This window comes from Pseudomonas sp. MAG002Y, from assembly GCF_019400845.1.
GTDB lineage: Bacteria > Pseudomonadota > Gammaproteobacteria > Pseudomonadales > Pseudomonadaceae > Chryseomonas > Chryseomonas luteola.
In genome coordinates this window covers 57,075-113,377 of sequence record NZ_WOEJ01000015.1, presented here as the reverse complement: position 1 = coordinate 113,377, position 56,303 = coordinate 57,075, and the positions used below count along the sequence as shown (strand labels likewise).

Genomic DNA, 56,303 nt, shown 5'->3' with positions numbered 1-56,303 from the left:
TCAGGGTTAACGCTGTCGCACCCGGTGTTACATGGACGCCGCGCTGGCAGGCACGTGTAACCCAGGGCAAAGTTGATAGGACGGAAATTGAGAAAGTTGTTCCTATCCAGCGGTTTGCCAAGCCGGACGAAATTGCGGCGGCTGTGCTTTGGCTGCTTAGCAGTGAAGCTAGCTATGTTGTCGGACACACCCTGATAGTAGACGGCGGTCTATCGCTTAATTAAGTGCAAATGTATGTAATACAGTCTGAATATTACTCTGTTGCTCACTACAAAGTGGTCGTGACCCGTATTACTTCCGAAAAACCTTCGTCATAGCGCGGCGGCTCGAATAAACGGGCCACACTCTCTATGCTCTCGTCTGGCACTCGCTTGTCTAGTTGTCTTGTAAGATTACGCTGCTTTGCTATTTCGATAGGTGTATCTATCCATATAGCAAGCGCCTCGACCCCATATTTACTAGCCACGTCAAGGATAGGCTTCCGATGACGTACGCCGGGCAAGGCCGCGTCAAAACAAACACATGGTGCATAGTTTTGTGCGTAGTCCTTGATCCATTGGGACTTACCTGATCCCTGTAAGCCGCACACTATCAATAAACGTGTACTAGATTTATCTGCGCCTGAAAGAGACTGCTCAAGCGCTTCAAAACTATCGGCCCAAGCTCTTTTACTACGTTCAGGTGTCCAGACGCGACCAGCCTCGGTTTCCAGAAAAAGGTCAGGGTTGATCACTTGTACTGTTTCCAATGACTTCCTCCATCACGACTTCTATACCAGAGCTGTGCGTAGGCGAATGAGCTTATATCAGAGCTTTTGTCTTGTTAATTGATAGGTATGTTCCTGTAATCACTGGGATACACCCTAGTAACAACACAAGAAAAGCTATTATTTAGGTCCTTTCTCACAAGGCCCTAAGCTGTCGATATGCGGATGAATGTGCTTAGATCATTGAAAACTAATTAGAAGGCTAAGCATGGACGTTCTAATGGGGCTGCTAGCTGCTCTGTGTTGGGGCGGTACAGACTTTCTGGTAGGTATCAACGCTAGAGCAGTTGGGGTTAAGAAAGCCGTATTTTTTGGACAGTTGGTAGGCTTCATTATTATGAGCTTGCTTCTGCTATGCCTACCCAAGCTATTAGTTCAAGCAGCTAACGCCTCCTCGGGTGGTTGGGTCGCTGGTTTCATTGCTTCTCTTTTCACAGTCTCAGGCTCTCTTTCTTTATCAAGAGCATTTGCTATTGGAAAAGCATCAATAGTAGCCCCACTAGTCACATCATACGGTGTGGTAACAGCAACGCTGTCCTGGCTTAGCGGTGAAACCCTAAGCACAACCCAGCTAGTCGGCCTTGGGGTCTGCCTGGCCAGTGTCATCCTGGCTACCTTATCGTCCGAGGGTAACGAACATAAAAAGCATACTTCTACGCAGTCTGTACTCTATGCGCTTTTTGCTGCTCTCTTGTATGGATGTAGCTTTTGGCTTCAAGGCAAATACGCGCTACCCGAGCTGGGCGCTACAGCCATGCTATGGCTGGGTTATGCCGTTGGGCTGGCATCGCTGACCGGTATGCTTGTTAAAGGATCGCTGCAGCTTTCCCTGCTTCACATTAAATACTGCTCAAGCCTGTTAGGCGCCAGCTTTCTGAATCTGGGAGGCTTTTCTACTTTTGCACTGGGCGCTACCTATGGATCTATAGCAATCGTCACGGTAATTAGCACCTTATCTGGTGGTGTAGCTGCGATCCTGGGCTTTATTTTCCTGAAGGAGCGTCTGAAACCAATACAGGTAGTAGGTGTTATTGGTGTTCTCGCAGGCGCAGTGGTACTTCATCTAAGCTAACACTTGCTGCCCCAGACATAGCTTCAAGTTGATACGATTTATACCAACTCGCTGGGATAAATTTCATGCATTTGTATGTCGTGCGGCATGGTGAAACGTTGGCCAACGTTCAACAATGCTACCTTGGCTCTCTTGACCCTGAGCTTACTAGTTGGGGACGCCAGCAGGCTCAGGATTTGGCAAATGTTCTACCCCAGGACATCGATGTAATTATCGTTTCTCCGCGTTTAAGAGCTACAGAAACTGCCTGCATTCTTAACGAAAGACTCAAGCTCCCATTGCATGTAATGGAGTGCTTTCGGGAACGTGACGTTGGTGTCTTTGAAGGTTTGACGCAAGCCGAAGCAAGAGGACGTTACCCTGAGCTTTGGGCACAAAACATCACTCGTCTTTGGGAGGCTGGGCCAACTAAAGGTGAATCTATTTACGATGTTGTAAAGCGAGTACGAGACGGGCTGGTGGAACTGGAAATAAACTACGCCTCAAAAACTGTTTTGATTGTCGCGCACGGTTTCGTTGCAAAAACAATCCGCGCGCTAGCGAAAGCGAACTTCTCAGATTTCTTTGACTGGAAGCTTGCCAACGGCAGCATGCTTGCCTTGCCAGACTTTGAAATTTCAATACTAGATACTGATGTTTTGAAAATATCTCTGCCAATTGTTTGATATTAATGCTTTTGTTGCGTCAACAAATTTGAAAGCTACATTTTAAGTAGACACAAGAGACCTGTCTGTCTAACTATTGCCTATAGTTTGCATGGCTGTTCATAGCCTCTAGTCGCTGGGGTATACCTTAATAAGGGCATATGACTATTGACCAGAAAATGGAATTCACTTCAATCTGACGTTTCTCCCCATGTAAACGTTAGAGCCACATGCCTAAACTGCAGACTTTAGATGTTATATTCCGAAACGCTGTTGTTGATGATGCGCTTTGCATCGGCTTGCTCGGAATGCAGGTTTTCCTAGATACGTATGCTACTGAAGGGATACGTGAGGCCATTGCACAGGAAGCACTTGATTCATTTTCTCCTCAAATAATCAAAGAGCTCATCATCGAGCCAGACAACCTTTTTGTTACTGCCAAGATCAATGGCCACCTGGTCGGTTTTGCACATATCACAACAAAAACAAGCCATACGCTTATCCCTGATCCCAACGCCGCAGAACTCAAGCGTCTCTATATTCAGGAGCGATTTACAGGATATGGCATAGGATGGAAGCTTCTTCAGTTTGCAGAAGAACAGGCCCGTCTGCACAAAGTCCAGCAGTTATGGGCAAGCGTTTGGGTTGCCAATCAAAGAGCGCTTGGATTTTATCCAAAGCAGGGCTATTCATATATCGGCTCTCCTACCTATACCTTTCAAGGCGAGACACATGAAAACAGGCTGTTCTCCAAAGCGTTGATTTGAAGAAATAGTGTCGTCAGATCGCTACCCATAGTTGTAGCCGCTGAGGTCTACCCTAATGGGTAAACACTGCCCACGCACTATGTGACTAGCATGGACCGCTCGCTGAGGCTACGTTATCTTGCCGACCTTTCTAAATGGCTATTGCCTGCGTTGAAGGACTGACATGCTGCAGATTCAGAAAAACCGCTTATTTGCCATTTTCATAGGTGCAATGTTTATTGCATTGGACCAATGGGTGAAACTCCTGGCCTTGCAAACACTGCAATCGCAAAGCTTTCGCATCGGCGGTAGCTTTGCATGGATTGATCTCGTTTTAAGTTTCAATCCCGGTGCTTTCTTGAGCCTTGGGGCAGGTTTTAATCCTGATATCAAGCAGCTGATATTTATCGCAGGAGTGGCGGTAGGCGTAATCTTCGCTATCATCTGGGCACTGCTGCACTGGAAGGCTAACCCCACTAAAGCGATAGCTATCTATTTCATTGCTTTAGGCGGAGCTTCCAATCTTTTGGACAGACTGTTTCGCGGCGGTCATGTAGTGGACTACCTCGTTCTTAATCTCAGCTCGCTACATACCGGTGTTTTCAATATTGCTGACATCGCCATCATGGCAGGAGCAGGGTTCCTTTTACTCGAAGAGCTACTGAAGCCTCGTATCCAGTCGAACAAGGCTTGAATGCAAGCTGGGTTATCAATTGACTGTATTCTCTAAATAGGCTGACCAGCGAAGGTGCTAGGCCTCGCTTAGGTCAGCCTTTAACCCTCTAGCACCATTCACCTTATTTCTTTCATCAACTCATGTGGTCGCTGGGATATAACCAATGACCACATGCAATCAGTATTGCGTTTATTAGAACTCGCTCGGCGCTAGAGCCCTGCTCCGTGCAGCTCAACGCTTTGTTCAAAACAATCAGTGATTTGTATCGAATGCTGATCTATCAGATCCAGACGTCATTAGGCGCTGTCCGCTCTCCGCGTTCCTGACCGGTGTTCAAAACACCCCGCGGCTCGATCAGCAATAGCTTTACTTCTTCCTCAGTATACGGTTTGTGCTCAACCCCTTTGGGGACCACATAGAGTTCACCCGCTTTTAGCGTCACGCTGCCGTCCCGAAAGTCAATCCGAAGCGTGCCTTCAAGCACTAGAAAGGTCTCGTCTGTTTCTGGATGAGAATGCCAGATGAAATCTCCCTGGATTCGAACAACCTTGAACTGGTAGCTATTCATCTCAGCGACCACCTTGGGTAACCACTGCTCGCTAACCAGCGACAACTTTTGCAGCAGGTTGATTGACTGGTAGGGCGCTTGAGTTACATCAGTGTTCATGGTGTCGGCTCCTTTGTTTGTGGAACCGTTACGCTAACGGGACTGAACGGATAACTCTTGCACGATCGTGCAGGTTTACCGGCCCAACATGTCTAACCAGCGGGCCGGCGAAAGCCCGTAGCACCGTTTGAAATGGCGAGTCATATGGCTCTGATCGAAAAAACCAGTTGCCAGGGCTGCTTCTACAAGATTAAAACCATCCAGCAGCAACTTTCGACATCTGTCCAACCGCCTAAGCGTCATGTATCGGTACGGGCTTGTGCCATACAGTGCCCGAAAATCCCGGGAAAGACTCCAGCGATCCCGCCCACTGGCATATTCAAGTTCATCCAGTGTGATGCTTGTACCATGACTTGCGTAGATATACTCACGTGCTCGTTCTGCTGCCGGGAAGTCATAGGCTCGCCTGCCCCGACGCCTGTTACCAACGGCGTCCAGCGCCTGCGCCAGGTCGTACAACGCATCCGCTTCCTCAAGCGTCTCGAGAGGGCAGTCCATCGCTTGCATAAAGGCCTCAAGCGCTCTGCAAAGACGCGGGTCGGTTGAAAGGCCCGTTGCAATGAAAGGCAGCGGCTTACCACCTAGAATCTGCTGAATGATCGCAGGCTCGACATAGATCATCCGGTAGCGAAAGCCGGCCTCGGTACCCGCCTCGCCGTCATGCAGCTCATCCGGGTGCAGCACAAGGGTTCCGCCCGGCAGACTATGACGCATGCTCTTCTGGTAGTGAAAGCTCTGCACGCCTGAAAGGGTACGGCCAATGGCATAAGTATCGTGGCGATGGGGCTCATAACCATGGCCGCTGAAGTAGGCCTCGATGCGCTCTATCCGCGAAACGCTATCGCTGCGACGCACCCAGTCCCTGCCTGCCGTCTCTCTAGTCATCCCGAGCTGCCTCGATCAAATCATCCGCATGAGCGTAACGCATCTGCATCATACAGCTATTCCATCGCCTCAGATGTCACGAACGGAGACTATCCATTCAAGCATCGGTGTCACCTTACATGGGGTTTGAAAGTCAGAAACGGATGGTTATGACGTGAGCAACTGCGGCATAAGGGGGTTCTGGAGGCGTGCTCCGGAAATCACCTCCCGAGCTGCTGTTTCCAATCACTCTTTTGAGACTATGGAGCGAGGCGTATGAATGGGATGACAGGTAAGGACTGGAGTATGTTGATTGTCTTGTCAACGTTCTGGGGCTGCTCGTTTCTGTTTATCGGCATAGCGGTCAAGGAGCTGCCGCCGCTCTGCATCGTAGCCTTACGCGTGAGTCTGGCTGCGCTTGCACTACTGGGAATTACCCGACTGCTTCACGTTGCTCTGCCACAGGATCGGACGATCTGGGGCAGTTTTCTGATCATGGGTATGCTCAACAATGTCATCCCTTTCAGCTTGATTGTCTGGGCTCAGACCTCTATAGCAGGTGGTTTGGCTTCAATCCTTAATGCAACCACGCCACTTATGACCATCATCGTGGCTCATTATCTAACAGCAGATGAAAAAGTAACGCCTAGGAAAGCGCTCGGCATTCTGACAGGCTTTATAGGCGTAGCACTTGTGATGGGACCTCAGGCCTCGCAAGGTGCGAACTCCAGTGTTTTGGCTTGTCTGGCAGTACTTGGTGCAGCCTTGTCGTATGCCTTTGCCAGTCTGTTTGGCCGTCGGTTTAGAGCGATGGGGGTAAGTCCCGTTGTGAGCGCAACGGGTCAGGTCATGGCATCTACAACACTACTGGCTCCGATCACGTTGGTGGTTGATCAGCCCTGGACACTTACGATGCCCGGATGGCAGACATGGGTAGCCATAGCAGGACTTGCTATCTTCTCAACTGCGCTGGCTTACGTTTTGTTCTTCAGGCTACTCGCCTCGGCGGGTGCAACTAATCTCATGCTCGTGACGCTTCTTGTCCCGGTTAGTGCATTGCTGCTTGGTTGGTTTGTACTGGATGAGGCACTTGAACCCACTCATTTTGCAGGCATGGCCGTCATTGCTGCGGGTCTTCTCGCACTTGATGGACGCGTGATGAGGCTTATCAAACGCTCGCAACCAACCGTATCGCTTAAATAAGACCTGTCTTGTTTAAAGGCAGAAGCCCTCCTTGTTTCTAGTCCGGCCATAGAGAGAACCCTATGTCATTTCGTATCACGGGCCTTGATCCTGCTCCATTCAAGCATCTCTTCGGATTAAGCGAAGCAGAACTCGCCAGCGCGGGAGCCATGCGATACATCGCCGATCAGACGCCAGGTTTCCCTGATCGGGTAAGTTTGAAAGACGTAGAACCCGGAGAGGCGGTTCTGCTGCTTAACTTCATGCATCAGCCAGCGCAAACGCCGTATCAGGCAAGCCATGCCATCTTTATCAGGGAAGGTATGACAGAGCGTTATGACCATATTGAGGCTGTCCCCGAATCACTAAGACTTCGTCTGCTTTCGGTACGTGGATTTGATGATAAAGGCCTGATGATAGAGGCCGACGTTGTTGAGGGGTGCCAGTTGGAAAGTCTTATTACGCAGCTTTTCATGATCCCGGGTGTTGATTACCTGCACGTTCATTTTGCAAGGCGCGGCTGCTATGCAGCACGGGTGGATAAGGCGTAGAGAGACAGTACACCTGCCTGCTGTTCCTTGTAGCGCCTTGACATTAAAAGACGGAGATTCCCACGGATGGACGCCCATGCCCGAGCACAAGAATGTTCCTGGCCGCGTTAATATCGCATTCATGAGCGACACCGCAGTCACAGCAGGTCAATTCTCTTATACGCAGCCCCTTGACGCCTTTGGCCCGGTCAGTGAGTCATGAGTAGGTACTCAAATCATGAAAGAGCTTGGTTTCATACATAAAGACAGCGTAGCTAGTGAGACCTTCCAAGAGGAAACGGACTCTCTGGATATATCAATGATCGACTTGGGTGCGCATGAAGCTAAAAAATCGAATAAGCAGCACATCAACTATCTTGATATACCGATGATCAGCTATCGGTTACCTGAGCCTGAAGAGCCGAGCAAAGAGCCGTCTTCGTGGTCAAGGCTAAAGCGCATGCTGGGCTACCGGACCTAGGAACTCGTCTCTGGTATGGCGAGGCTCAAAACGTTAATGAAGGGTCTTCAACCCTGACCGCTGGCTGTACAGCCGTGCCTCAGCCTGGCCCAAACTTTCGCCTGTCCTTTGCATGTGCTCGGACAGTTCCTCAGCATCAAATCCAACCTGATCACGCATGGCATGGTTGACGTCAGCCATAACGCGTTCAGCATTACGCGACCACTCGCTGACAAGGTTCTGCGTGTGAGTCATGTCGTCTTTAACCCATGCTCGAGGATCAACACTGTCTGTGGTCAAGAGTCCCAGCGTGCGGCCTACGGCGGGCAGTAGGGTCATATAAAGCGTCACCCAGCAGATGGGCTCCATAGGCTCGGTCGGATCAATCAAGGCGTTATGCAAATATGGCGCCGGGCTCGTATCGTCCAGCTCGTTAGCTATCTCGACAATCAGGTCGACGATTTCCTCTTCCTGGATTTCTAGACTATCCAGCTTGAGCGCCATATGGAGCAGCTGGATCAGCTCAAACAGCGTATTGACTTTGGATTGATTTTCATCAAGTGATATGGCCATAACTTGCCCTGATAGCTCTATAGTGAGAGTGCCAGCTCTGAGTCATAATTAGTCCCAGCTATTAAAGTCAAGAATATTAGTTAACCGTTGTAATGTGAATTCTTCAGTTTTGAGCTTACGTGCCCAGTATTGTTGTCTTTCGGCACGCCTCTCGGCAGGATTGCTCCATTCCACTACATGAATATCTCTGGACCGCCCATGGGCAGCAAGTAGGTTGTTCAAATGGTTGTCGCAGCCAGAGTAGCCAACGATGACGATTCCGCTAGATTCTTCTAGGCAAAGGTTTAAGTAATCCCAGTAAGTCGATAGCACATGTGAGGCACCAATTACAGAGCGTTTATGCCTTACATGCGTTAATACGATGTGGTCAGAACCATTTGCTGAAGTAGGAGTTAGCTCATGCCTCTGCCTTTTGCGTATCGCGCCATATTGATCGTCATAGAACAGAGGAGAGCCATGAAGATGCAAGTAATAGCCAAACGTGTTGCCGAAAGCTCGCTGCATTGCATCCGAATTAAATCCATCCCGCACCATGCCATCTACTAAAGAAGTGGTGTAGTAATTGTTAGTTATCACTTCTTCATCAATGAGAGCGTCATATAGCAACCGATCGTAATTCAGCGTTGCGACGTGTGAGTCAGTCCTTCTGATAAAATTCGCTAAGGGCTGTACGAAATCTCTAGGTAGGGCGCCTTCGTACAAATGCAATCTTGTTGCCACCTTATGTATGTACCTGCTTACTGCCCTAGGAAATTCTTGACCTTCAGATGAAAGCCAATGCACCTCCATGTTTTGAGACTGGCTTACGCTATTAAGTATCTTGCAGGCTGATATAACTTGGTGAAGAGGATCGAGCTGGTCTTCCTGTTCAGGTACTAGGCCCCCACCACCTAAACATTCGCTAATCAGATTTTTTTGAGTATCCGAAAGATCTTCATCATCATCCCATACGTCAGCCATCGCATTCGTGAGCGAGAAATGAGTAGGATCTAGTGCCATTCCAAGTCCATTGCCAAATATTAAAGTTTTCCTAGACATCCCTTATATCCTGATCTTTATATATTCTTTTGAACTGCTATAACGGCTGCTATACCGTCATGGAAATGAATGCAAATAGGCTCATCTGGCATCACATCGTTAGCTGACCTTATAGCCTGTCCATCCTGCCGCTTCACCAGCGCAAACCCCTTGGCCATGATCGCTCTTGGATCAAGAACGGTATAAAGATCCTTGTACCGCTGAAGCGAGGCTTCCTCTTGCTGAAGGCTTCCCTGCGCTGCCAGCTGGTACCGACCGGCCAGTGAGTCAACACAGCGCTGTTCCTCAGCCAGCCGTGCGTCCAGCTGCAATGACAAGGCTTGTCTGACCTGCATGAGTTCTTGCGCGGCATCTGCGGCCTTTCTCTCGGCAAGGTAGGTGTATTGCGTGAGGAGATTGCCTAGACATTGCTCCTCTTCAGCTACAGCTGATGGAAGCTGCGCCAGATACCGCTCCTGATAGTTGTGCAAGCGATCGCTGGCGCTCTGCAGCGATTCGCGCACCATGGACTGCGCCTGGGCCTGCCAGAGCGTCACTTGTCTTTCGTGCCGGTTCAAAAGCTCGTCCACGCCTCGGCGGTAACAGTGGCTTAGCTCAGCCAGTGTGAGGGTCTCGTTGCTTAGCTTTTGCTGGGAGAGGTTCTGATACTGCCCGTGCAGGCTCACGAGACAGGTCTCTTCCCGGCTTAGGGTCTGGTCGATCAGCTGCCTGGCCAGCTCAATGCTTCTACCAAGCTCCTCGGACTCCAGCTGGAGATGGCGCAGGATCGATCCAATGACCTTGGACGGCGTATCGAAACGGGTATGCGCTACCAGATCAAGTACCGTCTCGTCGCGCTCATGGCCGATGCCGGTAAAGACCGGGATAGGCAAGCGGCAGATCAGCTTGGCCAGCCCATAGTGGTTGAGCCATGCCATATCGGCCTTGGCCCCTCCTCCCCGGATCAGACACACCACGTCATAGGGTGCCTTGCCATGTGCTTCGTAGAGCTGGAGAAAGGCCTGCTTGATCGACTCAGGAGCCTTCTCGCCCTGGAATGTGGCGGTGTAGTAGTGAAAGCTTACGAGGCCATGGCGCTCGAGCAGATCCGCTTCGCGCCGGAAGTCACCAAGCCCTGCGGCTTGATCAGGCGAGACAACCGCTATACGCCAGAAGCCTGCTGGCGCTGCGAGCGCCTTTTGCCGATCATGGATGCCCTCTTCCTTTAACCGCGCCAGTATCTGCTCGACCTTGGCGTGCATTTCACCCAGTGTGTAGTTCGGGTCAATGCCATAGACCTGGAGCTGGAAGCCATACTGGGGATGCAGGGTCGCGCAGACCTTGAGCATCACTTTCATGCCGGGCTGCGGTTTTGATCCCGTAACCTGTTCAAAGGCTCTTAGCTGCACATTCGAGACACTGCCAAACATCACAGCCGAACACTTGGCGATTTCCTTGCCATCAGCGCTCTCGATCAGAGTAAACCAGCACGTACCACCATTGCGGACATTGAATTCGCTCAGCTCAGCCACAACCCAGATATGCTCGGCAAAGGAGCGTTTGATCACCCCTTCGATCTGCTTGAGATAGCTGTGTAGCGAGATATGCACCGCTGGTGCTGGCGCGTTCATGTCAGCACTCGGCGGCAGGCGCAGACTGCTTCATCGTCTCGGCTACAGCAAGCCGTGTCCTGGTCAGTCGATCTTCGCAGAACTTGAAGGCCTGGTTCATCTGGGCGGTCAGGGTTTCCAACTCGTCGATGGAGACCTCACCGCGCTGCAGGCGCTCTACATTGGCTTTGATGAAGGACAGATTCTGCTCGTAGGTTGAACGCTGATCGTCAGACATGCGCCATCTCCCCTATTTCCTTGGCTTTGATATTCCGAGCATAGTGCCAGACGATTCTGAAGTGGCAATCCATACCCGATGTCTCACCAATGGCTAGTAGACCAGAGGTTTTGAAAACGTTGCCGTTTATGAGGGTCATAGAGTTTGATCTTCGCTTCAAAATCAATGATATAGCTTCATCAAACAACAAAACGGGGCGCTGTCCAGCGTCCCTCGCGTATGAGCTTCAAGGCGATGTTCATGGCTTTGGCCAAATTGAATTTGGCAAGACTCCCTTTCTCTATCGCTACGGCAATTTCATCTACATATCGCCAAGGATCTGAGTTGAATGCCTTTCGCTGCTTGATTTGCCGATAGATCCAGAACCGAAGCCCCCCGGGCTCGCTTGTTGTTTTGTTATTGTCTTCCTTCGGAATACTTTCTTGGCTCGCAAATCTGCTATCCCCATCAAGTGCAGGCTTGCCACCCTCTTCCGCTTTACTGCTGTGCGCGCAGACTTCGCTATCCGGTGGTGTAACGACTCGGTTTTGCACCTCAGGTTTATACCCATTGACTTCAGACTTACTCACTGCCTGTTTTTGGGAGATATGAGGGTGTCTGGCTCGCGATCGAATAGCATTGAGCCGCTGGGCTAGTTTGCAATCGCGGGCAGATAAATCCCCCTTTTCTTCAACTGTAGTCGACGCAACGTCGACGCATGGTCGTATTACTGTTGATCCTGAAATCTTAACGTCGTCGCCATGTAATTGATCTACTTGTTCGCAGTCATTATTTTTACCAACGTCTACGGCATTAACCTGAATAGGGTTTTCTATAATACTGCTGTCTACGTACCCATCACCTATAGCCACGTCACTTGATTTAGATTCACTTGTTTGATCACGACGTATACCTTTTCGATCGGGTATCTCTTTTGTAATAAGCGCGACGACCTGTGCTGGAGCAGTAGCTCTATAGATGGAAGGTAGCTGTCTTTGGTTTACGTCATATTGCTCATCAATTACTAGATAGCCATTTCTTTGAAGCTGGTTGACGTAACGTCTTACAGAGTCAACTGACTTACCAAGCCTTTTAGCCAAAAAACCTAACGTCAGTTTACGTTTACGCTCGGTCTCTAAAGCGCACAGCTCCCAGAGCGAAAACCATAAAACCTTTGCTCCATCACTTAACGTAGACGTACTGATTACATGGCGCATAAGAGGAGCACTTAATAGCCTAAATTCCTTGTCTTTTAACAAAGCGTCTATAGCTGTAGACGTAGCAGCGAGGGTCATGGACTTTTCTCCGGGCATAAAAAAACCCGCCTGTTGGCGGGTTCTGGGGGAGGACTTTTCTAGCCCCGGACCAGGTGGTATTGGTTTACCTGGCGGGGCGCTGGACGGTCGTTTGGGTGAGCCTGCTATTCGATGTTCATCAAAGGTTGTAGGCCTACAACCTGAATCAGTAGCTGTGGTTGTAGGCCTACAACCCTGATCCGTAATTAAAGAAAAAGGCCTACTACTCTTCGCAAACAAAGAGGTTGTAGGCCTACAACTTATATTGTTGATAATCATTCGCATTTAAAGGCAGCCTTCAGTCGGGCCTCAACTTCTTCTTCTGAAAGGTCTCGGGTAAGGTCTTTCGCTAACGTGACACTCCAGACGCCGCGTTCTGTTCGGCGCATGGAAAATAGTTTATTGCCGGAGGCATCAAGAACAGATTTGGTACCGCTAGGGCAGGGACTTGAGGTGCGTGCAGCCTCAACAGTTCGTGTCAAAGCCTTGTCTGCCATTTTGCCGCTTTGAATCAGTGCGGCGTTGGCAACAATGTGTTCGATATTGGCCTTGTCTTCTGCAAGGCTAAGAATCGCCTTGACCGTTCCTATCCCTACTTTTGCAAATGAGCCTACTGCCGAGGCGATCTCATCTGGGATACGGTTGTAGATCATGATGTTTGAAAGAGTGGCCTTGTTAAGCCCTAGATGAGCGGCGAGGGCTGCTTGGCTAGGGTAAACACCCATATCCAGAGCTTTCTTGTAGCTCAATGCACGCGCCCAGCTGGATATATCTTCACGTCCGGCATTTTCATTGACCATGGCCTGATAGGCACCTTGATCAGTGAGCTTGCGAACGAATGCTTTAACTTTTAGCCCTAACTCCTTACAGGCTGTCCACCGCCGCCGTCCATAGATAAGCTCGTATCGGCCACCTTTTTTAGGCCGTACAAGAATGGGGACGATTTGACCATGCTGGTTGATGCGCAAGGTCAGGTCACTTATGTCACCAAACTCATCTACAGGCCGGTCGTTCAGTTCCCACTCGTCAATAAGCCCAGTGTCGAGCTCAACGATAGTGTCTTCGTTGGCAGCCTGTCTGGATGATTTGTCTTTGGTGGGTTCAGCCGAAACTTGCACTGAAGGGGAGGGCGCTGCCTTCCTTACCTCTTCCTCGAAAAACTCTGCAGCAGTTGGCGCAGAAGTGTACGGGGCAGGTTCTTCCTTGGCTGATACTGGTTCTACCGGAATCTGCTCCGCCGACGTGTCAGCAGGTTGGGTGTCTACGTAGGGTTTCTTTATACGGCCTTGCGCAGCAGCACGCTTTTCCTCACGTTTGCGGTTCAGGTCATTGATAAAATATCCCGCAATTCCAGGTATTGGGTGATCAGTCATCACTCAACTCCCTTGGCCGCTTCGGCCTGTCTATTCCAGAGAAGTTTGAGATCATCGATAATTTCGTTGTTTACGGCGTCTATGATGTCGATGGCTCTCTGATACTGGCGACGGTTGTTCTTGCCTTTTACCTGGTCGTAAACAGAGGACATTTCTGCACTCGCCTTCTCAATTTCAGCCGTCATGCTCACGACATTATTCAGTACGTACTCGCCGTAGAGCTTACGAATGCGATTCTCAACAAGCGCGGAGCCTTTGTTACCGGGATGCTTGGTAATAACGATGCGAAGATAATCAAGACTCTTTTCTAGTGAGGCGAATAGAGACGTCAATGTGGTTGATAGCATTACGAAGGAGGCGTGGTCGTAAGTACTGGGCGGTATCGGAATAAGTACGGCATTGCATGCAGCCATCGCGTTTAAGGAAGCTGCGCCCATATTCGGGCCGCAATCAAGCAGGATGATGTCGTAATCCTCCCGTACCACTTCAAGCGCTCTTGAGAGTCGCTCAGCTGGGACACCAAGCCTGTCTTCATTTTCACGGTCCGTGTAGAGAAACTCTAACGATTGGAGATGAAGATTGGACGGGACGAGGCGGATGCCAGGGAAGTAAGAATCACAAATCACAGACTTGATAAGCTGCGGATCCTTGGTCATCGCATTATTAATGATGTCGTCAGGACCCAGCTCCATATCCGGGATCAACGGGCCAAGATTAAACGTCGTGGAGGCCTGCGGATCGAGGTCTACTACCAGAACGCGTAAGCCATCAATTGCGGCTTTCTGTGCCAAATGCACCGTTGTGGTCGTTTTAGCAACTCCGCCTTTGAAATTGCTGACCGCGAGGATGGCCGCTTGAGATCCAGCGGGCCGCTTGTAGCGAGTGCCATATTTTTCGCGAAAGTAGTTGATGTCATCCAGCGAGTAAACCCATGCCCCCCGGGCATCTTTCTGACGCACGTCCTGATTTAATCGCAGGCTGTTAGGATGACGACCAATCAGTTTGGCGGCTTCGGTAATAGACCAGATACGAGCCTGTTTTTGCTCATCGGGACTAATGATTGAGGTACGAAGAGACTCCAGTTCCTCATTGCCTTCAGCAGAAAACTTGGCAAATAACTGAGCTGCGTTCTCTACACCTAGGACTATCGAGGAAAGAGGCTCTTTTGTGACATCTCTCATGCCGACCCACCGTTGTATGATTGGTTGAATTAAGACGACTGATGATAGACAGAACGGTATTGTTAAGTAAAGTATAGATACTACTTCATTTGCTTACCAATTAATAAAAAATCCAACTACTAAACCCAAACCAGACTTTATAGCCGCTCGGGCTTATCGAGAGCGCTTTAACTGCGTGTGAACTCAAGTTATGGAGGGTTGGTTTACCAAGGGCTAGGACTACCTAGTTTATCTTAGGTATGAAGGTATCTATCCTCGTGGTTGATACCCGCGCGGGTACCAACCACGAGGTTTGGTATCAAATAATTCCTAAAAATCGTCTTGACGAGCCGTAACTCGTCGGGGCGGTCATGCGAAATGGGAAGGTAGAACCGGGTAGAATTGCCTGGGCAACAATTGTGAAAGGAAACTTGATGCGTTTTTATGATGCGATCGTGGCGCTGGCGCTGGTAGCCGAACTCCACGGAACAGACAAGGCAGTGGCAGATGCTGCAAAGCGGTTTTCGAAGGTACTGCCCCGGCGCCATCGTCAGCATATGTACGACATCATGAACAGCCGCTCACCGTTGCGGCACATAAAAATATTTGTGATGACGCTGCCTGAGGATGTCCTAGAGCTGATGGCCCAAACCAACGGCGACGCTGACAAATAGCCCGTTGCGGGCAGGCAAAAAAAAGCCCCTAGTAAGGGGCTAAAGATTCTCTGAACGATGTACCGAACCATTCGCACGAGACCTCGTGGATATTAAGGTTATCGGCGCGTATGCCAGAAGCTTTAACAGTCCTGTTCAGGCCTCTTTCACAGAAGGCGTGAGCACTAACCCTGCTATCCACGCTACCAGCCCTATTGTCAGCGCCAGGCCCGAAAGCCAATACGAGCCAAGACCGACTTCAGCAAGCTGGCTTGCAAACAACGGACTGATGATGCCAATGGAAATGCCCGCTACACCCACTTTGCGTAGGTCCTGAGAAAGTACGATACGCTTGTTTGATGATAGACCCATGAGATGTTGTCCTTTGCAGTCTTCGAGTAAGAATCTCTGTGAGATTATGATGTTGATAGCTCTTTCAGCGGACGTTACGTGAAACAGGGTTATCGTCGGCATGTGACATGCCTAGGGTCAGTCGCTGCGTAACTAAAATCTCTTATTTAGCACAAAGTGCCCGCGCGGGTACCAACCACGAAGTTATGCCGCTTTCCACCTAGAGTAAACTCAGCCCTCCAACGCAATAGAGCCGTGATATCGTTATACCACCACGATGTACATTCTATACATTGAACCTGCTCCTCCTCATCCGCCCGCTCTCTTGAAGGGAAAAGAAAGGAAAAGGGAAGGGAAAAAAGAGGAAAGGGGAGGGGGTGTAAAGGAGGGTCAATGGGTGTGATAGGAGGGATAAGGATAATCAGTGGTGGTATAAATATTATTCGATAAGGTGAGCCATGTACGAAGCTCTGGTAGATGCCTACCGTGAATTGAATCGACGGGTTATCTCCTTTAATGAAGAGTGGCCCAGCTATGTCGTCGATGGCCATGTCTGGACCTTGCCGGTACTAACCGAACACAAGACCCTTGATGTGGTAGAAGTTGAGCACCTGTCAGGCCGCGAAGCGATTAACATGGCCGTGCGTGCGATCAGCTCCTTTAGACTCGATGCCGGTCAGGCGCCAGGCACCGTGATACGGCTGCCCGGCTACTTTCGCCTGGACCGGTCCGTTTTGGATCAGGTGTTAGGAATCAATGCCTGCAAACAGCGCGTACAGGAGGCACTTGAGGCTGAACGACTGGCACAGGGCCTTGCCCCTATGATGCGCTCTAGTGTTTTACGTCGAGCCCTGGGCCACGATATCAATACCTACCAGCTCCTGCGTACCCTGCACGCCTTTGATGGCGGTCCCCGACGGATCTCCTTTAACTGGGCTGGGCATACCGGAGGGACCGAGCGGATCACGGTGGGGCGCATCCGTGAGGATCTAGCAGACAAGGCCCAGCGACGCGCTGACCTGCAGCAAGTCCCGCTGGAACAGACCCCAGAATTCATCGAACTTCGCAGCATCGCGCATCTGGCCGAAAGCGCCGTCCTGATACACCACAAGACCGTCACGCCCCACCCACGCTGCACGCTCTGGTTCAAACCCAAGGGCGAGCGCTGGGATGCCATGATCAAGGCTAACCTACCCGTCTTTGTAGTAGCTGGCGAGAATGTCATTACGGTTACACCGCTCAAGGACTTCAATCGGCAGGCCCGCAGGTCAAGGCGCAGCGATGAAAAGGCTCGGCAAGAGGCCCTGGCCGGGAAAGGCTTGTACATACCAGCGAAAGGGCAGCCACAACAGATAACAGATACTATGTCTGCGGTCCCTTCGACGTATCGACTGGGTGGGATCAACTATCAAATACTATAGGCCTGGTCCAAGCTGTTTCTCGTACATCTGGGAAATGGTGGCTTTTCTGCGGAAGCTTCCTGACCTAGATGAAGGAGCGTATCGAGCGCTCGTTGCGTCTAGCGGTGGTCACCAGCATGGTGGTGGGGAGACCCCAGCAGGGCACGGTAAACAACATGGTGAGATTGCCTCGGACGACCACCATCAGGGCGACAGTGGCGGCTCGGATCACCACGGCTCTAGCGGCTCAGGTGGAGCACCCGGCCAGCCAGGCTCCGGGCATCATGATGGTAAAGAAAGCGATGACCATCATGCGTCAGACCAGCCACAGACGGCGGAAGAAAGCACTGACAATGACCGTGCCGATGCGGAAGGCAAATCTCCTTCAAAAAACCATGTACACGCAGACGGAAAGCAACACGAGCACTAACATCCGGTATGTGTGTGCCTAGTCGGTCCTGACTAGGCTCGTTGAAAGGCGCCTCAGCAAAAGCATAAGGGTCGGCTCTAGGCCATCCTAGTCGACGCAACGGTACCGGAGGGCTCTGCGATTGCTTCCTAAACGTTAGGCCGCAAGGCAAGTAGCTCAAAAAGTTAAGCGGCTTTCGCTCCGGCCGTTCCCCAGTAAGGGCTCCCAGTCGTGGCGACAGGGAGCTTGCCATACCCCACTAATCATCTAGACCAGACTAGCGAAGCCGGCCAGGCAATCTATTGGCTTGTCGCCCCCCAACTGCGCCCGCATAGCTCCCCGGTGCGGTTGGACGAACCTTACAGAATTGTAATGAAGTTGGACGAAACGGGTTAGATAGGAGCCTGTCGTATTTTTTGTGCCTGTTAATACGCTTATGGGTGTGTTCGGCTAGTAGGCACCGGCGACATACAACTTTCGAAACCTGGAGAACGCAATGACAAACTCAATGTTCGCTTCCTGTATCCAAGCTTGTTCGAACTGTGCCCTAGTATGCGAAACGTGCGCCTCTGCGTGCCTTCGTGAGGATGACGTAAAGATGATGGCTCGCTGCATCGAGCTTGACCGCGACTGCGCGGACATTTGTAGGTTGGCCGCCACACTAATGAGCCGCGAAAGTGAGTATGCTAAGGAGTTCTGTGCCCTTTGCGCCAAGATCTGCCGTGCATGCGGAGAGGAATGTGCGAAACATCAAATGGATCACTGCCAAGAGTGCGCGAAGGCATGTATGAACTGCGCTGAGGAATGTGAGCGGATGGCAGGATAACATCCGTAACTCACCGCTCTGGCACAACTAAATTGGGAGTGTCAGAGCCCCTTGAAGAGTAAGAAAAACCATGGTGCGCTTAATGTTCGTGCCTCCATGACATATCGAAAAAGCGCGTACGATACCCGCAACTGCCAAGAGCGAATAAATCCCTGTCCAGCAGCATTTCACTCCAAAGCGAAATACGCTCGTTACGCGCTAGCAACTCTTACTTAGCCACCGATGGTCGCCACCGTAACGGTCTATTATCTTGCTACTGTTTCCCAATTTAGCGCTGAAAACTAATTGAGTGAATTAGCATGAAAGCTCCTGGCAAAAGGCGGTCCTAGAACAACCAAGCGGGCCATGCGACTTTATTTTGCTGGGAAAAAACGAAAATGGTTTTGCGAATATTCCCATCGCAGCGATTGGCTTTGCTGCTAGTACTGCTCGCCGTTCTGCAACTCAGTGGCTGCGCCGTTTCCCCGCGCCTGAAACCAAGCGACCAGCCAAGCGTTGCTGGCAAAACCTTTGTCATCACTGGTGCCTCCAGTGGCTTCGGCCGGGGCGTGGCGCTCAAGCTTGCCGCTCTGCAAGGCGAAGTGGTGCTAGCGGCCCGTCGGACCGACGTGCTCGAAGAACTGGCCGCGCAGATACGCATGGCTGGAGGATCGGCACTGGTGGTGACCACCGACGTGAGCAACCCGAACGAGATACTGGACTTGGCACGAGCCGCCATCGAGCGTTTCGGCAGAATCGACGTTTGGATTAACAACGCTGCGGTCGGAGCGCTGGGTCGTTTCGAGGACGTTCCCGTCGAGGACCATGCGCGGATCGTGGATGTCAATCTTAAGGGCGTGATCTATGGCAGCCACGCAGCCATGCGCCAGTTCAGAGCTCAAGGCTTCGGCACGCTTGTCAACGTGGGCTCAGTCGAGAGCGAGATACCGCTGGCTTATCATGCCTCCTACGCAGCGACCAAAGGTGGCGTCATGAATCTCGGCGCGGCAATCGCTGAGGAGGTTCGCCTGAGCGGTAGCGAGACCATCAATGTCGCCACCGTCATGCCCTGGGCTGTGGACACACCGTTCTGGGAACACGCGGCCAACTACACCGGCGGCACCCCACGCATGGCCGCAATGGATGGACCAGAGCAGGTGGTCGAAGCCATCGCCTGGGTTTCGGTCAACCCGCGCAAACGACTACCGGTAGGCTGGAAAGCCCGGGGTGCGATAATCTCGCATTCACTGTTCCCCTCTCTCTCCGAGCGAGTCGCGGCGAATATCGCGCACCGTTGGCAGATTGAGAAAGCACCACCGGCATCGCCGACGACGGGTTCGCTCAACGAGCCAATGCAATCCGGCACCGGTGTGCATGGCGGTGTACGTGAACGTATGGAGCAGGAAGAAGCTACACGAGCGCAATCTAAATAGTCGGTTGCGTAAAGCTGCCTCGGTGCAGCCACAAGGGCGTTCGCAGCCGGCTCCTCTGTTCTGATGTAGCTCTTTAAGCAGAGCCTGATTCAGCACCGGTAAAACTTAGTTTCGATCCTATTTCTTACAACTGAACCATCCGATCGCCACTCTTCAGGCCCTTATCATGGCCGGCTTATCCCGGCCTTTACCAGCTGAATCATCACAAGGTGTGAGCAGCGATCGATAATCATGATGTTGCTGGGAAATACAAGCCTAGAGGCAACGAGGCGCTTCAAACCTTGTGTCAATTTGCCCTCTCTAGATCAATGATCAGGGACTTCATTTCTGCGATTTCTCGGCGCTGAGCGTCGATGATTTCGTCGGCTAATTTGCGGACGCGAGGATCTGAAATCTGAGCTCGTTCACTTGTCAGGATGGCTATCGAATGGTGGGGGATCATGGCCTTCATGTAGTCCGTGTCGTCTACCGTCGCTTGCCCACGTACAAGCCATAGTGCAATGGCAAAAGCTACTGCACTTCCTGCAAATATCGCTAGATTTACAGACTTACGCTTATACATGTTGAGCATGAATGCGAGCATGACTACTGCCATTACCGCGCCCATCACTAATGCCATCCAAGCGCGAGTCTCGCTCCAAAAAACATGCTCGAACGAGTAAGTATTTAAGTACATCACGCCATACATAATGATCGTAGACGTAGCTACCATCGCTGCAAAGCGCCAGTAAGACATTTGCATAGTTAGACCCCTTTAATGATTGCTGCTGGATCGGCGGCTCAACGTGTTCGCGCAGCCCTGCTTAGAAGTGGCTTTCGAATGCTCTCCTAAAAACGGACAAGCCGAGGATGATGAGGTTTCGATTTTTTGAGAAGCTTACAAAAATGTAACCATCGACCGTTTGAGACCGTCTTAAAGCGCTGTCAGCTGCGCGAATTCTCTGGTGTACTACGGGTGATGTTCCCCTGAAATAATCAATCGCTAATAGCTTATAAGCAGACAATACCAACGTCGCGCTATGGACCACTGCGCGAAAGAGCGGGCCCACTAAGATGGCCTTCGAGCCTTGAGGCCCGACTGCTCGGCATTAGGAAGCCCAGTTATCTTGAGCAATAGAACGCTCGGAAAGAACAATTCAGCACCTAGCATAGGCCACATTTTGTCAGGTGTGACCGCAGGGTTAGTACTCGCACATTAGACGTGTGACGGCTAAGACGGCTGGGTGTAGGTGGCCCCAGGACTGAGCGGCGAGCTTATTTCTGTCCCAAGCCGCACCTTTCGCGGCGCGCAGAACCACTGTCATTTTGAAACAACAGACCTTCGATTCGATCATGTTCCTCCGGTGTTGGCAGAGCAGATGAATCTACATTTCCAATGCTATTCGGCTGACCATTTTCTGGTGGGCCAACTTCAGGGTGGTAAGCGCCACCTGCGTCGAATGCAACCCAGCCGTACCATTCTCGGATGACTTTGGACGGATGGTTGCCCTCCATTGCAACATACCAGTCCGCCAGTCGGAAACGTTTACCCGCAAGTGTTGAGGTAGCCTTTTCGGTTCGAACCAACGCCAGATACAGCGGGTGCGGCAGTTCCTCCACGGCACCGTTTTCATCGAGCAAGAAAGTGAATGAGGCGTGCGACCGCTGCTCTGTGGAAACAGCTCGCTCCTCGTCCTCGCCTAAGGTAAACACCGGAGCAAAGCCGCCGCCCTCTGTTCGGAAGTTGGTCGTCTGGCCTTGGTAGATCCTGGCAGCGTTCCACTGCACCTCGCCAGCATAAGCGTATGCGCGCAGGTCAAACTTCATTGGTCGTACCTGAGGGTCCGCGACAGTCCTGCGCTCGCCAGGAGCCACAAGGGACTGAGCCAGGTAGTTTCCGCCAACGATTTCTTCCCATACACGCTTGGTAAGCTTGTCTCCTCGGTACGCCCCGCGACTACCAAACCCGCTGACGGGCTTGAAGAAGAGGCTACGGCGGTTTTGCCAGAGGTGCTCTGCGTTACCATGCCCGACAGGAACGGTAAGCGGGACGTATTGGGCCAATACGGCTCGGATTTGCTGATCAACGCCAATCTCTTCCAAAAAACGTGCGTTGGTTAGGTCAACCAACCGGCGTTTGTCGGCATAAAGGGCATAGGCCTGAGGGTGCGGCGTTACCGTCACGACATCAGCCAAATAAGCGCGGCGCAGCGCGCTGCAATTGTCACCTTCCAGATAGAAGTCGGTGAGTCGGTTGTAGACGAGATCCACAGGCTTTCCGTCGACCAAGAGGCAATCGTTGTGAAAGGCCAGATCGGCTGGGTCTGCAATTATGCAGTCGATTCCAGCTGACTCGAATAACTGCTGAAAAAGAAGAAACTCCGGATACAGGTATTGGGCTTGCGGGCTTTCATCCAAGATCACCATGCGCTTGAGCGGTCGTTGCTCGCCGCTCGCAGACCATTCCTGGGCGAACATATCCAGAATCGAACGCTCGAAGCCGCCGGGTCCTTCCTGACCTGGCGAAAGCCCGACTACGCTGCTGCAACAACTACGCTGCGCGCGGGCGAGCAATACGTTTAGCATCGCTCCGCCCGCATTTGTGTTTATTTCGATGAGCCCAAGCTTGTCATCATCCAGATGGAAGTCGTAGCCAAAGAAGACGCCGCGCGCGCCCCAAGGATTATGTCGTGCAATAGGAGGTGCAGAATCCAGAGCATGCTCACGCCAATCGGGCGAACTCACGGTCTGCTCGATGGCCTGAATAACCTCATTAACCTGGCGCAGCCGCAAGGATGAAACAAAAACCGGGCGTGCAGCAAACACATGGGGGCAACGTGACTTCAATAGCTCCGACAGCTCTGAATCCCCAAGCTGTTCGGTCAATGCGTTTACGAGCGCAGCTTGATCTAGGCTTACGCAGAAGCACGCTTCGTTGAGCGCTGCGGCTGTCGAACCGCATTTTCTTGATGAGGACGCTTGCACGTGAACCTCCAGAACCAAATATACAGGTTCGAAAGCCTTGGCCTCCTTCGGTTCAGCCGGGCATTTCTATAAGCGTAGAACAGCGTCGTTGCTAGCGCTCTGCCATTAACTAGACATCAGCCTTGGAAGCGTCATTGTGAAAGTCGTGTGCCCCTCAGCTGATTCGCAGGCGATGCGCCCTTTGTGCGCTTCCACGATCGAACGAGTGATAGCCATGCCGAGCCCTGCATTCATGGTGGTTCCTTCGCGCCTTGCGGTATCCACCCTGTAAAACCTGTCGAATATTCGGGTGTGAAGCTCGGCTGGAATAGTTATGCCTCGGTTGGATATGGCTGTAGAAACCGAGTTACCGCTCTGGCTTATTTCAACGCTGATAATGCTGCCTTCCTCTGCATACCGAACTGCGTTCGAGACTATGTTTGAGATGGCCCGTCTTAGCATTGATTTATCGCCATGTACCGACCCATCGCCTGAAAGCGCGATTTCAACTTTTTTGTCCTCGGCTGCGAGCTCGTAATATTCGATAACGCTCGCGGTAATCTCGGCCATGCTGGCATCTTCGGCACTGGGCGTAATCTTCCCGTTGTCCGCTTTGGCGAGGAACAGCATGTCATCGACCATTTTCGACATGCGCCTAAGTTCTTCGAGGGCGGAATACAAGATATCCTTATAGTCAGTATTCTCGCGGTCGCGCAAGAGCGCGACCTCTATTTGAGTAAGCATGCTGTTCAGGGGCGTTCTTAGCTCATGCGCAATGTCCGCTGAGAAACCTGACAACCTGAGGAAAGAGTCATCCAAGCGCGAGAGCATTTCATTGAAGTTGTCTACGAGCTCATGCAGCTCGCCTGGAACTGACTCGGTCGGAATTCTGGTATCCAAACAGTGGGCGGTTACCGTAGAAGAAGTCTTTGACAGTTCGTCTATTGGTTTTAAGCCTTTCCTGATCAGAACCACGCCTAGAGCGCCACTCAGAAGTGCACTGACCACCAGTGTATAAGCGAACCATTGCTGAATCATTTCAAAGAAGTGGACTCGATGCGTTACATCCAAAGCCAGATAGATGACTGTGTCCTGCCCTTCGACCCGTTGGTTTATTTTTCTGGTAATGCCGCTGTACTGGTGGCCATCGAAACTTACTGTCCAGCGTTCCTCTTGGAGGTCCGTGACAAGAGGTAGCAAGCTCTCAGACAGATTGTGATGGGAGTAGACCGTCTTACCGTCTACTACAAGCGCAGTTGCGAAGCCAAAGGAGTGCTCAATAACAGCATCGATCCTTGAAGCGGTCTCAGGCCCGAATGCTGAGCTGTTGAGTAGCGTACGCTCTACTGCAGTGGCCTTTTCATTCAGCACTTGTGCATCTTTGCGTTCGAAATGGAGCTGGCAAAAATAATTGAAGCTGATTGCGGCGGCCATCAGCACAACCGTAACCACGAGCATGAAAGCTATCGCCATTCTGCTCGTCAGTGACACTTTTCCCATCAGTACGGTCCTGGTTAGGCCATCACGCATAAAAAAGCAGGTGGGCGCCCAGAAAAGGTGCCCGACCTGCTTCGATCATGGTTGCTCGCACTCTCGTATCCTAGGAGGCGTCTGGATTTTCCCCATTTTGCGAGTGGCCGGCTTCGGCCGCCTCCATCATTTCACGACACTCTTTCATCATTCCACGCATGTCGCCCATCATTTCCATATGCTTGTCGCCGCTCATCATGCCGGTTTCCGAATGGCTTTGGCCCGCTTTATCTGCCGCTGCGAAACTCAGTCCGCTCGCCAGGGTGATTGCGATTGCTGTAACGGTAACCGCCTTTCGCATGTTATATTTCCAAGTTCAGTGGGTTATTCGCTTTTGCTTAACAAGCTGTTTTCGCCAACGTTAGGCTCCTTGGGCTTGCCGCACTTACCGCTAGACATATGCTTCATGCATACGACCATCATTAACAAGCAGGGCAAGAGAAAGAGCAGGCTTGGCAGCGTTGTTGCCAACGCCGCAGTGCTTTGGTTCAGGAGAATGTAGCCAACTACAGCTGCGGCTAACCCCGTTACGATCGGATTGCGCTGCAGTACGCTTTTAATCTTGGACATCATGCTGCTCATCTAACTATCCCTCGGATATCAAACTTGGCAGATTAGCCGTTGTTCACGCCAACTGGGGTGCTCAAGAACTCTACCGTATGGATCTTCCCGTCAGGGGCCTTTACCGTCATCTCGTACGTTTGCACTTTAGCGCTAGTTCTATAGTTTTGAATAATTCCTGTCGCACCGGTCGCCCCTGCAGGTGCGATGCTCAGTACTTTGCCTTCTTTGACAAGCTCCTGAAGGGTGGGCTTTACTCCTGCCGAGTCATTTAGGCGATTCAGAGTACGTTCGCTTCCGCCTTCGGCCATTGCAAGCGAGGAAGCAACGGTCAGAATAAAAGGAACAATTACTTTGGTTATGCGGTTCATGGTTTTCACCTCTCGGTTAGTTGATGCCTGTAGATTAAAGGCTTACTACTTACAAGAAGCTGTTGCCAAGGTTACAAAGCCGTAATCGCTCATTTTTTGGTACGACCGCCGCGTCTGCGGCGGTCGCTTTCTGCTCTTTACTGCTTTTCGATGCGCGTTATGGTGGAATCCATGCCTTTCGAGGAGAATTCGAATTCGACCTGGTCCCCTTCTTTCAGTGTTTTGAGCTGATTAGGCTTTGCTTTGAAGCCCATCGTCATCGACGGCCAGCCCAACGCTTCGACCGGGCCGTGGGCAATGGTGACGGTTCCGCTCTCGGTGTTTACTTTCTTGACCGTACCTGTGGCTGTAGCGGTCTGTCCCGCCGACTTCTGGTCCATTGGCATGTTCATGCCTTTGTGATCCATCGGCATGCCGTCCATTGGCTCCTTGTCGGCGGCATAGGCGACTGGTACTAGGAAGAGTGTCGCAAGGGTGATGTGCTTGATGTTCATGGATGTTCTCCAGTGGGGTTGGTTGCTTGCTGGGGTGTGACACGCAATTGCCGGCGGCGCATCAGCAGGTAAGCTGCCGGCAGAACGAACAAGGAGAGCAAAGGCGCGGTGATCATGCCGCCTACCATTGGCGCGGCGATGCGGCTCATGATTTCGCTGCCGGTCCCGCTACCCCAAAGGATGGGCAGCAGACCGGCGATGATTACTGCGACAGTCATGGCCTTAGGGCGCACCCGTTGTACGGCGCCTTCGCGGATTGCGTCGAGGAGAGCGCCCTCACTTTGTGCTCCGGCATCAAGGCGCTCGATCCAGGCGTTCTTCAGATACAGCAACATGATCACACCGAACTCTGCGGAAACCCCTGCAAGCGCAATGAAGCCGATACCTGTCGCGACGGAGAGGTTGTACCCCAACAGGTACAGGAACCAGACGCCCCCGGTCAGGGCGAATGGCAGCGTAGCCATGATGAGCAGCGCCTCGCCAAAGCGGGAAAATGTGAGGTAGAGCAAGACAAAAATGATCAGCAGGGTAGCCGGCACGACGAGCTTGAGCTTCGCGTTAGCGCGCTCCATGAATTCGAACTGGCCGGAATAGCTGATGCTCATGCCGGACTCGAGCTGGACACCTTCGCTGATCTTTTCCCTCAGATCGCCAACCGACTGGCGCTAACCAACGCGCGCTTGACGGAGCCGGAGGGCGTTGAACACAACGGATGCTGAGCTGAGGCTCATGGCCAAGGCAGCAATCATCGGGGACAGCAACAGCCCGAAGAACGGATAGAGCAGGCCTGCGGCAATTGGGATGCTCAGCCCGTTGTACATAAAGGCAAACACAAGGTTCTGACGCATATTGCGAACAGTTGCCACCGAAAGCGTCCGTGCACGCAGGATCCCCATCAGGTCACCTTTTACCAGCGTAACTTGAGCACTGTTCATGGCCACGTCAGTGCCCGTGCCCATCGCTATGCCAACATCAGCCCTGGCGAGCGCCGGTGCATCGTTAATCCCGTCGCCTGCCATGGCAACTACCTTACCGAGGGCTTGTAGCTTAACCACCAGCGCTTCCTTGTCCTGCGGCTTTACTTCGCCATGCACGTCCTCGATCGATAGCTCACGAGCAACTGCGCGGGCAGTGGTAAGCCCGTCGCCGGTGGCCATGATGACTTGCACGCCCTCGGCCTGGAGCCGGGCTACAGCTTCTTTGGAGGTTGGCTTGATTGGGTCCGACACGGCCAGCAAGCCGGCAAGGGCTCCATCAACGGCCAGATAAATAATACTGGTCCCGCTCTCGCGTAGTTTTTCTGCCTGATCTTTCAAGGGCTCGACGCTCACGCCCGCATCCTCCATAAGCGCGGTATTGCCAAGCTGCAGCTGCCTGCCTTCCACCAGGCCACGGACTCCGATCCCTGACCCTGACTCGAAGGTCTCTGGCTTCACCAATTGGATACCTTCGCTCCTCGCATGGTCCACGATGGCGTGAGCCAGGGGATGCTCGCTACCCTGATCCAGACTGGCAGACAACCGGATAACTTCCTGAGCATCAAACGGCGTAACGCCTATCGCACGATCAAAGACAGGTCGACCCTCAGTCAAGGTTCCTGTTTTATCGACTATCAGTGTGTCTACCTTTCGCACATTCTCGATGGCACCTGCATCTCGAAAAAGCACGCCACTTCCAGCCGCCTTGCCTGTGGCAACCATGATCGACATAGGCGTTGCCAGGCCGAGTGCGCAGGGACATGCAATGATCAAAACCGCAACTGCATTGATCAGGCCGAATACCCAGCCCTGCTCGGGTCCGAACAGGCCCCATGCAAAGAAGGTCAACAGCGCAATCCCGATGACCGTCAGCACGAAATAACCAGCAACCGTGTCCGCCATTCGCTGCATGGGTGCTTTGGAGCGTTGCGCATTCGCAACCATCTGTACGATTTGTGAAAGCATGGTCCCGGAACCAACCTTAGTGGCTCGCATGACAAGCGAGCCACTCGTGTTCATCGTCGCGCCGATAAGCGAATCGCCTGTTCGCTTCGTCACCGGCACGGGCTCGCCCGTTAGCATGGATTCGTCGACGGCGCTCTCGCCCTCCAATACCTCTCCATCCACCGGTACCTTTTCACCAGGACGAACGCGCAGATGGTCACCCTCGTGAACGTGTGTAAGCGGAATGTCCTCCTCGGATCCATCCTTGGCGATACGGCGAGCGGTTTTAGGCGACAGACCAAGCAGGGACTTGATTGCCGAGGATGTCTGGGAGCGGGCCTTTAATTCAAGCAACTGCCCTAAAAGCGTCAGGGAAATGATGACCGCGGCGGCTTCGTAATAAACGCCTATCCGGCCACCCACCATGAAGGACGCTGGAAATATGCTCGGTAAGACCGTTGCCACGATGCTGTAGATATAGGCAGCCCCCGTGCCCAGACCGATCAATGTCCACATGTTGGGGCTGCGATGTTTGACCGAGGCGAGACCGCGCGAAAAAAATGGCCAGCCTGCCCACAAAACAACTGGGGCCGTGAGGGCAAGTTCAACCCAATTCTGGCTAGCTCCGTGAAACAGCGGAAGTGCATGTCCCGCCATGGCCAGCAATGTCACAGCAACTGTTAACGGCAACGACCACCAGAACCGCCTTGAGAAGTCCTTGAGTTCAGGATTTTCCTCCTCGTCGAGTTCAGGAATCAGCGGTTCCAGTGACATCCCGCAGATAGGGCAATCACCTGGCCCCATTTGGCGGATTTCAGGGTGCATCGGGCAGGTGTACTCGGTCGTTGCATCACCGGCGGGTGCCTTTTGCGCGAACGGCGCGGATGCATGAGACGATGACCCATGAGCCTGCTGTGCAGCGAGATATCGAGCAGGGTCAGAGCGGAACTTGGTCTGGCAACCCTGGCTGCAGAAGCGGAAAGTGCCTCCCTGATAGTGCTCTTGATGCTCGCTGTCCTCTTTCACCTTCATCCCGCAGACGGGGTCTGTGAGTGCTGCAGTATCTTTCGTTTGGTCGGGCTGGTGATGGCACTGCGGAGAAGACATACGGGCACCTTATGGATTGGTTAGCAACGAACGTGGCCTACTGCAGGGACGTTTGTGGTTTTTCCAATGCTTGCAGCGTCTGACAGCCAATATATGCAAAGCGTCCTGACCAAAGGCTGAAGTAACCATTACATTTCTGTCAGGTTCTCCGGTATGTCAGGTCGTATGAATGTTGAAGCGAGCAGCTGGAAAAAGTAGCTCGCGCAAATACCGCTTGCTGGCCTAGCCTATGCCTCCATTGTCCGATGCTCGGCCGCTTTCATTGATGAAATACCGAACCGTGCAAAGCCTAAGCGCAGGTACTCTGTTTTGATAGAAGCCGTAATTTTCGATGTCTATGGCACGCTCCTGCAAATCGGTGAACGACGGCGGCCATTTCGCAAGCTTTTAAAACAGGCACGCAGCCAAGGTCGTCAACCTAGGGCCGATGATGCCAGGACATTGATGACACGAAACGTGGGGCTAGCCGGCGCCGCCAGCCTGTTTGGTACACAGCTAGGTAACGATGAGCTTGCCACTCTGGAGCTTGATCTTTATGCGGAACTGGCCAGCGTACGTCCCTATGATGACGCCCTGCAGGCACTGGAAAGCCTTAGGAGAGCGGGGCTGAAAGTGGCGCTGTGCTCCAACTTGGCTACCCCCTATGCCATACCTGCCAAGTTGCTACTGCCTGAGTTTGACGCCTATGCCTGGAGCTTCGAGGTGGGCGCGATCAAACCGGAGCCAGCGATCTACGAACATCTGCTAAAGCGGTTGGATTGCAAAGCGTCTTCCATTGCAATGATCGGCGATACATTGGAGGCCGATGTGCTCGGTCCCGGTAGGCTGGGAATACATGGCTTCCACCTACAACGCGATGCCATCAGTGGTCCTGAGCGTTTCGCTAGCCTGAGCGAATTTGCAGACCACATTTTGGGGCATGGGCGCTCACGCTAGTTCGCGCATTGGCCGCAGCGGCTTTGATCACCCACTCGTAGAGCTGATTGGTGAGGTGATCCCTTTGCCGGCGATCCTATCCATGGTCAGGAACAGCTGAGTCTTGTCGAAATCGGCCAGAGTGCTCATGCATCATGGTTTGGTGCAAGCTTGATAAGTGGCGCAAGGAGGAGTTGAGCAGTGCGAGCCCAGGAAACAAGCCCCTCAAGATCCGTCTGCAGAGATCCGGCCTCTGCCCAGACACAAGCATTCTCGGCAGGCACCGTAAGGGCGATGCCCTCAACTATCGTCAGAGCCATCGCATGCAATCTCAGCAGCTCGTCGCGAATGGCGGTGGTTCCGCCCAGTTCCAGCAAGCAGGCGTCCAATCGATCAACCAGCCGGAGCAGTTGAGAGGCGTCGAAGCCGTCGCGCAGGTTTTCCAACGCCACCGCATCGACTTCGCCGTACGGTGTAACGCGAAAGGCTGCGGGAGGAACATTCATCATGTGGTTTTCTCGGTATCTAGCTGGCGAGGTGTGATCACCCGCAGCGAGCCGGCAGCTTGTTGGAACACCAAGTCCTTGATCCAGGGCTCCGGTGGCCGGTTGAGCTTGAGGTTGAATTCGCCGAAGCGCTTGACGTTGCTGGTCAGGTAGGGGCTGAGGAAGGACACGTCCTCGTCGGTGAACTGCCAACCCTCTCGGGCCAATTTCTGCAGAATACGCATCATATCCACAGTGTTCTGCAGGATCACCGATGAGGCCACCATGTCGTTGTAGCGCAGACGTTTTTGCTGTTCGTCCGGATCGTTCTCGGCAATCACGTCGCCACCGAACGAAAGCCACTTCGAGAAACCGTTGTAGGACTCGATCTTGTTGGTGTTCGCGGTGACTTCCTGGCGCAACTCGCGGCTGCCGATCCAGTTGAGCAGGAAGATCGTGCGGATCACGCTGCCCAGTGCCTGGGCCGCATGGTAGAGCTTGTTGCGCCGGCTGTAGGAGCCGAGTTTTCGCAGCAGCATAGGCGAGGAGATTTTGCCGGCCTGGATGGACAGCGCGACCTGCATCAGATCTTGCCAATGGGTTTCGATCAAGTGCCAGTCGGCAGTGTCGGTGAACAGGCGGTTGATATGCTTGTACGACGCGCCGCGATCCGTCCGGCACATCACCAGGTCACGCCAGTTGCGGATACGCGGCATCAGGTTGATGCCCAGCAGATGGGTGAAGGCAAAGACTGTCGCCGATTGCCCCTGAGTATCTGAATACACAGTGTCTGCCTCGACACTGAGATCAGCCTTTAGCAGCCCCTCAATTACGTAAATCGCCTCCCAGATGCCAGGTGGGATGAAGTGCTGGAACACAGCGATGTAGTTGTTGGCCACGTGCCGATAGGCCACGGCACCCATCTTGCGGTAGCGGAAGTGATAGCCGGCCAGCAGGTTGTCATCATAGAAGTCGAACTGCGTGCCGTCCGCTGCCACCGCCTTGCCATCGCCCCAGAGCTTGGGCAGATCAAGTTGCAGATAGAGTTCCACCAGCTCGCGGTTAGCCTTGTCCAGCTTCTCCAGTGATAGGTGGCGGCGAGTCGTATAGGACAGCATGTGTGGCGTGACATTACCGGCCAGATGCCGCGCGGCCTGGTTGGGGCCGAGATTGCAGCCCATGGCGAAGATGGTCATCAGATAGCGCTCGGCAGGCTCTTTGAGCTTCGGCTCGTTACCGGACATGGGACCGAAATGCCGCGTGAACTGAATCCAGTGCTCGATGTTGGCCATGATGTCGAGCACATGCCTGGCCGGCATGCGCTGCATAAGCGCCGTCTGTAGTGAAATGGCCGAAGGTGGGATGTCCCGCGCCGTTACTCGGCGCAACACCGGTTCTCCGGCTTCGTTAATCGATACGTCCCCTCGGCAAGATGGGTATTTGTCGTCCAGTTGTTGCGCGGTTTCCTCCAGCTGGGTCTTGAGGGAGCCAACAAACTCCTTGGCCGTGCCTGGCAGCCCGACCTTTTCGCAGTAGGCCGGTAGTCGCTGGAGGCATTCTTCCCAGGGCAGCAACTGCTTGCGGTAGTCGGCGAAGGATTCAGACCCATGTACACACATGTCACCCGATCGCAGCTCGCTGGCCAAGTAGGAGAACACGCAGACTTCTAAATAACGCCGGTTGGTCGGTGGCCCCTCACTGGCAGGACGACGAACGACCTTGACCCAGCGCTCCGACGCAAACGACAAGTCGACGTGCTCGTCGATCCATTCGCGGTGTAGATTCTCGCTGTCTTGGATCAGTTGAAGAGCCTGAACCAGCGATCGATCCTGAGTCGTGGGCTCCAGTTGGAGAAGGTGGCTGAGACGGAACAATAACGAGCGATGGGACTTGAAGTGCTTCCAGATCAGCGGCAGATAGTTATTACCGCCGGTAGCCTGTACTTCGGCGCAAGTCTCACGCAACCGATCCAGATTGCCACCGGGGGAGAGGTATTCCCGAATCAGACTGCCAGCCTCCTGGTCATCCGGTTCTTGAACCAGAATCTGCACCACGCCATCCAGGGTCGCCGCCAACTGCTCCAGCTTCTGGCGTTGCCGCGCCTGGATTTGCTCCAAATCCTCCTTGGCGCGTTTATGGATCGTCGAAATCCGTCGGATGAACATCTCGGCCAGGTGATCCCGGGTCCGCACGCGCATGCGGTAGATCAAGGCCAGCATCAGCGTGTAGCGTTTCGGCAGTGAGCAGTCCTTCAGCTCGGCTACATCCGACGCCGCGGCTTGGGCAGCGAAGTGGCGGATCTTGGTGTCGACTATTCCTCCAAAAATGGCACCCAGATCCCCGAAGCTCTCGAGCCAAGCCAGATGATCGATCAGCACCTCCAAGTGCTTGCGAGATGGCTTCTTGGGCGCCTGCTTCAGCGCATTGAAGTCGCTCTGGCGTCGGCCGAAATCAGTGTCGAGCAGATCCTTTAACTTGTGGATCACCTCGACTGGCGTTCTGGTTACTACGAGGTTGAATATTGCCTCTTGGGATTCGGCATGAATTCGCTCAGCGAGATCATTCAGGGTCGAGTACGCAGGGAGCTCATAATCCTGGCTGATCAGCTCTTCGATTACGGAGTTGATGATGTCGGCGCGTTGGTCAAGCACAAACGACATTGCTTTGGCATGCCGCTCGGCGAGCTCCATGGCATCAGAGCCGTAGAATGCCGTCACACCGAGGCGAGCTCGGATCGCGTTCATGTGGCGATATTGTTGGAACCACTTGTATTCCGCGAGTTTCACCTTGCTACGCTGACCCAACTCTCCGCGAATGAAGTCCACCAGTTGATTAGGTACGTCGGTGATATCAGGAAAATATCGGAGCACCTGAAAGGTTTTGAGGAGAACGGCGAGATTGAGGTGAAAGGGGGCCTTGGACTTGCTTCGTACCCACTTAATCTCATCATCTGAGAACGAAAAATCACGCTGCAGCTCAGCTTTTGAATACGCCTTTGGCAGAGTGGGATACGCCGTACGCTCTAATGAAGCCATAGGAACTCCTTTTCTGAGGAGTCAGAAAAGATAGTCCACGATCAGAGGCTGTGCGGTCGATTTGGTAAATTCTCTTGGCATCAACACGTTACGTGCGAAGTGAGTGAATTTTACTTATATCTCGGCATGACCCCTATGACGGTAGGGACGGGCGCAGCGATGGCAGAGAATGTGAGGCCCAGAGTAGTGATCAGATCGATTGTGCCTATCGCACCCGCATACACCTTGCTTGCGCTGCCTTTAAAACTGTCTGCCCTGTCGCGAATCGCGTCTCTTGCGGTAACTGCGCGTGTCTCTATCGTTAGGGCTGCCCGCTTTGCACTTGCGCTGGCGGTGCCCATTACCCGATCAAGCAATCTTTTCGTGTTGATGTCGTAACTCATCAGTAAGCCCTAATGATTTGGCATGTTCTATCTATGCTACGCGTAGGAAAGTGAGGTCATTCCTCGTGGTTGGTACCCGCGCGGGTACCAACCACGAGGTTTGGGTGCAAAAAAATTGGGTAAGCTGGCTGTTAAAGTCTTCCGGACTTGCATCCCGGAAGACCTGTGAGACGCTGGTTATATCTAGCAGCACTATTCAAGGACACCTTATGGCCTTCACGCCCACCTTCGAGCAGGAACCCATCATTGCTTCCAAGGCAAAAAAGCTGGTGGTCCGTGCCTATGCTGGTACAGGCAAGACGTCGACACTGGTAGCCTTTGCCAGGGCCAATCCCAGTGAGCAGATGCTTTATCTGGCCTACAACCGCGCTATTCGTGATGAAGCTACCAAGAAGTTTCCCCGTAATGTCACATGCAAAACCACGCACCAGATGGCCTTTACCGGCTATGGGAAAACACTCCAGCACAAGCTCAAGGGCAATCTGCGGCCCGTTGAAGTAGCCCGTGACTATGAGTGCAACTATCAGGTCGCTGCCGCCGCCATTGCTACCGTTTCCTGCTACATGAACAGCGCCGATCAATTCATTACGCAGGCGCACTACCGGCGTGCACAAGAGATGAAGTCGAAAAAGTCCAAAAAGAAGGACGATCCGCGGCTGGCCAGCGCTGCAATCAAAGTGGCCGAAGCGTTATGGAATGAGATGCAGGACCCGTACAGCAAGCAAATTGCGGTGCACGATGTGTATCTGAAGCAGTACCAGCTCTCCCGTCCGGATCTGTCTGCCCAGTACAGCGTGATTCTCTTTGACGAAGGGCAGGACAGCAACGAGCTGACTACCGATATCGTGTTCAGCCAGACCAAGGCGCGTGTCATTACAGTGGGCGATGAGCACCAGCAGATCTATCAGTTCCGGGGCGCTATTGATGCATTGAGTCATCCCCAGCTGCACGACGCCGAGCAACTGCGCCTGACCAACAGCTTTCGCTTTGGTCCCAATGTCGCGGCTATGGCAAACGTACTCTTACGTTATAAAGGTGAGGATGTACCGCTTGTGGGACTGGGAGGGGAGGACCGCATTGTGGTCTCGTCCGAGTTCAAGCTAAGCGATTCCAAGCCGCCCTTTGCCTTTATTGCGCGTACGGTAATGGGCGTGATTGAAGCTGCACTGTTCTTCTCTTCTCGTGGCTTGAGCATTGAGTTAGTCGGCGGTTTTGACGCCTACGACTTCAAGGGCATCCTGGATGTGTACTGGCTTTCAAAGGACGAACCGCAAAACATCCAGAACAAGCGCCTGCTTGAAGACTACCCGGATTACACCGCTTACCAGATAGTGGCGCAGGAAGCCCGTGACGTTGAGATGCTGCGAGCGGTGAAGGTCGTGGACAGTTACCCCAATCTTCCTGACAACCTTGCCATTCTCAAGAGCCAGCTCGTGAAGGGTGGACAGCAGGCGCAAATGGTCATAACCACAGCGCACAAGAGCAAGGGCCTGGAATGGGATCAGGTTTATCTGTGCGACGACTTTCCTGACCTCACGGACGATGAGATTCCCATGCAGGAGATGCTAGGGGAGGTGAACCTGCAATATGTGGCGCTGACGCGGGCCAAGAAGCTGCTGGTGATCACGCCTACACTTTTGAATCTGGTAAAACTGGTCAAGACCGGTTTTCGCCTGACGGATCTATACCGTTCAAAATCACTGAGCGCCTAGTGTGGTGAATCACAAGTACGTTTAATTAGTTTCTACGAAAAGCTCGTGCTGCTCTACCTACCGAAGCCAGGATTTCACCAGCGCTCCTACTCCAGCGGAAGGGCCTCGGGTTCTGGTTGTAAGTCGCCAGGTAATGGTTAATAGACTGCTCAAGATCGCTTACGCTGGTATGTGATTGCCGCTTGATCCATCTCTGGCTAAGGGTCGAGAAGAAACGTTCTACCAGGTTTAGCCAGGAAGCCGAGGTTGGGGTGAAATGCACCTGATAACGAGGGTGTTCGGCCAGCCAGGCCTTTACCTGATCGGTTTTATGCACCGCATAGTTGTCCATGATCAAGTGAACCGGTAGGTCCGTACAGATCTCTTCATCAATAGCCTTCAAAAACTCCACAAACTCAGCGCTACGATGACGACGCTTGAGACGCCCGATCACTTCGCCTGTGGCAACATCCAGCGCAGCAAACAATGACGTTGTGCCAAAGCGCTGATAGTCATGTGTTCGAGTTACCGGATGGCCTGGTGCCAAAGGCAGACCTGGCTGGGTTCGATCCAGGGCCTGGATCTGGCTTTTCTCATCAATACACAGCACCAGAGCCTTATCCGGTGGGTTCAGGTATAGCCCAACGATGTCATGAACTTTATCGACGAAGGCCGGATCGGTTGAGAGTTTGAACGTCTGCTCAAGGTGAGGCTTAAGGCCAAAGGCTCGCCAGATACGTTGCACACTGGCCATGGAAATATCGGTAGCCTTGCTCATGCGACGCGAACTCCAGTGGCTGGCATCCTCAGGCTTGGTTTGCCGGACCCGATCAACAACCTCCTGAACCTTCTCGTCACTGATACTGCGGGGTCGCCCAGATCTGGGCTCATCATTAAGCCCCTCAAGTCCCCATTGTGAGAAGCGAAGACGCCACCGCGATACGGTCTGAGCAGTAATACCCAGGCGCCTGGCAATCAATGAGCCGGGTTCACCGCTAGCGCAAGACAGGATGATTTCAGCGCGTAGTTTTGAATCCGCAGGACCTTTACGCTGAGCCCTTCGACGGCTGAGCTCGGCATGTTCTTGCCTGGTCAGTGTGATCTGTACAGCAGGACGGCCTGTTCTCATCGCATGCCTCCTTGAGTCAGTTTTGAATACTCACTCTGCAGACCATACTTATTCTTGGTAGTTGTGATTCACCACACTAGGAAAACATAATGTTTCAAGCCCTGCTCGCCGATATATCCATGCTGGCCGTACTCACCGCTGCCATTGTTGGAATAGTTGCGACCTTTGCAGCTGTCTGGAAGCTGGTAGAAACCCTACGCCTCCTTTTGCCTACTATCTTGCTGGCGCTCGGCATGGGAGGCTTCTGGGCCTCTCGCCATTTCTATGAGCTGCACTCGCATGCAAAAGCGCTCTCTGCCGGACAGGAAACCTGGATCGTCTACGTCTGGCTGTTGGGCTTTATCTTCATGGTCTTGTGCTTGTCCCTTCCATTCTGGACAAGAAAAGACATCAAAGACCATTGAGCGCCTGTTGAGGTGGGTATGCCCGATATCACCGGTGCTGTGCTGATAGGCGTAGTGTTAGCAAAGCTGGCCGCCACCCGGCGTCCCGTCTGGGTAGCCGCGTTGGTGGCATCCGTGTTCTTTAGCTGTACGTTTTCCTATTTAATGTATGGGCTGCATGTTGGGATTGAGCGCGGAGAAAGCTGGGTCGCCTATGCTATCGCCAGTATCGTGTTGTCTGTAGTGATAGTCCTGTCCCGCATGCTCAGTTTTGATCGCACTTTTAGCCATTAGTAAGTTGGGACAACAGCGCACCTCATCACCTACCACTGGTCGACTTCCTCTTAAACGTGCCCGCGCGGGCATCAACCACGGACATAGCCATGTCCAGCCTGGTTCTAATATCCAAGTCTCAATCCATTGAGGTCGAGACCATGACTAGGCAACGTGTTTTCCTTCTTATCAGCAAATCCCCAATGCTTTTGTTTGCTCTTTTTGTTTTGATCAACTGTCTCAGTATGGCCTTCTTGAAGAACCACCTTGAGATAGTGCCAAGCTCCATTCTCATAACCTATGTCATAGTCTGGCTCGCACTGCAAAAGACTCCTTGGCAATTGCCAAGTCTTTACCAGCTCTCTACCCGTGTATGGCAGCGTCTGAGGTTAGTGTTCCGCCGAAAATGACCCACCTTTTGTCTGCTTAGCAAATTATTTGCACCTAAACCTCGTGGTTGATACCCGCGCGGGTACCAACCACGAGGCTTGGCCAGTGGGCTTGCATCGTAGTATCGACGTACCGCCACTACGACGCTTACGCCATGAAACGACACGCCTTTGTCCCTGTTCTTTTGCTGGCCAGTGTGGTTGCTTCCAATGCTCCGGCCGACACCACCGACCCTCACTCTTTTTGGTCACAAAAGGAGCGTGGCTGGTTCTTTTACGAAGACCCTCCCGAGCCACCAGAGGAAGCACCAGCGCCTCCGCCTCCTGAACCTCAATCCCAGACGGTACAGACCATAACCGAGGCGCCAGCACAGGCAGCCCCGGCACCTCCGCAAGCCTTTAGTGCGGAATGGTTCAGAAAGAACCTGCCCAAGTACAAGGACGCCGCCTGGGATAACCCCACGGTCGAGAATGTACGGGCATTCATGATGCTCCAGCGCTACGCCATGGATCGTAGCTCCCAGTTCGCGGACGTTACTCAGCTGGCGGTGCAGGGTGATCCCCTGCTGGATGAAAACGCCCGCCGTCCCAATGCGACCTACGCGGCGCAGGCATTGGACAAGCAGGCAGGGGAGGCCAAGGCGCAGGTGCTTGATGAGCTGGCGCAAAAGGTCGGCGTGTTTTTCTTCTACGCCTCTGATTGTGACCTGTGCGAAACACAGGTTCCGGTTCTACGCATGCTGGAAAGCCGTTTTACCGTGACGCCTGTTTCTCTAGATGGCAAGGACCTGCCCGGTAGTCCTTTTCCAACCTTCAAGCCTGACGCTGGCCATGCCCGGCTGCTGGGGGTGCGCCAGCTCCCGGCGATTTATCTGGCCAGTCCTAACGGTGACTTTGCGCCTATCGCTCAGGGCGCGCTGGCGCTCGGTGACATCGAGCATCGTATTACCCTGGCGGCGGCCAGCAAGGGCTGGATTGACCAGCGCACGCTTAATCGCACCCGACCCTTGCGCAACCTTGATGACAACCTGAGCGAGCTGCTCCCCGCTGGTTTAGTCGAGGGCGATGAGAGCGGTTTTATTCCCCCTTCCGAACTGCTTCAGCACATAGACCAATCCCTTGGCCGCGCCCCCGTGGGCGGAGGAGAACTTCAATGAAAAAAACGCTCACCTCGGCAGCGCTGGCGCTATGTCTAGCTGCTGGCGCCACGCTGCCTGTTGCCTCCCAAGCCGGTGGCCTGCAGGACCAGATGGACAACCTCTTCAATCAGATGACCAACACCACCGATCCGGGCGTGTTCGAGACCCAGACGCGGGGTGCACTGGCTGGCGGGCGCTATATCGCCAAGAGTCCAATCATGAACACCAACTTTGCCAACCTCCAGATTCCGAGCTGGAAGGCTGGCTGCGGCGGGGTGGATCTGTTTGGTGGATCGTTCTCCTTTATCAACGCGGACCAGTTCGTCCAGCTCCTGCGAAGTGTGGCAGCCAACGCGACCGGCTATGCCTTCCAGCTGGCGCTATCCAATGTCTTTCCGGACGGCGCTGAACTGCTCTCCGAGCTTCAATCCCGCATCCAGAACCTCAACCAGATGATGGGCAACTCCTGCCAGCTGGCGCAGGGCGTTGTGAATGACTCGGTAGGGGCCATGGGGTTCAAGCTGGACAACGACGTGCGTACCAGCGCCACCATTACCGGGGCCATGACGGACTACTTTGCGACCTGGAGCGAAACCGATGGTGTCAGCTCTCGCGCCTCGCTCAAGCAGTCCAACCCGGCCGAGTATGAAAAGCAGATGGGCAATATTGTCTGGAAGGAGCTCCGGCGTAACCGGGTCGACCTGTGGTTTGCCACCACTACAAGCGGCACCAGTGGCTCACTGGATACCGACCTGCTTGAAGCCATCATGTCCATGACCGGCACGGTAATCGTAGGGGAGGGCAGTGATGACGACACCAACATCGCTCGCTCCCTGCCGGGCAACCTTGTCAAACTCAGGGATCTCATTGAAGGCGGGACCGTTAAGGTATACGACTGCGGCGGCGATACCGAGAACTGTGCCATCAGCAGCACCAGCCCCACCAAGACCATCACTCTGACCGGCCTCAGAAGCAAGATCAAGGAGGCCTATCTGGGCAATGGCTCAACCTCGGACGGCCTGATCATGAAGTACGCGACCGGCACCGAGGGTATGGCTGCCACCACGCAGGAGCAGGCGGTGTCGGCCAATGCTGGCTCAGCCGGTTCTATGCTCAGTCGCCTTTCCACCGTAAGCAGCCTGACTGCGCGCGAGTTTGCTGAGGAATCAGCCGGGGCCATGGCGCTCTCCATGATTCGTGATGCTGCACGTCGCATGATCACAACGGCCTACACGGCGGTTGCCACCAGTCAGAGTTCCCACGCCAACCTTGCCCGCGAGCAGCTGCGTGACTCTCTCGCTGAGCTTGACCGTGAAGCCGATGCGCTACGCGGTGACTACGGCGATCTTGGCCAGATGCTGGCGCGTTCCGAGACCACGCTGGGCCTGGTCGAGAAGAGCGGTTATGCGATGCAGGAACAGGTAACGATCACCGGTGGGGGGCAGAAATAATGTTTGAATTCGACTTGTACTCAATTGGCGATAGTGCCTTTCTGGAACAGATTCTCAACGCTGTAGCGATGATCTCCGGGGAGGACGACTTCATTCAGATCGTCTCGATCGGGATGGTGCTGGGAATGCTGGTGATGGGGTGGCAGGCATTAACGTCTGGCGGAAAAAACGGTGTTGATTTTCAGCAGCCTCTGGTCGCGGTAATGATCTGGATGCTCCTCTTTGCTCCCAAGGGAACGATTGTTATCGAGGATGCCTATACCGGTGCCGTGCGACCGGTAGACAATGTCCCCCTGATGGTGGGACTCGTTAGCCTCAGCTCAAAGTTCGGTTACGGCCTGACCCGAATGGCGGAGGCGTTCAATCCCATTGTTCCGGGCATAACCGAGACCTACTTTGCCGATGCGCTCAAGAGCATCAATGATGTACGTCGCAAGGTCTCTGAGCCCAAGGTGTTTCAGGCGATTAATGAGGCCCTGGGCGATCAGTCAGTTGCCAACATGCAAAGCGGGACAAGCACGGGCACGGTCAACTTTCGCCGCTCCTGGTACAACTACATCAAGGAATGTACGCTCAAGGGTATCGATACCAACCGCTATACCCTCGATGCGCTGCTGACACAGCCCGCCATGGAGGCCATGCAATACAAGTCCAGCATCCACCACACCCTGCTGTTCCTGGACGCTGGCAACCCTCTGGGCACGACCATGACCTGCTCGGCGGCCTATACGCTGCTTATCCAGCGCACCAACGAAGCGTTTGCCACGGATAAGGTCAAGCTGGCCCTGGCAGAATCCGCGGGGATCAAGCTCTATGAGGATGACGATCTCTACAACAAGCTTTCCAACAACTTTGGCTCGCTGGCCACTGCAGGTGCGGCGACAGTAGACGCTCAGAAGTACGTCATGGCCGCGGTACTGGATAACGTCTATCTACAGGCCGCTCAGGGCCGTTATCAGGACATGCGCGACTTTTCCAGCGCAATGATGATTGGACAGGCCTTGATGCAGCGAAACACGCAGTGGGCAGCTGAGCAGTCCATGTTTATAAGTATGGTCCGACCCATGATGTCGCTGATTGAGGGTCTGATGTATTCCATTGTGCCCATCATGGCCTTCCTGATGGTGATCGGTAGACTCGGCCAATCACTGGTCGGCAAGTACCTGCTGATGCTGGTCTGGATCCAGCTGTGGATGCCAGTGCTCTCCATTATCAATCTCTACCTGTATATGGTGTCCACGTCCCAACTGGAAGCACTGGCCGGTACAGGCAGTGGTACGCCAATCGCGCTGGACTCCTTTATAGGCCTGTACAAAACGGACGAGATCCTGGGCAACTGGCTGGCAACTGGCGGGATGCTGGCCGCGGCCACACCGGTACTGACCATGATGCTGATTACGGGGTCGACGTTTGCGTGGACTTCGCTTACCCAGCGCATGAACGGCGCGGACCACATCAACGAGAAGATCACGACGCCCGATGCGGTCAGCAATGGTCCGGCCCTGAACAACCTGGCCATGAACAGCAACACCAACGTAGGTGGGACCGCAGGAACCGGCGCCGACAGCCTGCTCCCGAATCTTGCTTTTGATGCAAGGCTCAGCAGCGCAGCCTCTTCGGCGCAAAGCTATGCCAACGACAAGCGCGAGCAGTTTACCCGCACGCTTTCCAATTCGTTTACCGATAACGTCTCGCAGCAGCAGATGACCTCGCTTTCAGAGCAGATCGGTCGCACGGTGATGAGCAGCAATAGCAGTGAGGCGCAGGCAATCCGGAGCGCCGCGGCTAGTTACATGCAAGATCACAATATTGCAGCTTCACAAACTGCATCAGTAACGGGAATATTTGCTTTACAGGCTTCTGGCGCAGGAAATCTAGGTATTGAATTGGGCAAAAAAGGGCCTGGTGTAACAGGAGCAGCTGCTACGACTGGTCAGATGACAGACTCAGATAGCAATCAAGTCCAGTTCAGTAAAGCGGACGGTGACAAGTACCTGAAGCAGGCCGGCTTTAGTGAAAGCAGCCGGGCGGCGCTGAGCGACGCACTAAGCCATGGCATCAGCAGTATGAGTACCCAGACTCTGTCTCACGCACTTGGATCTGAACGCGCTCGCTCACTGCAAAATGCCGCTTCCGAGGCGGTAAGTGCCAATGAGACCTATGCTCGTACCTCTTCCATGGCTGAGAGCTTTGGGTCGAATACCGGACTAACCATCAATGATCTGGCCAACCAGATGTCGCAAAACGACGGTGCAGCTCGAATGCTCACTGAGTTTGCCCAGTACCACCCTGAGCTTCGCTCCAAGGTCAGCAAGCTGATGGATAGGTACACTTCCAATGATGGCCCCTATCGTATGGATGAGCGCAAGGCCCGGGTAGCTGCCTCTCTTGTGCTTATGACGGACGAAAGGACTTTTGGCAACGATAACAGCACTTATCTCTCATCCATGAGTACTGTTGCCAAGGCAACAGGCATGACGCTGGGCCGAGATCTGCAAGGGGCCCCGGAAATGTCTCATGAGGCTAATGCTGGCCTGGTCGACAGAGCGGCAGGTATTCCGGGTGGCGTACGAGAAGAAGCCGAGGGAATACAAGGCCCCGCTATGGTTAATCGAGATCAGGCGGCTGCTGGCGCAGCCGCAGGTCCCAGCTACACCCAGGGTATGGGAAGACTCAATGGCAATAGCGGCCCCGTAGGCCAACATCACGAGGCAGGCCTCTCCGAAGCGCGCTCACAAGGTTCTAGTTGGGGTAGTGAATTACAAACTGGCCGGATGAAGAATGCAGCCGAAAGCGTGCTTCAGGCTCCTGAACCACCAGCGGCATATACAACGATGGGCACGTCTCAAACCACCGAAGCATTGGCCAATACAGCAGTAGCTTCCGCTACAGGTATGGCAAAAGACATGACCCAGAAGGCCATCCAGTGGCTGAGTGGGATGGATGACCAAGAACTTAAGCAGTTTAGTGACGCCGCCCAATCTGGCGAGGATCTGTCTCGCTTCCAAATGCCTGACGGGCTGCAAGGGGCCGGATTAAAGCTCAGCGGCCTGCTAGCAAAGGGGATGATGGGCGGTGAGGTAAGTGGGAATATGTCTAACGAGGAAGCAGCTGCTGTGTATGCGGGGCAACTGGCCGAGGCTTCGAAAGGGGAAGGAAGTCGCGTAGAAGAAGGTGCACTAAATCGTTCTGGAGAGGCGATGAGGGAACGTATGTATGAGACTGCATTAAAGGATGGGGTATCTGAACCGATGGCCAATCATTACGCTGACCGGTTCACCACTGCCAATCAGGCGATTCAGCTTTCTGAGCAGTTAGGCAATATTCCTCTTCCTAGCCCCGTATTAAAGGCTGCTGGTTTTGTTGGTCAAAGATTGGATGATGTCAACAATGGACAACTTAGAGCGGAGCGTATAGCTGAGGACAAGCAGTCAATAGCAACCGCAAGAGGACACGAAAGATTTGAGGATCTCCCTCGGGAAGATCAAGAGCTGTTCAGTAAAGCGCTTGATCGATCCTATGACAGCATTGAAGCCGCGGCTACTAACAGAGAGCTTGCTTCCAGTCTGTTACAACATCCTGCAAGGCTTGCTAGAAGCTTTCACCCACAAGACATTGCAGAATAATGAAGTTAAGCCCGCCAAGCGCGGGCTTTTTAAGGATTAGGGGGAGTCTCAACAAAATTTGGGTCAGCTGCATGCAAGACCTTGGATCTTAAGTGCTCGAGGTGAGCAGATGTCTGTCGCTGTAACCATTCGTACTCATCGACCTCTTCATCACGGTAGATGTGTTGTTGCGTCCGCTGAGCTCGTCGCTCTGCAAAAGCCTGCTCTTTTTCTCTGATCATTTTTACGAGCGCTGAGATCAAGAAAAAGGGCACAGCAGTGACTAACCACACCACTGATGCCATCAGCACAGCGTCATGCTTTGAAAACCATACCGCCCCAATGACTGCTGCAGTTGAAATGAGTCCAAAGATCAACTTGGCAATCCTTCCTCCTAAAGCTGCCCTTACGCCCCACAAAGCCAGGAAACTGGTTGGTGGTAATGCACACAGGCCAAAGAGGGCGAGGTTGGTAATGCGATACCCATCGCCTACCATCGTCCCGATAGCGACCCACACACCTGCGATCACCAAAAACACCAGCTGAGCCAGCAGCCACGTACTGATAAATCCAAGCTTTCGACCTGGCTTTTGTTCCGCATCGATCTGTGTCATGACCGCAGCCCTGAGGATGACATCGTTAAGGTTGGTGTCTGCGTGAAAATGATTTCATCCAGACAGTTGCTCAATCCATAAAAAGTAGTCTACATTTCATTCTTGAGGTAGCTGGCCTCTTTAAAGAAGCAGCCCATTTAGCGTCAATATTATTTCTGTACCCAGCTCGTAGTCTCTACCAGCTTATGCTTTATGCAAATGTTCAAACGAATGTTTGCTATTCACTCGCGCAATATCGCTCCGATCTCAGTGAGTTTGCCCTCACTCTGATATCGGCCTGATATTGGCTATCTCTATTACATAGACTCCCGCAAGTTGTACCTGCCCGTTTGTCTATAGGGATTGATTACAGAAAACCAATGAGCGCAATATTCGGACTCGCAGCCGAATAGTCTTCTCTGCGCAAGATTTAGCGTCACTCTGAATGCGGCACTTGCATAATGGAATTTTTGTGGAAAATGGATATGTAGTTCAGACAAAGCTAAAACTTAGCAAGCGGGGAAGATATGAAAAAGGTTGCACTATTGGCATTCGCCCTCGGAGCGCTTTCCGTAACTCATGCTCATGCAGATCTTGATAATTCACTGTTTGGTGAAATAGCAAGAGAGCATGACTTGCCTGTCAATCTGCTCTACTCTGTTGCACTTGCGGAGTCGGCCTATTCTTCTTCGGAAGGTATAAGCCCGTGGCCGTATACCATACGAACTGCAACCAAAGCGTATTATGCAAAAACGTTGGAAGAAGCAGAGCATCTCCTGACTGACCTTTTAAGAAGTGCAAGATCAGTTGATGTTGGAATCATGCAGGTAAACCTGTACTGGAATTCCGATCGCATAAATGATCCGAAGTCGTTGTTAAGTGCTGAAAATGGCTTGAGAACAGGTGCATCCATACTAAGCGAGAGAATCAGATCTGCTCCTGGTGACTTGGAACTGGGTATCGGTAGGTACCACAACATAAAAAACGAAGTACTGGCCAGAAACTACGGTTCAAGAGTACTGGCTATATGCAAGAACATATCCTACGTCATAGGTGGAGTTTGCGAGCAATGAGCAGTTTCAATAACTACGAAAGTGGTTTTGCTAATGTAAGTTGTAAGGACACGGCAGATCTTAATTGTGACGTCTGGTCCTATTTATATCGCAGCGCCATGGATGGATGCGCGGAGACGCGCAAAGAGTTCAAGATCCAGACTAAAGAATATTCATGGCTGGCCCAATTGGCTCAGCAAAATATCAGGTTACTTGCTGATCCAGTGGTATTGCATTTTACCTGTAGCCATGAAATTACAGATTTTAAAAAAATATTACCTGTTGCGAGCCCGCAACCGAGTGCAACTCTTAATGAGTTTCAGGACCTGGCATACAGGTTCTGGCTATCGGTAAAACTTTGCTCACACCGGCAAAGTATCGGAGTGACCCGTATTCGGTATGGAGTAAAGAAGGAACATATCGAATATGTCAGAAAGCTATCTGATGCCCAGATCCGGCATCTGGTTGCGCATACCACAGCCGGCAAACTTGAACTCAGGTTTGACTCACAATTGATTAACGGCATCGGTAGAGCAGATCTATCTAAAGAGGCGTTGAGCCGAATCCAACTTCAGTGCTTTAACTCTTCCCTGGAAATCTGACATGACTGACAACAAAGGCGATAACTCAAACACCACTCACTATCAAAGTATGGCAGCCGGGCGCAAACTGGCTCTTGCCAGAACTATGCTGATGCGAAAGTTTGTGACTCGCTTTATTGAGCTTGAGACGTCGCTCAGCAAAAAGACCCTGCGTAAACTACGGGATGAGCTTGGACTTCCGCTCGAAGATCGCAAGGGAAAGCTTCAAAAGGGTGTGCAAACCATCATCAAGAACTCAACGGAGCGCAAAAACGCTGCGTTTTTTATTCTTCCTTACGCCGCTTTGAATGGCAAGAAGTGCGGAGAATTTGATGTCTATGATGTTATAGACGCCTATGATATTTATCTGGCCTCTATCAACTGGCACTACAATCAGTCCGAAAAACTACCACGCATCCTTACCATAAACGAGGCTTATTCCCTGGCGCTTGCCTACATCGCCCGGGAGGTTTCCCTGGAGGTTTGCCCCGATTGTGGAACCCCGTTTGTTGTCTTCTACAACACGTCCGTGACGAGCTCCAGCTGCCCTAACGATATCGCCCGTAAAAGGCTGCATGACACGGTTATGGACGAGCGAACTCCGGTCTGGCTAAAGATGAAAAAGGGACCGGTCTACGCGCCAGCTCTAGATGTCTCCCCAAGGATGTAGTCACGGTCTGAGCACATGAGAAGGGAGGGATAGGCCTCCCTTCTCATAGCAGGTAGACGGTGACAACGGCATGCATGGATAGCTGTCGAGGTAGCCAGGGGGATACAGCTTGACCATGACTGGATACCAGCGCAGGACCTAACACACATGTATGTTGGATAGTGATCCATTAGAAGTGGTGCTGTCGTCAGACTGGATACCTAGGCACGCTTAAGCCCACGTGTATGTTGGATACCACGTCATCAAAGGGATGCGTCTTTCCAAGGCTGGATACCTCAATTTGGATTAACGCACATGTATGTTGGATACCTTGAAGCAACCCAGTTGAGGACGATCTTTATAAGACCCGGTTTTCGACGATCAGGTATCCCATAAGATAAGAACGAGATAACAGTGGTTTGGGTATCCACACGCCAATGCGCTGTATCCCTCTACAAAAAATGTACCTGCTTACGCCTCACGAACCGTGACCCTCAAGATCATTGATTGCCATGTCAAATAGCGAGGTTCCAACGATGACAAAGCACTACACAACGGCCGAGCTTCAAGAGCTGGCGTGGGGTGATACACGCATTGCGGATCTGAATCTTAATGCAGGGGACATCCTTGAGTTGACCGAGCAGGCGGTGGCGGGGCTCGAGGAGCAGATTGAGCGACTTAATGCCCTCAACATTCTTCAGGCCAAGGAAACCTGCGAGTACTTCTGGACCGTTGCCAGGCGCGAACAGGAGCGAAACAATCAGTTTCCTAAAATGGGGTCACGCGTACGTGTACTGAAAAACACTTTAACCATTATCTGGTATTACAGTCCCTTCTCCCTAAAACTGGGGCAGGCTAGTAAAAAGCTCTGGGTAAGTAAACATATTTCCAAACCTGCCGGAAAGACTCGATATAGCAATGCCTCCCTTTCCAAGTGCTATCCATGGGAAAAGGAGAATATCGAAGAGGCAGAAAACGATTATGAGATCATGCGCCGCCGACAACTGCTGATTACCGAGGCAAGAAGTCGGATCAAGAAACTCAAGGAACTTACAGCCGCTCTTGTGCCATCCTGAACCTATCTAATTGTTTAGTCGACTGGTAGGAGCCTGATATGGTTCACAGCCGTCACGCGCAATTCTTGGAACTGCAACTCTGCGATCTTGAGTACATCCGGGATCTGGATTGTGATGGCTCTTCTGCCTGCGTGCAGTATTTATCAAGGAAGGCAAACTATTCCTTCCAGCTAATGCAGGGCCAGTGTGTTCAGGTAAGGACAGGCCATATCGTTATTCCTCACTATTGGATAGAACTCTCTCCAACCTTTTGTGCTTATCTTGAACACCCTCAGGATGAACTGGTTACCGACTCTAATCTGCGGAAGTGGTTATTTGAGGATGAAAGCGTGCCGCATGGTGTGTTTGCAAAAACCGCGAGCCGGATATTAACCATATTGGAAAGTGTAAAGAGTCAGACTTCGGCCTGGACTTCTGGGATCTGAACTCAATGACAGATGGTCGACTTTCCCGGATGCAGACTGATATCTAGCGAACCTAATAATCTGACCAGCGGCTCCAATTCTATTTCAGGACAAGGTTTTTCCTTAATTGTCCTGCCGGACTTGCATTCTGAGATTTCCCTGTACCATGAAAGTAGGTTTACTTTCGGAGGGACTTGTTATGCACGTTGCAGCTAAAAACTTGCTTGAGGCACTACCTACTCGCAAAAGATATGTAATCAACCATCTTCTTTCTACGCTTGAGCTGGATGAACTAAGAGCGCTGGTCTCGTATTTCAATGGGCATAGTCAGAAGGGTGTTGATGATACGGCGCGTATTTCCTTGCTGTGTGCTTACTCGTCGCATTTATCCGGCAGCTTTCCTACTTTCTCATTTGTCCAGTCCCATCTTGCCAATGGCCGCCCAGATATAGTTGAACTCAAGCCACGACACAAACTTACCCGATCACTGCTTGATATGACGGGGCACCCAGTTGATTGTCTTGATACGGCTGTCTTTCAATCGCTACTTGAACTCCTGCCTAATGGCTGGCTGGTCGCAATTCCTGTCCAACAGGGATACAAAGCCAATGTTTTTTCCTTCCCAATCTATTCGCCAGTGGCTGGCAAGGAAGACATTCATGCGGTTTCAAAATAAATCGATTATCCCATCGCTTATGTTTGCCTTAACCGCTTTAACCTGTGGTACGGTTTATTGGCTGGATATAAGTCGATCATTTTCTGATCTCTTCCTGGCCTGCTCACTGTTTAATTGCGTTGTAATGGGAGCATGGGGTTTTCTTCAGGGCAAACAGCTGGGCGCTGATCTTGGCAGGTGCTGTCAGAAAGGTATTGGAAGTTCAATTAGCGGATTACTGGGAACGGGCGCAGCAGGATATGCGATGGGATGCTATCTGATTCTTGTTATTAATATTCTGCCAAGGCTTTGCGACGCATTTCTCACGACCTGAACGCTTGTAATTATTTGTTACATTTGCTTAGCGCCTAGAACACATAGTTTGGTAAGTGTGGTCACGAGTAATTACGCCAATGTCTGTTCTTTATGTATAGCAAAGTTACATCAAAGCGCCACCATATATTAAAACGGAGGTTTTAAAATGAGTGACAAGAATTCGAACAAACTTGTAGTCATTGCGCTTGCTGTAACGTGCGCAACAGTTGCGGGCGGTATGTTTTATCAGTCTCACCAGACGCAAAAGAGAATGGATGAACTGGCGCAAACCGTACAGTCAGCTACCTCGCCCGAGCGCTTGCAGGCCTCGATCGAGACCACTCTGGCGGATATCCGTATCCGTGAAGCCGATCAGGCGCGCCAGCAGATGTTTGAGGGCTATCAGGCGGCGTCTGACAGCCTGGAAGGGCGCAAGGCAGGCCAGCACATCTATGGCAGCACCAAGGCCCGTTTTACGCTGGTGGAATTCGCTGACACGCAGTGTGGCTACTGCAAGCGCTTTCATGAAACGCCCAAGCAGATTGTGGACTCATCAGGCGGTACCGTGAACTGGGAATACAAGAACATGCCTATCCTCTCATCCACCTCACAGGTGCAGGCCCATGCCCTGGAATGTGTCTCCGAGGTAAAGGGCAATCAGGCGTTCTGGGTGATGCTGGATCAGCTCTACAAGCAGCCCGGGCAAGAGGTAGACCTCAATGGCCTGGCAACCAAACTGGGAGCAGGTCCACAGGCCTTCAAGCAGTGCATGACCGAGCGCCGGCACATGGACAAGCTCCAGCAGTCAGTGGCGCTGGCCAAGAGCAACGGCGCCAATGGCACGCCGGCCACCTTTGTCGTGGATAACAAGACCGGGCAGCGCATCCTGTTGGGTGGGGCACAGCCCATGGAAGCCTTCCTTTCGGTGATGCGTCGTCTGCAGATGCAGGACGAGGAGGGGGCCAAGGATCCAAACGCGACGGGTGCAGTTCAGCCTGTGCCATCGACCGCGTCAGCGGGCTGATTCTTGGCTGATCACCCCGGAGGTGAGCCGACCTTAGCCGTCGGCTTCGCCTGCAACATGCCAGCGACACATTCTGTGTGTATTCACCAAGTCCAGAAGTTTCCGACTGGGTACGATCCTGTGTCGGAAGAACGTCTGCTTCTGTTCATGTTTATGGACAAAGAACCGGCCCTGTAGAGCATCACAGTGCAAACAGCCATTGGCCAGATAAGATGCCTTGGCCTTGGCGCTATACCGAACACGGATAGGCCCGATATGCACTGCAGCAGGATGTCGATAAAGCAGCTCGAGCAAAAGATCTTCCTGTCCAGCCAGCTCCTCAAGGCTGACTATGCATGGCCTTGCGTTGTCTGAACGAGGTACAAGCTGAAAGTAGCTGACCACGCCCGTCCATTTGCCGCAGCGCCAGCATTGGTCTCGCCCTCCAAAGACTTCGACATTGACCTCGGCACCTGGTCTTAGAAGGCCATACCAAAATCTTTTCGTAAACGCAGCCTCAATGACCTGCTCAATGGGCAGCTGCTCTTCCCAGTCCTCTCTCCGGCTACGTCTGCGCTGGCCATATCGCGTGGATTGATCGTGCGCCAGCAAGGCCAAGAAATTACCATCCGCCAGCTCGTCCACGCATACAGCCGGAAACGCTTTCGAAATGGGAAAGTTTGCCTGATGCATCAGCCACAGGCCACGTACATCGGACTCAAGATAGCGCTGTTGTCGGTATAGGCTCGTCTCGTCAACTTGGGAAGACCACTGCACCTCTACAGCCACCCTTCGTGTACCTTTTGTTGCCAGTACATCAGCGACCCAAGGTTCTCCGCTGGGCGTCTCGCCATCTACTTCTGTAGCAGCAGTCCATCCATGTTTTCGGATGAGCTTAACAACAAGCGCCTTGAGCCGCAGGTGTTGCTCGGATTCGGGAGCTGAGGTGCAGTCGCCCTGTTTCTTGTGCGCAAAGAACTGAGTGCCACGTCTGGATGTTTTAAGTATGGCGTCAGCACCGCAACAGGGCATGACCAACCTGGCCGCCTTGGTTGTGGCTTTTAGCATCGCCCACTCCACTGGGCTCAGATCGAACGCCTGTATGCTTTCGCCCGACTGATTGAGAGCTCTGAGTGGCATGATTAGAGATTGATTAATTGGGCATGATGCCTATTCTGCTCCTCTGATCACGACATATGTTCCTGCGATCAGGCCCAGTAGGCCACCCGTGAGTCCAGCGTTCTGCCAGGTCGCCAGAGAGCCTTCGACAGGATAGACATTGGAGACGACAAGGCCGATAAGGCCGAGCGCTGTAGCAAGCACAGCCGCAAAGCCGAGTACGAAACGGATATTGCCTGCAACCTCGACCCGACGTTCAAGCTCAAGACAGCGAGCCACCTCCTCAGCTGTAGCTGCATCAGCCGCCCACTTGGCGCGAAGCGCCTTAAGCTCCCGGTTCATGATGGCTCCCCTAAGCCTGAAGTCTACCAATCGTATAGTGGAAGATCGGGGTGAACTACACCTGCCGGCTCCAGCATAACCCACATGGGAAAATTGCGATCCTGAAGCCAGTGCCTAAGATCAATTAGGCAACGAGGGATCTCTTTCTCAAGGTCAACATCCCCAAGCTCCAGGATCATGCCTGTTTGATAGGTTGCACATAGGCACCATGGGTTATCATCACCCTCGCTCAAGAGACGGCTGGCTGTGACATCATCCAGATGATGATTTGAGATGACAGGCATGGAAATGATATCCAGCGAACGGTCAGTAGTGCTCATTTGTACTCCTTTAGGTCTTAACATCCTTGATGTCGAGGATGTATAGGATGTGCATCTCTGATTAGCGCACCTTCTTTTTTCCCACGACTTTTCCATTATGCAAGGGCGAGCCGTCTATGAAGGGAACGAGGCGTCATTTGCACAAAGCACTGATGTTTCTCGTCGCGGTTATGACACTAGAGGCACAGGACGGTGGGCACTGTGTATTAAGCAGGCAGGCCAGGAGCGCTATGCATAGAGCGGCGCTGCTGGTACATGTTGTCTTGTTGGCAAGGGCCTTAAATCAGGCAGCGCCGAGTTCAGTGGCGCGGTGAACGACAGACTTACTATACCGTTCTCGGCATACACCGAGACCTGGCATTCCTTGCCTCATGAAACACATGTCTTTTGTGGTATCCACATGATGGATCTATACTTCATTTGACGATATATTTACGTCATCTGACGTAGACGAGATCGACCACTATGAACATCACAACCACCGAGCGGCGTCTGCCTAAAAAGACTGAAGTATCTTCTGCCATGTTCTGGGATTTTAGTATTCAACGTGATGCCTTGAATGAGTCCGAACGGCTTGTTCAAATCAAGGCGGGCTTTCCTGCGGTGCTTGGCCGAGCCATGAGCCAGACCTTTGGTGTTTCAGAGGAAATCATTGCAGGTGTGCTGGGCCTTTCGCTTTCTACATTTGAGCGACGAATGCGGGAAAAAAAGCCTCTTGATACGGTAGCGTCGGAGCGGCTGGATCGAATAGCGGCTATTTCCCACCAGGCCGAAGAGATCTTTGGCAGCAGAGAGGTGGCTGCACAGTGGATGGCACGGCCCAACCAGGCGCTTGGTAATGCAACGCCGATTGTGCTTTGCGAGACGGAAATTGGTGCCATGCAGGTTCGTCGTGTGCTAAATGCCCTTGAGTGGGGCGGTGTGGCCTGATGCGTGCGTGGAGAGTAGCAAAAGAAAGACGTGCAACGGACCTAACAGGAATGGGGGCAGCTATTGCCGGTGGCAGATGGAACCACCCGCGTACCCCTGCCGTGTATATGGGGCTTACACCGGCCATTTGTAGCCTGGAAACTTTTGTTCATATCAATGGCGAGCCTGTAGAAGGGATGAAAATCACGGAGTTTGAGCTGCCTGAAGACAAAGGTCTGTATCTCGAACTTGAGAACGAATTACTGCCCACTGGCTGGAATAGCATCCCCTATGATCGCCCCAGCATGGACTTTGGTACTCGCTGGCTGCAAAGCCGCTCACACCTGGGATTGATTGTTCCTTCGGCTATCTTGCCATTGGAGCGTAACGTGGTGATAAATCCATTTCACCCAGAGGCACGCCTGATCAAAGTATTAGAAGTCTATAACTTCACCTTTGACCCTCGTATGTTCGAGAGACAAGGAACGCCCCAATAGCTTCGTTAAGCACTGCCTTAAGCAGTGATAGAGGCAGCGAACCTGCCTGGCTGTGTACGGAAGGCCTTAACGACTAGACTCCCAATACGCCTATTGCTGTAGCCGACATGCAGGGTAGGCTTTTCGCCTATTGCCAGGTGCATTTTCCGCTTTCATCTGGATAGGTCTGCTTTGACAGATCAATAGTTTTCCCTGTGCGCTCACTCGTATAGTTAAAGCTGTAGATCAAGACACCCTGGGTAACCTGGGCGGTAATGGTGCCGTTCAAAATCTCAAGCCAGGTATGTTGAAATTCCCAGGGACGATCTTCAACTTGACCTTCGCGCCCGTTATCCATCAATGGGATCTACTAAGAATTTTTGTAACCGATGAGCCGATTAAATTGTATAATCGGCTCATCTAAAGAGCCGATTGAGTAGTGTATTTGGCTCGTCGTACCGAGGCACCTATATGCAGTCCCTGAACTGGATCTGGCAGCAACCGGAGTGGCCCGCTTTCACCTGGCAGGAAAACGATCTGGTTCAGCTTTTACGAGCCTGCAACCAGGCGCAAGGACGATTGCTTGGTATGTCCTCTACAGTCGAAAACTACACCGGGCTTCAAAACAATCTGGATACCTTACTGCACAATATCGTGACTTCTTCGGCGATAGAGGGGGAGCAAATCAATGTAGGCTCGGTACGCTCATCTCTTGCACGTCGCCTGGGCCTTGCCGATACCGGTAAACCCAGCTCACGCAGTGAAGGCCTGGCTGAGTTGTTGCTCGATGCCACAGGCAATAGGGCCCAGCCCCTTACACTGGCTCGACTGTACCAGTGGCACCGATGGCTTTTTCCCGAGGACGCGTTATTTTGGGGTGTACATATTCGTATTGGTGCACTGCGTGGTGACGAACCGATGCAGGTGGTCTCGGGCCGGCTCGACCAGCCGACCGTGCATTTTGAAGCGCCGCCCCGGGCAGGTCTTGAACACCAGATGGACCTTTTTATTGACTGGTTCGAGCGTAGTCGTCAGGAGCCGGGCCTTGATCCGTTGCTGCGCGCTGGCATAGCCCATTTCTGGTTTGTAACCCTGCATCCCTTCGACGATGGCAATGGCCGGCTTACCCGTGCGCTTACCGATCTGGCGCTTGCCCAGGGTGAGCAGCAGTCAATCCGTTTATACACCATGTCGGCAAGCATTCTTGATAACCGTAATGAGTACTACAGGATCCTTGAATCCAGCCAGAAGGGTACGCTGGACATCACCGCTTGGCTGGCGTGGTTCCTGCAAACGCTCCTGCAAAGCCTGGAACAGGCAATGGCGCGCATTGATCGTGTGCTGGCAAAGGCCCGGTTCTGGCACAGCCACCGCACCGATGAACTATCGACCGAGCAGATAAAGGTGCTTAATCGGTTGCTTGATGGTGGTACGCGTGGATTCGAGGAGGGCATTAGTGCGGCTCAATACAAGGCCGTGGCGCAGGTCTCCAAGGCTACGGCCACGCGCCACTTGAGCGATCTCCTGAGCAGGGGCTGTATTGTTCGTTTGCCTGGCGGCGGGCGCAGCACGCGCTATGTGATTGCTCCAGTAAACACTGTTCTGCCCAGTCAGCCCGATAGCTGATCATCCTCTGGTTAAAAGACTGACCTCAATTAGCGTTATGATTTTCTGACCTAAGCTTGTCCCTGTCTGGTCAGCGGTATTTTCGAATGCAGACAGCAGGTACGTTTCTGGCCGTCTCTACTCCATTTCATCCTGATGAGCCAACCTGAAATTGATAAGAGCGTTCTTCGGTAGCTCAGTCAAGCCATCCCTGTAATAGCGCACAACTTATGCTTTATGCGCTTTGCTAGTGCATACGATGCGTTACATCGGTGTACCCAAATACCCGCTACGCGCTAGATAGTACTGCGTCCATGCTGCTTTAGGTTACCTCATGAACACTGGCACAAAGCCTGCTATGTAGAAATTCAAACTTGTATACAAGAATGAACTCTATGAGTGCTTATGCGATTAACCAGCTGACTCGGCGTTACTTAACGGGTGAGACAACCCCTAGTCAAACCGTACGCGCCTTATCTGCTGCAATCCTGGCGGGAGAGCGACCAGAGACATGGATCTATCGCGTCTCGCCCGAGCAGCTCCTGGCACGAGCCTTTGAGCTTGAGCAACAGGCAAGTCGGTTGGGAGAAGCACTTTGGGAAACGCTGCCCCTTTACGGTATCCCCTTTGCGGTAAAAGACAATATTGACGTAGCAGGGCTTCCCACCACGGCCGCCTGTCCCGAGTTCAGCTATGAGGCCCAGAACAATGCCTCTGTCGTGCAGCGTCTGTTAGATGCAGGCGCCATCCTGGTAGGCAAGACCAACCTTGACCAGTTCGCGACAGGCCTGGTGGGCGTCCGTTCGCCCTATGGCATTGTTCGCAACGCAGTTGATGAAGATTATGTATCCGGTGGGTCCAGCTCGGGCTCGGCTGTAGCCGTTGCGCTGGGATACGTCGCGTTTGCCCTGGGGACCGACACGGCTGGCTCTGGACGAATACCGGCAGGATTCAATGCAATAGTAGGCCTCAAGCCAAGCCTTGGGTTGCTCAGTAGCCGAGGACTGGTACCTGCCTGCCGCAGCATCGATAGTATTTCAATTTTTGCTGCCGATGCGGCCAGTGCCTGGCAGGTCGCAAGGATAGTGGCTCATTACGATCCTGAGGATGCCTTCTCTCGATCAGTGCCGATGCGGCCCATCCAGCGTCGGCAGCGCAGGGTCGCCGTGCCGGCCGAGCTTGAGTTCTTTGGTGATAACCAGGCGGCAGAAGCCTTTGCCCAGAGTCTTGAGCGGTTGCGCCAGGACCCAAGTGTTACGCTGTCTACGGTTCCTTTCGATGTGTTTACAGAGGCTGCAGCGCTGCTCTACCAAGGGCCTTGGGTCGCCGAAAGGCGCGCTGCGGTAGGGCAGTTGTACACAGATCAGCCAGACGTCATTCATCCTGTGGTAAGAGCCATATTGGCTGAAGCGGGCCGTTATTCGGCTGTTGATACCTTTAACGCTCTGTATCGTTTGAAAGAGTTAACACACCAGGCTAAACAACTTTTGGCCGG

General features: G+C 52.7%; 59 protein-coding genes and 1 pseudogene (2 of these 60 cut by a window edge). 32 read left to right on the top strand and 28 right to left on the bottom strand.

Features of this window, described 5'->3' with window-relative positions:
- On the top strand, positions 1-224 hold the 3' portion of the coding sequence (locus GM154_RS19830) for an SDR family oxidoreductase (RefSeq protein ID WP_308460625.1). The gene continues 178 nt to the left of window position 1, outside the view; only the last 224 of its 402 coding nucleotides appear in the window; its start codon lies off the left edge, out of view; it ends in the stop codon at positions 222-224.
- Between the two features lie 44 nt (positions 225-268).
- Here the strand turns inward: GM154_RS19830 and GM154_RS19825 are convergent, their stop codons facing one another.
- Positions 269-748, bottom strand: coding sequence for an ATP-binding protein (locus GM154_RS19825; protein WP_219653133.1), 480 nt, complete (start codon positions 746-748; stop codon positions 269-271).
- A gap of 226 nt (positions 749-974) precedes the next feature.
- Here GM154_RS19825 and GM154_RS19820 point away from each other — a divergent pair, with 226 nt between their 5' ends.
- From GM154_RS19820 to GM154_RS19805, 4 genes are all read left to right on the top strand, one after another.
- Positions 975-1,838, top strand: coding sequence for a DMT family transporter (locus tag GM154_RS19820; protein WP_219653132.1), 864 nt, complete (start codon positions 975-977; stop codon positions 1,836-1,838).
- Between the two features lie 65 nt (positions 1,839-1,903).
- Complete coding sequence (locus GM154_RS19815) at positions 1,904-2,503, top strand: histidine phosphatase family protein (protein ID WP_219653131.1); 600 nt, start codon at positions 1,904-1,906, stop codon at positions 2,501-2,503.
- 209 nt (positions 2,504-2,712) lie between these two features.
- A complete protein-coding gene (locus GM154_RS19810) occupies positions 2,713-3,249 on the top strand; it encodes a GNAT family N-acetyltransferase (RefSeq protein WP_258019932.1) in 537 nt (178 codons plus the stop codon).
- A gap of 163 nt (positions 3,250-3,412) precedes the next feature.
- Complete coding sequence (locus GM154_RS19805) at positions 3,413-3,922, top strand: signal peptidase II (protein ID WP_219653130.1); 510 nt, start codon at positions 3,413-3,415, stop codon at positions 3,920-3,922.
- Positions 3,923-4,184: 262 nt separating this feature from the next.
- Here the strand turns inward: GM154_RS19805 and GM154_RS19800 are convergent, their stop codons facing one another.
- Complete coding sequence (locus GM154_RS19800) at positions 4,185-4,571, bottom strand: cupin domain-containing protein (protein WP_219653129.1); 387 nt, start codon at positions 4,569-4,571, stop codon at positions 4,185-4,187.
- A 75-nt stretch (positions 4,572-4,646) separates the two neighbouring features.
- On the bottom strand, positions 4,647-5,456 hold the full coding sequence (locus tag GM154_RS19795) for an AraC family transcriptional regulator (protein WP_219653128.1): 810 nt from the start codon (positions 5,454-5,456) through the stop codon (positions 4,647-4,649).
- Positions 5,457-5,711: 255 nt separating this feature from the next.
- On the opposite strand from GM154_RS19795, the gene GM154_RS19790 reads away from it, so the two are divergent.
- From GM154_RS19790 to GM154_RS19780, 3 genes are all read left to right on the top strand, one after another.
- Positions 5,712-6,638 carry a DMT family transporter gene (locus GM154_RS19790; protein WP_219653127.1) on the top strand — a complete coding sequence of 309 codons (927 nt, stop codon included), beginning with the start codon at positions 5,712-5,714 and terminating at the stop codon, positions 6,636-6,638.
- Between the two features lie 62 nt (positions 6,639-6,700).
- Positions 6,701-7,168: a DUF1203 domain-containing protein gene (locus GM154_RS19785; protein WP_219653126.1), complete on the top strand. Its 468-nt coding sequence runs from the start codon at positions 6,701-6,703 to the stop codon at positions 7,166-7,168.
- A 217-nt stretch (positions 7,169-7,385) separates the two neighbouring features.
- Positions 7,386-7,628: a hypothetical protein gene (locus GM154_RS19780; RefSeq protein WP_219653125.1), complete on the top strand. Its 243-nt coding sequence runs from the start codon at positions 7,386-7,388 to the stop codon at positions 7,626-7,628.
- Between the two features lie 33 nt (positions 7,629-7,661).
- On the opposite strand, the gene GM154_RS19775 is transcribed toward GM154_RS19780, so the two are convergent.
- From GM154_RS19775 to GM154_RS19745, 7 genes are all read right to left on the bottom strand, one after another.
- Entirely contained in the window at positions 7,662-8,180 is a 519-nt protein-coding gene (locus tag GM154_RS19775; RefSeq protein ID WP_219653124.1) for a hypothetical protein, read from the bottom strand.
- A 48-nt stretch (positions 8,181-8,228) separates the two neighbouring features.
- A complete protein-coding gene (locus tag GM154_RS19770; protein ID WP_010799437.1) occupies positions 8,229-9,218 on the bottom strand; it encodes an SIR2 family protein in 990 nt (329 codons plus the stop codon).
- A 17-nt stretch (positions 9,219-9,235) separates the two neighbouring features.
- Entirely contained in the window at positions 9,236-10,828 is a 1,593-nt protein-coding gene (gene xseA, locus GM154_RS19765) for an exodeoxyribonuclease VII large subunit (protein WP_219653123.1), read from the bottom strand.
- A 1-nt stretch (position 10,829) separates the two neighbouring features.
- Positions 10,830-11,045 carry an exodeoxyribonuclease VII small subunit gene (locus tag GM154_RS19760; protein WP_019364817.1) on the bottom strand — a complete coding sequence of 72 codons (216 nt, stop codon included), beginning with the start codon at positions 11,043-11,045 and terminating at the stop codon, positions 10,830-10,832.
- A gap of 179 nt (positions 11,046-11,224) precedes the next feature.
- Positions 11,225-12,319, bottom strand: coding sequence for a helix-turn-helix domain-containing protein (locus GM154_RS19755; protein ID WP_100217720.1), 1,095 nt, complete (start codon positions 12,317-12,319; stop codon positions 11,225-11,227).
- A gap of 275 nt (positions 12,320-12,594) precedes the next feature.
- Entirely contained in the window at positions 12,595-13,692 is a 1,098-nt protein-coding gene (locus GM154_RS19750; protein WP_019364814.1) for a ParB/RepB/Spo0J family partition protein, read from the bottom strand.
- Positions 13,692-14,873 (bottom strand): AAA family ATPase, encoded by a 1,182-nt coding sequence (locus GM154_RS19745; RefSeq protein ID WP_019364813.1) that lies wholly within the window; start codon positions 14,871-14,873, stop codon positions 13,692-13,694. Before GM154_RS19745 ends, GM154_RS19750 begins: the two co-directional genes overlap by 1 nt.
- Before the next feature lie 413 nt (positions 14,874-15,286).
- Between GM154_RS19745 and GM154_RS19740 the strand changes: the two genes are divergently transcribed.
- Positions 15,287-15,526: a hypothetical protein gene (locus GM154_RS19740; protein WP_150345765.1), complete on the top strand. Its 240-nt coding sequence runs from the start codon at positions 15,287-15,289 to the stop codon at positions 15,524-15,526.
- Between the two features lie 135 nt (positions 15,527-15,661).
- On the opposite strand, the gene GM154_RS19735 is transcribed toward GM154_RS19740, so the two are convergent.
- Entirely contained in the window at positions 15,662-15,877 is a 216-nt protein-coding gene (locus tag GM154_RS19735) for a hypothetical protein (RefSeq protein ID WP_019365327.1), read from the bottom strand.
- A 437-nt stretch (positions 15,878-16,314) separates the two neighbouring features.
- Here GM154_RS19735 and GM154_RS19730 point away from each other — a divergent pair, with 437 nt between their 5' ends.
- The 4 genes from GM154_RS19730 to GM154_RS19715 all read left to right on the top strand — a co-directional run bounded on the left by GM154_RS19730 (position 16,315) and on the right by GM154_RS19715 (position 19,903).
- Positions 16,315-17,277 (top strand): DNA replication terminus site-binding protein, encoded by a 963-nt coding sequence (locus tag GM154_RS19730; RefSeq protein WP_150345764.1) that lies wholly within the window; start codon positions 16,315-16,317, stop codon positions 17,275-17,277.
- Positions 17,278-17,345: 68 nt separating this feature from the next.
- Positions 17,346-17,708, top strand: a complete 363-nt coding sequence (locus tag GM154_RS19725) for a hypothetical protein (protein WP_197873376.1) — start codon at positions 17,346-17,348, stop codon at positions 17,706-17,708.
- A 453-nt stretch (positions 17,709-18,161) separates the two neighbouring features.
- The gene (locus tag GM154_RS19720) at positions 18,162-18,491 is read left to right on the top strand and encodes a four-helix bundle copper-binding protein (RefSeq protein WP_019365436.1); all 330 of its coding nucleotides are present in this window, start codon (positions 18,162-18,164) and stop codon (positions 18,489-18,491) included.
- 377 nt (positions 18,492-18,868) lie between these two features.
- On the top strand, positions 18,869-19,903 hold the full coding sequence (locus GM154_RS19715) for an SDR family oxidoreductase (protein ID WP_150345761.1): 1,035 nt from the start codon (positions 18,869-18,871) through the stop codon (positions 19,901-19,903).
- 286 nt (positions 19,904-20,189) lie between these two features.
- On the opposite strand, the gene GM154_RS19710 is transcribed toward GM154_RS19715, so the two are convergent.
- The 9 genes and pseudogenes from GM154_RS19710 to GM154_RS19670 all read right to left on the bottom strand — a co-directional run bounded on the left by GM154_RS19710 (position 20,190) and on the right by GM154_RS19670 (position 28,831).
- Entirely contained in the window at positions 20,190-20,645 is a 456-nt protein-coding gene (locus tag GM154_RS19710) for a DUF305 domain-containing protein (RefSeq protein ID WP_019365438.1), read from the bottom strand.
- Between the two features lie 512 nt (positions 20,646-21,157).
- A complete protein-coding gene (locus GM154_RS19705; protein ID WP_019365439.1) occupies positions 21,158-22,867 on the bottom strand; it encodes a hypothetical protein in 1,710 nt (569 codons plus the stop codon).
- 105 nt (positions 22,868-22,972) lie between these two features.
- Positions 22,973-24,346 carry a heavy metal sensor histidine kinase gene (locus tag GM154_RS19700; RefSeq protein ID WP_019365440.1) on the bottom strand — a complete coding sequence of 458 codons (1,374 nt, stop codon included), beginning with the start codon at positions 24,344-24,346 and terminating at the stop codon, positions 22,973-22,975.
- Positions 24,347-24,446: 100 nt separating this feature from the next.
- Entirely contained in the window at positions 24,447-24,677 is a 231-nt protein-coding gene (locus GM154_RS19695) for a hypothetical protein (RefSeq protein WP_019365441.1), read from the bottom strand.
- A gap of 23 nt (positions 24,678-24,700) precedes the next feature.
- On the bottom strand, positions 24,701-24,946 hold the full coding sequence (locus tag GM154_RS19690; RefSeq protein WP_232235685.1) for a DUF2933 domain-containing protein: 246 nt from the start codon (positions 24,944-24,946) through the stop codon (positions 24,701-24,703).
- 44 nt (positions 24,947-24,990) lie between these two features.
- Positions 24,991-25,308, bottom strand: a complete 318-nt coding sequence (locus GM154_RS19685) for a co-regulatory protein PtrA N-terminal domain-containing protein (protein ID WP_019365443.1) — start codon at positions 25,306-25,308, stop codon at positions 24,991-24,993.
- Between the two features lie 137 nt (positions 25,309-25,445).
- Positions 25,446-25,802 carry a copper-binding protein gene (locus GM154_RS19680; RefSeq protein ID WP_019365444.1) on the bottom strand — a complete coding sequence of 119 codons (357 nt, stop codon included), beginning with the start codon at positions 25,800-25,802 and terminating at the stop codon, positions 25,446-25,448.
- Positions 25,799-26,458, bottom strand: a pseudogene (locus tag GM154_RS19675) (efflux RND transporter permease subunit); the annotation flags it as partial. The gene GM154_RS19680 and the pseudogene GM154_RS19675, both read right to left, overlap by 4 nt.
- 9 nt (positions 26,459-26,467) lie before the next feature.
- Positions 26,468-28,831: a heavy metal translocating P-type ATPase gene (locus GM154_RS19670; protein WP_026003894.1), complete on the bottom strand. Its 2,364-nt coding sequence runs from the start codon at positions 28,829-28,831 to the stop codon at positions 26,468-26,470.
- A gap of 309 nt (positions 28,832-29,140) precedes the next feature.
- Between GM154_RS19670 and GM154_RS19665 the strand changes: the two genes are divergently transcribed.
- Positions 29,141-29,767: an HAD family hydrolase gene (locus tag GM154_RS19665; RefSeq protein ID WP_019365447.1), complete on the top strand. Its 627-nt coding sequence runs from the start codon at positions 29,141-29,143 to the stop codon at positions 29,765-29,767.
- Between the two features lie 125 nt (positions 29,768-29,892).
- On the opposite strand, the gene tnpC is transcribed toward GM154_RS19665, so the two are convergent.
- Both tnpC and GM154_RS19655 read right to left on the bottom strand, forming a co-directional pair.
- Positions 29,893-30,255 (bottom strand): Tn3 family transposase post-transcriptional regulator TnpC, encoded by a 363-nt coding sequence (tnpC, locus tag GM154_RS19660; RefSeq protein ID WP_019365448.1) that lies wholly within the window; start codon positions 30,253-30,255, stop codon positions 29,893-29,895.
- Complete coding sequence (locus GM154_RS19655; RefSeq protein ID WP_150345759.1) at positions 30,252-33,266, bottom strand: Tn3 family transposase; 3,015 nt, start codon at positions 33,264-33,266, stop codon at positions 30,252-30,254. Before GM154_RS19655 ends, tnpC begins: the two co-directional genes overlap by 4 nt.
- A gap of 592 nt (positions 33,267-33,858) precedes the next feature.
- Between GM154_RS19655 and GM154_RS19650 the strand changes: the two genes are divergently transcribed.
- Entirely contained in the window at positions 33,859-35,361 is a 1,503-nt protein-coding gene (locus GM154_RS19650; RefSeq protein ID WP_181123827.1) for a 3'-5' exonuclease, read from the top strand.
- Positions 35,362-35,386: 25 nt separating this feature from the next.
- On the opposite strand, the gene GM154_RS19645 is transcribed toward GM154_RS19650, so the two are convergent.
- Positions 35,387-36,469: an IS630 family transposase gene (locus tag GM154_RS19645; protein WP_219653122.1), complete on the bottom strand. Its 1,083-nt coding sequence runs from the start codon at positions 36,467-36,469 to the stop codon at positions 35,387-35,389.
- A gap of 89 nt (positions 36,470-36,558) precedes the next feature.
- On the opposite strand from GM154_RS19645, the gene GM154_RS19640 reads away from it, so the two are divergent.
- The 5 genes from GM154_RS19640 to GM154_RS19620 all read left to right on the top strand — a co-directional run bounded on the left by GM154_RS19640 (position 36,559) and on the right by GM154_RS19620 (position 43,730).
- Positions 36,559-36,873: a hypothetical protein gene (locus GM154_RS19640; protein ID WP_019364134.1), complete on the top strand. Its 315-nt coding sequence runs from the start codon at positions 36,559-36,561 to the stop codon at positions 36,871-36,873.
- A gap of 18 nt (positions 36,874-36,891) precedes the next feature.
- Entirely contained in the window at positions 36,892-37,146 is a 255-nt protein-coding gene (locus GM154_RS19635; RefSeq protein WP_019364133.1) for a hypothetical protein, read from the top strand.
- Positions 37,147-37,669: 523 nt separating this feature from the next.
- Positions 37,670-38,671 carry a conjugal transfer protein TraF gene (gene traF, locus GM154_RS19630; protein ID WP_019364131.1) on the top strand — a complete coding sequence of 334 codons (1,002 nt, stop codon included), beginning with the start codon at positions 37,670-37,672 and terminating at the stop codon, positions 38,669-38,671.
- A complete protein-coding gene (locus GM154_RS19625) occupies positions 38,668-40,104 on the top strand; it encodes a conjugal transfer protein TraH (protein ID WP_125889715.1) in 1,437 nt (478 codons plus the stop codon). Before traF ends, GM154_RS19625 begins: the two co-directional genes overlap by 4 nt.
- Positions 40,104-43,730 carry a conjugal transfer protein TraG N-terminal domain-containing protein gene (locus GM154_RS19620; protein ID WP_125889716.1) on the top strand — a complete coding sequence of 1,209 codons (3,627 nt, stop codon included), beginning with the start codon at positions 40,104-40,106 and terminating at the stop codon, positions 43,728-43,730. Before GM154_RS19625 ends, GM154_RS19620 begins: the two co-directional genes overlap by 1 nt.
- A gap of 29 nt (positions 43,731-43,759) precedes the next feature.
- On the opposite strand, the gene GM154_RS19615 is transcribed toward GM154_RS19620, so the two are convergent.
- Entirely contained in the window at positions 43,760-44,323 is a 564-nt protein-coding gene (locus tag GM154_RS19615) for a hypothetical protein (protein ID WP_019366060.1), read from the bottom strand.
- 506 nt (positions 44,324-44,829) lie between these two features.
- On the opposite strand from GM154_RS19615, the gene GM154_RS19610 reads away from it, so the two are divergent.
- From GM154_RS19610 to GM154_RS19575, 8 genes are all read left to right on the top strand, one after another.
- On the top strand, positions 44,830-45,375 hold the full coding sequence (locus tag GM154_RS19610; RefSeq protein ID WP_219653121.1) for a transglycosylase SLT domain-containing protein: 546 nt from the start codon (positions 44,830-44,832) through the stop codon (positions 45,373-45,375).
- Positions 45,372-45,956 (top strand): hypothetical protein, encoded by a 585-nt coding sequence (locus GM154_RS19605; RefSeq protein ID WP_219653120.1) that lies wholly within the window; start codon positions 45,372-45,374, stop codon positions 45,954-45,956. The genes GM154_RS19610 and GM154_RS19605 overlap by 4 nt, the downstream gene beginning before the upstream one ends.
- A gap of 1 nt (position 45,957) precedes the next feature.
- A complete protein-coding gene (locus GM154_RS19600) occupies positions 45,958-46,605 on the top strand; it encodes a FlhC family transcriptional regulator (protein ID WP_219653119.1) in 648 nt (215 codons plus the stop codon).
- Positions 46,606-47,120: 515 nt separating this feature from the next.
- Positions 47,121-47,660, top strand: coding sequence for a conjugative transfer protein MobI(A/C) (gene mobI, locus GM154_RS19595; protein WP_219653118.1), 540 nt, complete (start codon positions 47,121-47,123; stop codon positions 47,658-47,660).
- A gap of 38 nt (positions 47,661-47,698) precedes the next feature.
- On the top strand, positions 47,699-48,085 hold the full coding sequence (locus GM154_RS19590; protein ID WP_219653117.1) for a hypothetical protein: 387 nt from the start codon (positions 47,699-47,701) through the stop codon (positions 48,083-48,085).
- A 178-nt stretch (positions 48,086-48,263) separates the two neighbouring features.
- Positions 48,264-48,740 (top strand): hypothetical protein, encoded by a 477-nt coding sequence (locus GM154_RS19585; protein ID WP_219653116.1) that lies wholly within the window; start codon positions 48,264-48,266, stop codon positions 48,738-48,740.
- The gene (locus tag GM154_RS19580; protein ID WP_219653115.1) at positions 48,724-49,053 is read left to right on the top strand and encodes a hypothetical protein; all 330 of its coding nucleotides are present in this window, start codon (positions 48,724-48,726) and stop codon (positions 49,051-49,053) included. Before GM154_RS19585 ends, GM154_RS19580 begins: the two co-directional genes overlap by 17 nt.
- Before the next feature lie 147 nt (positions 49,054-49,200).
- Positions 49,201-50,058: a DsbA family protein gene (locus GM154_RS19575; protein ID WP_219653114.1), complete on the top strand. Its 858-nt coding sequence runs from the start codon at positions 49,201-49,203 to the stop codon at positions 50,056-50,058.
- A 33-nt stretch (positions 50,059-50,091) separates the two neighbouring features.
- On the opposite strand, the gene GM154_RS19570 is transcribed toward GM154_RS19575, so the two are convergent.
- Genes GM154_RS19570 through GM154_RS19560 form a run of 3 tightly spaced genes read right to left on the bottom strand, consistent with a single transcriptional unit; the run spans position 50,092 to position 51,818 of the window.
- Positions 50,092-51,177 (bottom strand): competence protein CoiA, encoded by a 1,086-nt coding sequence (locus GM154_RS19570; protein ID WP_219653113.1) that lies wholly within the window; start codon positions 51,175-51,177, stop codon positions 50,092-50,094.
- Between the two features lie 30 nt (positions 51,178-51,207).
- A complete protein-coding gene (locus GM154_RS19565; protein ID WP_122044411.1) occupies positions 51,208-51,498 on the bottom strand; it encodes a hypothetical protein in 291 nt (96 codons plus the stop codon).
- A 23-nt stretch (positions 51,499-51,521) separates the two neighbouring features.
- Complete coding sequence (locus tag GM154_RS19560; protein WP_219653112.1) at positions 51,522-51,818, bottom strand: hypothetical protein; 297 nt, start codon at positions 51,816-51,818, stop codon at positions 51,522-51,524.
- Between the two features lie 465 nt (positions 51,819-52,283).
- On the opposite strand from GM154_RS19560, the gene GM154_RS19555 reads away from it, so the two are divergent.
- Complete coding sequence (locus tag GM154_RS19555; protein WP_219653111.1) at positions 52,284-52,748, top strand: antitoxin Xre/MbcA/ParS toxin-binding domain-containing protein; 465 nt, start codon at positions 52,284-52,286, stop codon at positions 52,746-52,748.
- Entirely contained in the window at positions 52,748-53,224 is a 477-nt protein-coding gene (locus GM154_RS19550; RefSeq protein ID WP_219653110.1) for an RES family NAD+ phosphorylase, read from the top strand. Before GM154_RS19555 ends, GM154_RS19550 begins: the two co-directional genes overlap by 1 nt.
- A 127-nt stretch (positions 53,225-53,351) precedes the next feature.
- Here GM154_RS19550 and GM154_RS19545 read toward each other — a convergent pair whose 3' ends face one another.
- Positions 53,352-53,561 (bottom strand): hypothetical protein, encoded by a 210-nt coding sequence (locus tag GM154_RS19545; RefSeq protein WP_219653109.1) that lies wholly within the window; start codon positions 53,559-53,561, stop codon positions 53,352-53,354.
- A 113-nt stretch (positions 53,562-53,674) separates the two neighbouring features.
- Here GM154_RS19545 and GM154_RS19540 point away from each other — a divergent pair, with 113 nt between their 5' ends.
- Positions 53,675-54,829 (top strand): Fic family protein, encoded by a 1,155-nt coding sequence (locus GM154_RS19540; protein ID WP_219653108.1) that lies wholly within the window; start codon positions 53,675-53,677, stop codon positions 54,827-54,829.
- Between the two features lie 374 nt (positions 54,830-55,203).
- Positions 55,204-56,303 carry the 5' portion of an allophanate hydrolase gene (atzF, locus tag GM154_RS19535; RefSeq protein WP_219653107.1) on the top strand. 688 nt of this gene lie beyond the right edge of the window, so 1,100 of the gene's 1,788 nt are visible here — the first part of the coding sequence; its start codon is at positions 55,204-55,206; its stop codon lies off the right edge, out of view.

Excerpts from the sequence above, each read along its gene's own strand:
- GM154_RS19820 (WP_219653132.1), top strand. The coding sequence starts at position 975 with ATGGACGTTCTAATGGGGCTGCTAGCTGCTCTGTGTTGGGGCGGTACA.
- GM154_RS19815 (WP_219653131.1), top strand. The coding sequence starts at position 1,904 with ATGCATTTGTATGTCGTGCGGCATGGTGAAACGTTGGCCAACGTTCAA.
- GM154_RS19810 (WP_258019932.1), top strand. The coding sequence starts at position 2,713 with ATGCCTAAACTGCAGACTTTAGATGTTATATTCCGAAACGCTGTTGTT.
- GM154_RS19805 (WP_219653130.1), top strand. The coding sequence starts at position 3,413 with ATGCTGCAGATTCAGAAAAACCGCTTATTTGCCATTTTCATAGGTGCA.
- GM154_RS19800 (WP_219653129.1), bottom strand. The coding sequence starts at position 4,571 with ATGAACACTGATGTAACTCAAGCGCCCTACCAGTCAATCAACCTGCTG.
- GM154_RS19795 (WP_219653128.1), bottom strand. The coding sequence starts at position 5,456 with ATGACTAGAGAGACGGCAGGCAGGGACTGGGTGCGTCGCAGCGATAGC.
- GM154_RS19790 (WP_219653127.1), top strand. The coding sequence starts at position 5,712 with ATGAATGGGATGACAGGTAAGGACTGGAGTATGTTGATTGTCTTGTCA.
- GM154_RS19785 (WP_219653126.1), top strand. The coding sequence starts at position 6,701 with ATGTCATTTCGTATCACGGGCCTTGATCCTGCTCCATTCAAGCATCTC.
- GM154_RS19780 (WP_219653125.1), top strand. The coding sequence starts at position 7,386 with ATGAAAGAGCTTGGTTTCATACATAAAGACAGCGTAGCTAGTGAGACC.
- GM154_RS19775 (WP_219653124.1), bottom strand. The coding sequence starts at position 8,180 with ATGGCCATATCACTTGATGAAAATCAATCCAAAGTCAATACGCTGTTT.
- GM154_RS19770 (WP_010799437.1), bottom strand. The coding sequence starts at position 9,218 with ATGTCTAGGAAAACTTTAATATTTGGCAATGGACTTGGAATGGCACTA.
- xseA (WP_219653123.1), bottom strand. The coding sequence starts at position 10,828 with ATGAACGCGCCAGCACCAGCGGTGCATATCTCGCTACACAGCTATCTC.
- GM154_RS19760 (WP_019364817.1), bottom strand. The coding sequence starts at position 11,045 with ATGTCTGACGATCAGCGTTCAACCTACGAGCAGAATCTGTCCTTCATC.
- GM154_RS19755 (WP_100217720.1), bottom strand. The coding sequence starts at position 12,319 with ATGACCCTCGCTGCTACGTCTACAGCTATAGACGCTTTGTTAAAAGAC.
- GM154_RS19750 (WP_019364814.1), bottom strand. The coding sequence starts at position 13,692 with ATGACTGATCACCCAATACCTGGAATTGCGGGATATTTTATCAATGAC.
- GM154_RS19745 (WP_019364813.1), bottom strand. The coding sequence starts at position 14,873 with ATGAGAGATGTCACAAAAGAGCCTCTTTCCTCGATAGTCCTAGGTGTA.
- GM154_RS19740 (WP_150345765.1), top strand. The coding sequence starts at position 15,287 with ATGCGTTTTTATGATGCGATCGTGGCGCTGGCGCTGGTAGCCGAACTC.
- GM154_RS19735 (WP_019365327.1), bottom strand. The coding sequence starts at position 15,877 with ATGGGTCTATCATCAAACAAGCGTATCGTACTTTCTCAGGACCTACGC.
- GM154_RS19730 (WP_150345764.1), top strand. The coding sequence starts at position 16,315 with ATGTACGAAGCTCTGGTAGATGCCTACCGTGAATTGAATCGACGGGTT.
- GM154_RS19725 (WP_197873376.1), top strand. The coding sequence starts at position 17,346 with ATGAAGGAGCGTATCGAGCGCTCGTTGCGTCTAGCGGTGGTCACCAGC.
- GM154_RS19720 (WP_019365436.1), top strand. The coding sequence starts at position 18,162 with ATGACAAACTCAATGTTCGCTTCCTGTATCCAAGCTTGTTCGAACTGT.
- GM154_RS19715 (WP_150345761.1), top strand. The coding sequence starts at position 18,869 with ATGGTTTTGCGAATATTCCCATCGCAGCGATTGGCTTTGCTGCTAGTA.
- GM154_RS19710 (WP_019365438.1), bottom strand. The coding sequence starts at position 20,645 with ATGCAAATGTCTTACTGGCGCTTTGCAGCGATGGTAGCTACGTCTACG.
- GM154_RS19700 (WP_019365440.1), bottom strand. The coding sequence starts at position 24,346 with ATGGGAAAAGTGTCACTGACGAGCAGAATGGCGATAGCTTTCATGCTC.
- GM154_RS19695 (WP_019365441.1), bottom strand. The coding sequence starts at position 24,677 with ATGCGAAAGGCGGTTACCGTTACAGCAATCGCAATCACCCTGGCGAGC.
- GM154_RS19690 (WP_232235685.1), bottom strand. The coding sequence starts at position 24,946 with ATGTCCAAGATTAAAAGCGTACTGCAGCGCAATCCGATCGTAACGGGG.
- GM154_RS19685 (WP_019365443.1), bottom strand. The coding sequence starts at position 25,308 with ATGAACCGCATAACCAAAGTAATTGTTCCTTTTATTCTGACCGTTGCT.
- GM154_RS19680 (WP_019365444.1), bottom strand. The coding sequence starts at position 25,802 with ATGAACATCAAGCACATCACCCTTGCGACACTCTTCCTAGTACCAGTC.
- GM154_RS19670 (WP_026003894.1), bottom strand. The coding sequence starts at position 28,831 with ATGTCTTCTCCGCAGTGCCATCACCAGCCCGACCAAACGAAAGATACT.
- tnpC (WP_019365448.1), bottom strand. The coding sequence starts at position 30,255 with ATGATGAATGTTCCTCCCGCAGCCTTTCGCGTTACACCGTACGGCGAA.
- GM154_RS19655 (WP_150345759.1), bottom strand. The coding sequence starts at position 33,266 with ATGGCTTCATTAGAGCGTACGGCGTATCCCACTCTGCCAAAGGCGTAT.
- GM154_RS19650 (WP_181123827.1), top strand. The coding sequence starts at position 33,859 with ATGGCCTTCACGCCCACCTTCGAGCAGGAACCCATCATTGCTTCCAAG.
- GM154_RS19645 (WP_219653122.1), bottom strand. The coding sequence starts at position 36,469 with ATGAGAACAGGCCGTCCTGCTGTACAGATCACACTGACCAGGCAAGAA.
- GM154_RS19640 (WP_019364134.1), top strand. The coding sequence starts at position 36,559 with ATGTTTCAAGCCCTGCTCGCCGATATATCCATGCTGGCCGTACTCACC.
- GM154_RS19635 (WP_019364133.1), top strand. The coding sequence starts at position 36,892 with ATGCCCGATATCACCGGTGCTGTGCTGATAGGCGTAGTGTTAGCAAAG.
- traF (WP_019364131.1), top strand. The coding sequence starts at position 37,670 with ATGAAACGACACGCCTTTGTCCCTGTTCTTTTGCTGGCCAGTGTGGTT.
- GM154_RS19625 (WP_125889715.1), top strand. The coding sequence starts at position 38,668 with ATGAAAAAAACGCTCACCTCGGCAGCGCTGGCGCTATGTCTAGCTGCT.
- GM154_RS19620 (WP_125889716.1), top strand. The coding sequence starts at position 40,104 with ATGTTTGAATTCGACTTGTACTCAATTGGCGATAGTGCCTTTCTGGAA.
- GM154_RS19615 (WP_019366060.1), bottom strand. The coding sequence starts at position 44,323 with ATGACACAGATCGATGCGGAACAAAAGCCAGGTCGAAAGCTTGGATTT.
- GM154_RS19610 (WP_219653121.1), top strand. The coding sequence starts at position 44,830 with ATGAAAAAGGTTGCACTATTGGCATTCGCCCTCGGAGCGCTTTCCGTA.
- GM154_RS19605 (WP_219653120.1), top strand. The coding sequence starts at position 45,372 with ATGAGCAGTTTCAATAACTACGAAAGTGGTTTTGCTAATGTAAGTTGT.
- GM154_RS19600 (WP_219653119.1), top strand. The coding sequence starts at position 45,958 with ATGACTGACAACAAAGGCGATAACTCAAACACCACTCACTATCAAAGT.
- mobI (WP_219653118.1), top strand. The coding sequence starts at position 47,121 with ATGACAAAGCACTACACAACGGCCGAGCTTCAAGAGCTGGCGTGGGGT.
- GM154_RS19590 (WP_219653117.1), top strand. The coding sequence starts at position 47,699 with ATGGTTCACAGCCGTCACGCGCAATTCTTGGAACTGCAACTCTGCGAT.
- GM154_RS19585 (WP_219653116.1), top strand. The coding sequence starts at position 48,264 with ATGCACGTTGCAGCTAAAAACTTGCTTGAGGCACTACCTACTCGCAAA.
- GM154_RS19580 (WP_219653115.1), top strand. The coding sequence starts at position 48,724 with ATGCGGTTTCAAAATAAATCGATTATCCCATCGCTTATGTTTGCCTTA.
- GM154_RS19575 (WP_219653114.1), top strand. The coding sequence starts at position 49,201 with ATGAGTGACAAGAATTCGAACAAACTTGTAGTCATTGCGCTTGCTGTA.
- GM154_RS19570 (WP_219653113.1), bottom strand. The coding sequence starts at position 51,177 with ATGCCACTCAGAGCTCTCAATCAGTCGGGCGAAAGCATACAGGCGTTC.
- GM154_RS19565 (WP_122044411.1), bottom strand. The coding sequence starts at position 51,498 with ATGAACCGGGAGCTTAAGGCGCTTCGCGCCAAGTGGGCGGCTGATGCA.
- GM154_RS19560 (WP_219653112.1), bottom strand. The coding sequence starts at position 51,818 with ATGAGCACTACTGACCGTTCGCTGGATATCATTTCCATGCCTGTCATC.
- GM154_RS19555 (WP_219653111.1), top strand. The coding sequence starts at position 52,284 with ATGAACATCACAACCACCGAGCGGCGTCTGCCTAAAAAGACTGAAGTA.
- GM154_RS19550 (WP_219653110.1), top strand. The coding sequence starts at position 52,748 with ATGCGTGCGTGGAGAGTAGCAAAAGAAAGACGTGCAACGGACCTAACA.
- GM154_RS19545 (WP_219653109.1), bottom strand. The coding sequence starts at position 53,561 with ATGGATAACGGGCGCGAAGGTCAAGTTGAAGATCGTCCCTGGGAATTT.
- GM154_RS19540 (WP_219653108.1), top strand. The coding sequence starts at position 53,675 with ATGCAGTCCCTGAACTGGATCTGGCAGCAACCGGAGTGGCCCGCTTTC.